Here is a 57,447-nt window from a genome sequence, read left to right on the forward strand (position 1 = left end):
TCCGGGGTGACCGGGACCACGGCCTGGTTCTTGACGACCGCGCGCAGGATCGCGTCGGCGACCTTCTCCGGCGGGTAGTTCCGCAGGCCGTACAGGCGGGAGGCCTTCTTCTGGCGGCGCTTCTCCTCTTCGGCGTCGACTCCGGCGAAGTGGCTGGTCGCCGTGATGTTCGTGTTCACCAGACCCGGGCATATCGCGGAGACCCCGATGCCCTTGCCCGCCAGCTCGGCGCGCAGGCACTCGCTCAGCATCAGGACCGCCGCCTTGGACGTGCTGTAGGCGGGCAGGGCCTTGGAGGGCTGATACGCCGCAGCGGAAGCGGTGTTGACGATGTGGCCGCCCTGGCCGCGCTCTGCCATCTGCTTGCCGAAGAGCCGGCAGCCGTGGATCACGCCCCACAGATTGACGTCGAGGACCTTCTTCCAGTCCTCGGTGGTCGTGTCGAGGAACGAGCCGGAGAGGCCGATGCCCGCGTTGTTCACCAGGACGTCGACGATGCCGTACTCCCTGGCGACCTTCTCGGCGAGCTTCTCCATGGCCTGCTCGTCGGTCACGTCGACCGTCTCGCCCCAGGCTTCGGGGGCGCCGACCAGTCGGGACATCTCCGCCGTGCGCGCCGCGCTCTCCGCGTCCCGGTCGACGGCCACCACGCGCGCGCCGGCCTCGGCGAACGCGAAGGCCGTGGCCCGGCCGATGCCGCTGCCCGCGCCGGTGACCAGGACCAGCTGGCCGCCGAAGCGATCGGCGTGCTTGCCCGTGGCCACACTGTCGTTCGCGGGCACGCCGTCCTCATTGCTGGTGACGAAGTCGGTGATCCATGCCGCCAGTTGATCGGGCCGGGTGCGGGGCACCCAGTGCTTGGCGGGGATGCTGCGGCGCACCAGTTGCGGGGCCCACAGCTCCAGTTCGTCGTACAGCCGCTCCGACAGGAACATGTCGCCGGAGGGCGTGATGAGCTGCACGGGGGCGTGGGCGTAGGCGTCGGCGCGGGGCCTGCGCATCCGCGCGCGGACGTTGTCGCGGTAGAGCCATGCTCCGTGCGCGGCGTCCGAGGGCAGCGACGACGTCGGATAGTCGCCCGGAGGAACCTTCTCCATGCGCTGGAGGATCTTCGGCCACTGCTTGCCGAGGGGGCCGCGCCAGGCGAGCTCGGGGAGCACCGGGGTGTGCAGCATGTACACGTACCAGGACTTGGCGCCCTGGCCGAGGAGCTGGCCGACCTTGCGCGGTGTGGGCCGGGTCATCCGCTTCTTGATCCAGTGCCCGAAGTGATCGAGCGAGGGCCCCGACATCGAGGTGAAGGACGCGATGCGCCCCTCGGTGCGTTTGACCGTGACGAACTCCCAGGCCTGCACCGAACCCCAGTCGTGGCCGACCAGATGCACCGGCCTGTCCGGGCTCACCGCATCGGCGACGGCCATGAAGTCATCGGTCAGCTTCTCCAGCGTGAACCCGCCGCGCAGCGGCTGCGGAGCCGTCGACCTGCCGTGGCCGCGCACGTCGTAGAGCACGACATGGAAGCGGTCGGCGAGGCGCTCGGCGACCTGTGACCACACTTCCTTGGAGTCCGGATAGCCGTGGACGAGCAGCACCGTGGGCTGTGTCGGGTCGCCCAGCTCGGCGACGCACAGCTCCACTCCGCCCGTGCGCACCCAGCGCTCGCGGGCGCCCTCGATCCCCTTGCTGATTCCTTCGGTGCTCATGCGGCGGCCCTCTCCTCAGCCCAGCGCCGCACATGCGGCAGATCGTCATCCAGCCAGAACGCGCTCTGCTCGGGGTCCTTGGAGTCGGTGACGACCAGGATCTCCTCGAACTTCGCGCCCGTACCCCTGAATCCGAGGTGCGGTTCGACCGCCCAGAGCCCCGGCTGGGGCGGGTGGTCGGAGAATTTGTACGGCGACCACAGCGGAGACCAGCCGTCCCTGTGGCCATGGATCGCGTCGCTCGCCAGTCCCTTCAGGGACTGCGTGCCGAAGCCGAAGACGTGCGGCGACCTGCGGCGCTCCTTGACCCGGTCGATCTTGTGCGCGATGACGCCGAAGGGATACGCGCGATGGCGGTTGGCATAGCCCTGGCGGACCATGAGCCGGTCCACGTCCTCATAGATCTCGCGCAGCGTGCGACGCTCACGCACCTCGCGCAGCAGCAGCTCGCGGTGCGCCTCCAGGTCGGAGAGCAGCTTGTCGTGCAGGGGGTTCAGGCCCAGGCAGCCCGAGTAGCCGATGTCCGCCGTGTATCCCTTGTAGACCGGGGCCATGTCGAGGATGAAAGGCATCCCCGGCTCGAGGCGGCGGTTGGTGGGGAAGAACTGCAGCGGTATCCGGAAGTTCGCGAACGCCGTGCGGTCCCCGAACCAGGCGAAGGGCAGGTGGAACCAGTCCCGCACACCCCGCTCCCGCAGCCACTCACGCTGCATCCGCGCCGCCTCGCGCTCGGTCAAGCCCGGCTTGAGCTGAGCCGCGACCGCCTCCGCGCATTCATACGCGAGGGTCTGCACTTCCCTGAACCCCCGCAGTTCCGCGGAGAGTTCACCTGCCACCGCTGAGGTCATGCCACCGTCCGTCCGTGTCCGGGCCATCGCAGTACGCGTTCGTAACTTGACACTGATGAATGTGACAATGCTCAGCGGCTACGTCAATAGCTGTGCACGAGCCGGGCCGGACTCCGGGGTAGACCAAGGGGTATCCCCCAGGGGGCGACCTCAGGACGACCCCTACGGGCCCGTAATACCCGAGAGTGACGCGAGGACAGCACCCTGGTCTGACGCTTGATGTGGTCTGCGCCACTACCTTCGAAATGTGACTGTGATCGCGACCGAAAGCCTGAGCAAGCGGTTCCCGAGGGTGACCGCGCTTGACCGGCTCTCCATGGATATCGGGCCCGGTGTAACCGGACTCGTCGGAGCCAATGGAGCCGGCAAGTCCACACTGATCAAGATCCTGCTGGGTCTGTCCCCCGCCACGGAGGGCACCGCCGCTGTGCTCGGCCTCGACGTCGCCACCAGTGGCGGCCAGATCCGTGAGCGCGTCGGCTATATGCCCGAGCACGACTGCCTGCCGCCCGATGTGTCGGCCACCGAATTCGTCGTCCACATGGCGCGCATGTCGGGACTGCCGCCCACGGCGGCCCGCGAGCGCACCGCGGACACCCTGCGGCACGTCGGTCTTTACGAGGAGCGCTATCGCCCCATCGGGGGCTATTCGACGGGCATGAAGCAGCGCGTGAAACTCGCGCAGGCCCTCGTCCACGACCCCGACCTGGTCTTCCTGGACGAGCCGACCAACGGCCTGGACCCCGTGGGCCGTGACGAGATGCTGGGCCTCATCCGCCGCGTCCACACGGACTTCGGCATCTCCGTCCTCGTCACCTCGCACCTGCTCGGTGAGCTGGAGCGCACCTGCGACCACGTCGTTGTCATCGACGGCGGCAAGCTCCTGCGGTCCAGCTCCACCACCGACTTCACCCAGACCACCACGACGCTGGCCGTCGAGGTGACGGACACCGACGAACACCCCGACGGCACCCAGGTGTTCCGTGAGGCGCTGCAGGGACGCGGGGTCGCCACCCACGAGGGAAGCGGCCTGCCCGGCGCCGGGCACACCGTGCTGCTCGAAGCGGTCGGCGAAGAGACGTACGACCTGGTGCGTGATCTCGTCGCGGACCTCGGCCTCGGCCTGGTCCGGATGGAACAGCGCAGGCACCACATCGCGGAGGTCTTCCAGTCCGAGCAGGCAGAGCAGCCCGAGCCGTCCGGACAGCCTCAACCGTCCAAGCAGTCCAAGCAGTCCGACCAGGAAGCGCGGAAGGAGGCGGTCCGCCATGGCGGTTGAGCAGCCCCCGGCACACGCCGGCGAACAGACCCAGATCCACAACATCGGCTATCGCAAGTACGACGGAGCGCGCCTGGGCCGCGCCTATGCCCGCCGCTCACTCTTCTCCCAGAGCCTGCGCGGGGCGTACGGCCTCGGCCGCTCGGCCAAGTCCAAGGTCCTTCCCATGATCCTCTTCGCGGTGATGTGCGTCCCCGCCGCGATCATGGTGGCGGTCGCCGTGACGACAAAGGCGAACGACCTCCCCCTCGACTACACCCGCTACGCGATCGTGCTGCAGGCAGTGATCAGTCTCTATCTGGCCGCCCAGGCCCCCCAGACGGTCTCCCGCGACCTCCGCTTCAAGACCGTCCCCCTCTACTTCTCCCGCCCCATCGAGCACAGCGACTACGTACGCGCCAAGTTCGCGGCGATGGCCTCCGCCCTCTTCGTGCTCACGGCCGCACCGCTGCTCGTCCTCTACGTCGGCGCGCTGCTCGCCAAGCTCGACTTCGCGGACCAGACGAAGGGCTTCGCCCAGGGGCTCGTCTCCGTGGCGCTGCTCTCGCTCCTCTTCTCCGGCATCGCGCTCGTCATCTCGGCGATCACACCCCGCCGCGGCTTCGGGATCGCCGCCGTCATCGCCGTGCTGACCATCAGCTACGGAGCGGTGTCCACGGTCCAGGCCATCGCCTACGAACAGGGCAGCACCGACGCCATCGCCTGGCTCGGCCTCTTCTCGCCGATCACGCTCATCGACGGCGTACAGACCGCCTTCCTCGGCGCGACCTCCGCCTTCCCCGGAGGGGAAGGCCCCTCGTCCGGCACGGGCGTGGTCTACGTCATCGTCGTCCTCGCCCTCATCGCGGGCTGCTACGGCGCACTGCTGCGCCGCTACCGAAAGGTCGGGCTGTGAGCGCCATCAACATCGACCACACCTCCCGCTGGTTCGGCAACGTGGTGGCGGTCAACGACATCACGATGAACGTCGGCCCGGGCGTGACCGGCCTCCTCGGCCCGAACGGCGCGGGAAAGTCCACCCTCATCAACATGATGGGCGGCTTCCTCGCCCCCTCCACCGGCAGCGTCACCCTCGACGCCAAGCCGATCTGGCGCAACGAACAGATCTACAAGGAGATCGGCATCGTCCCCGAGCGCGAGGCGATGTACGACTTCCTCACCGGACGTGAATTCGTCGTTGCCAACGCCGAGTTGCACGGCCTGGACGAGCGGGCCGCGCACAAGGCCCTCGCCACGGTCGAGATGGAGTACGCGCAGGACCGCAAGATCTCGACGTACAGCAAGGGCATGCGCCAGCGCGTGAAGATGGCGTCCGCCCTCGTCCACGAACCCTCCGTGCTCCTGCTGGACGAGCCGTTCAACGGCATGGACCCCCGTCAGCGCATGCAGCTCATGGACCTGCTGCGGCGCATGGGAGACGAGGGCCGCACGGTCCTGTTCTCCTCGCACATCCTCGAAGAGGTCGAGCAACTGGCCTCGCACATCGAGGTGATCGTGGCAGGGCGGCACGCCGCGAGCGGCGACTTCCGCAAGATCCGCCGCCTGATGACCGACCGCCCGCACCGCTATCTGGTGCGTTCCAGCGACGACCGCGCCCTGGCCGCCGCCCTGATCGCAGACCCGTCGACGGCAGGAATCGAAGTCGACCTCAAGGAAGGCGCCCTGCGCATCCAAGCCATCGACTTCGGGCGCTTCACCGCCCTGTTGCCACGCATCGCCCGCGATCACGACATCCGGCTCCTGACGGTCTCGCCCTCGGACGAGTCCCTCGAGTCGGTCTTCTCCTATCTCGTCGCGGCCTGAAGGGAGCCATCGTGTACGACCCCACTGTCGCCCGGCTCACCTACCGGGCCCTGCTCGGCCGCCGCCGGGCTCTGATCCTCTTCGCCCTGCCCGTCCTGCTGATCGTCATCTCCGCCGCGGTCCGCGGATTCAGCGGCGCCGACGACCAGGTCGCCTCCGACCTGCTCGGCGGCTTCGCGCTCGCCACGATGGTGCCGATCATCGGCGTCATCGCGGGCACCGGAGCCATCGGCCCCGAGATCGACGACGGCTCCGTCGTCTATCTCCTCTCCAAGCCGGTCAAGCGCCCCACGATCATCATCACCAAGCTCACCGTCGCCATCGCCGTGACCATGGCCTTCTCGGCGATCCCGACCTTCATCGCGGGCATGATCCTGAACGGCAACGGCCAGCAGATCGCGGTGGCTTACACCATCGCCGCCCTGGTCGCCTCGATCGCGTACGCGGCGCTCTTCCTGCTCCTTGGCACGATCACCCGGCACGCGGTGGTCTTCGGCCTGGTCTACGCCCTCGTGTGGGAGGCGCTCTTCGGATCGCTGGTCGCCGGGGCGCGCACGCTCAGCGTCCAGCAGTGGTCGCTCGCCGTCGCCCAGAAGACCGCGGGCGGCGACCTGGTCACCTCGGACGTCGGCCTCCCGGTCGCCACGGTGCTCCTCGTCGGCGTCACGGTCCTCGCCACGTGGTATGCCGGGCAGAAGCTGCGGTCGCTGACGCTGGCCGGGGAGGAGTGATTAATTCAGTGGCGGGCAATTCGGGACGAGGGCACAGTAGTTGTGTCACCGCGCCACGAGCCTGGCGCCCGCTTACCGGGAGAGGAGCCGACGTGTCCATCACCAGTCCGTCGAGTTCCCGGCAGGGCAGCCCGCGGCAGGCTTCGGAGTAGTTACTCACTCCGTAGAGCCCCGCCCACGGGAGAGTCGCCCGGGGCGGCCGCTTCGAGCGCGCACTTCGCTGCGCGGGCCGCCCACCCAACGTCGCACCGGAGCCGGGCACCGAATCTCTCGGTGCCCGGCTCCAGTGCGTTGGCTATGTCAGCGTGTTGGCTACGTCAGTGTGTCGGCCATGCCAGTGCGCCGGCCACGTTCCTCAGGCCAGGAACCGCTCAAGCACCGCCGCGATGCCGTCGTCCTCGTTCGACGTCGTCACCTCGTCCGCCACCGTCTTGAGTTCCTCGTGGGCGTTGGCCATCGCCACGCCATGTGCCGCCCAGCCGAACATCGGGATGTCGTTGGGCATGTCCCCGAAGGCGATCGTGTCCGCGGCCTTCGCGCCCAGGCGGCGAGCCGCGAGGGACAGGCCCGTCGCCTTGGAGAGGCCGAGGGGAAGCAGTTCGACGATGCCCTCGCCGGCCATCGTCACGCCGACCAGACCGCCCGCCACCTGACGCGCCACCGAGGCCAGCTCGTCGTCGCTCAGGCCCGGGTGCTGGACGTACACCTTGTTCAGCGGAGCCGACCAAAGCTCGGCGACATCGGTGAACGGGACAGCGGGCAGCGGGCCGTCCTGGACCGCGTACCCAGGACCCACGATCACCTCGCCGTCGAGGCCGTCACGGCTCGCGGCCAGCGCCAGCGGGCCGATCTCCGCCTCTATCTTGGCCAGGGCGAGGCCCGCGAGCTGCCGGTCGAGCGTGACCGACGTGAGCAGCCGGTGCTCGCCCGCGTGGTAGACCTGCGCGCCCTGCCCGCACACCGCCAGGCCGTCATAGCCCAGGTCGTCGAGGATGTGCCGGGTCCAGGGCACGGCACGGCCGGTGACGATGATGTGCGCGGCGCCCGCCGCGGTGGCCGCGGTGAGCGCGTCGCGCGTACGCGCCGAGACGGTGTCGTCGGAGCGCAGGAGCGTTCCGTCGAGGTCGGTCGCGACCAGCTTGTACGGGAAGGACGGTGTGGCAGGAGCAGGGTGGCTCACTTGTTGATGGGCTCCAAGATCTCTCGTCCCCCCAGGTACGGACGCAGTACCTCGGGCACCCACACGGAGCCGTCGGCCTGCTGGTGATTCTCCAGGAGGGCGACGATCGTGCGCGGGACGGCGCAGAGCGTGCCGTTCAGCGTCGCGAGCGGCTGCGTCACCTTCTTGCCGTCGCTCTCGTCGCGCATCCGGATCGACAGACGGCGCGACTGGAAGCTGTCGCAGTTCGACGCGGAGGTCAGCTCGCGGTACTTGCCCTGCGTCGGGATCCACGCCTCGCAGTCGAACTTCCGCGAGGCCGAGGAGCCCAGGTCGCCGGTGGCCACGTCGATCACCTGGAACGGCAGACCGAGGCCGGTCAGCCACTGCTTCTCCCACTCCAGGAGCCGCTGGTGCTCGTTCTCCGCGTCCGCCGGGTCGACGTACGAGAACATCTCGACCTTGTCGAACTGGTGCACGCGGAAGATGCCGCGGGTGTCCTTGCCGTACGTGCCGGCCTCACGGCGGAAGCAGGGCGAGAAGCCCGCGTACCGCAGGGGCAGCTTGTCGGCGTCGATGATCTCGTCCATGTGGTAACCGGCGAGCGCGACCTCGGAGGTGCCGACCAGGTAGTAGTCGTCCTTCTCCAGGTGGTAGACGTTCTCGGCGGCCTGGCCGAGGAAGCCCGTGCCCTCCATGGCGCGCGGGCGGACCAGGGCGGGCGTCAGCATCGGGATGAACCCGGCCTCCGTCGCCTGCGCGATCGCCGCGTTCACCAGGGCCAGTTCGAGCAGGGCGCCGATGCCCGTCAGGTAGTAGAAGCGCGATCCGGAGACCTTCGCGCCGCGCTCGACGTCGATGGCGCCGAGCATCTCGCCGAGCTCCAGGTGGTCCTTGGGCTCGAAGCCCTCGGCCGCGAAGTCGCGCGGGGTGCCGATGGTGTCGAGGACGACGAAGTCCTCCTCGCCGCCGACCGGGACGTCCGGGTGGACGAGGTTGCCCAGCTGCCCGAGCAGGCGCTTGGTCTCCTCGTCGGCCTCGTCCTGTGCGGCGTTGGCCGCCTTGACGGCGGCGGAGAGCTCGCCGGCCTTCTTCAGGAGCTCGGCCTTCTCGTCACCCGAGGCCTTGGGGATGAGCTTGCCGAGCGCCTTCTGCTCGGAACGGAGCTCGTCGAAGCGGAGCCCGGACGACCTGCGCCGCTCGTCGGCGGAGAGCAGGAGGTCGACAAGCGCGACGTCCTCTCCACGGGCGCGCTGGGAGGCGCGAACACGGTCGGGGTCCTCACGGAGCAGGCGAAGGTCAATCACCCCACCAGGCTACCGTCGAGCGGTTCCGGCTCACGACTCGATAATCCACTCTGTGGCGTTATAGGTGATTTGCCGGAATGGGAATTCCCGAAAGCGGCGCGACGGAATTGAGCCATCGGGCAGTCGGCGGGCAGCCGTCAGGTGGTCGTCGAGCGGTCGCCGTGCGCTTGCCGCCGCCCGTTCCGGACTCACGGGTTCCGGGTCAATGAAAAGGGTCCCATTCCCCGAAATGGGGCAGAGGGGACGTGCCCTCTTGACCCGATCCCCTTGTGGGGAGCGGGACTTGAGGCCCCGGTTGTCCACAGGAATATCCCGTTCGGGAAAGTTATCCACAGGCTGTGCGAAAGATCTGTGGATGCCGGAAGAGATCGTTCCGAAAGCCGCATGCGCGACGAAGGATTCCCGTCCCAAACCACCCTCACACCCACTTTCGAGTGGAAATGGTTCGCTCCAAAGAGTTGATCAATGGAAAAGAGTGGACGAGGGGTGACGTGCGCGACTGTGGACGGACTTGTGGGTTGTAGGCCGATTTGTCGACCATGTCATGCTTCGTTGTCGACTTGTCCCCAGGTCGAGAAGCGTGCCTGTGGATAACTTTGTGGACAACGTAAATCAGCAGGTAAGACTGCTCAGAACCGGCCGTCCTGGCACTGCGTCAGCCAGTCCGACGCCGCAAGGAACTCGCCATCGGTCGTCCCCGGCCGCAGCGGACGGACGTCATCGGTCGTCACCCCGGCCCGCGGGTACGACCCGAGGAAGCGCACCTGCGGGCAGATCCGCTTGAGGCCCATCAGCGCCTCGCCCACGCGGCGGTCCGTGATGTGCCCCTCGGCGTCCACGGAGAAGCAGTAATTGCCGATGCGCTGACCGGTGGGCCGCGATTCGATCCGCATCAGGTTGACGCCGCGCACCGCGAACTCCTGGAGCAGTTCGAGCAGGGCGCCGGGGTGGTCGTCGCCGAGCCAGATGACCACGGACGTCTTGTCCGCGCCGGTCGGTGCCGCGGGGCGGGCCGGGCGGCCGACCAGGACGAACCGGGTCTCTGCGGTCGCCGCGTCGTGGATCTCGCTGACCAGGGGCTCAAGGCCGTACGTCGCCGCCGCGAACTCGCCCGCGAAGGCCGCGTCGAAGCGTCCCTCCTGGACGAGGCGCGCGCCGTCCGCGTTCGAGGCCGCCGACTCCCACAGGGCGTCCGGGAGGTTCGCGGCGAGCCAGTTGCGGACCTGGGGCTGGGCCACGGGGTGACCGGTCACCGTCTTGATGTCCTTGAGCTGCGTGCCGGGCCGCACGAGCAGCGCGAAGGCGATCGGCAGGACGACCTCGCGGTAGATCATCAAGGGCTCGCCCTTGGCGAGCTCGTCGACGGTGGTCGTCACGCCGCCCTCGACCGAGTTCTCGATCGGCACCAGTGCCGCCGCCGCATCGCCGTTGCGGACCGCGTCAAGCGCCGCCGGCACGGACACCATCGGGACGAGCTCCCTGGTGGCCGCTTCCGGGAGCGTACGGAGGGCGGCTTCGGTGAAGGTGCCCTCGGGGCCGAGATAGGTGTAGCGCATCGCCGACATACCGTCACCCTAATGGCCCGTACGTGGCATGGCTCACGCGTCTCACGGAGCGGCACCCGCCCCACGTACGCGCATATGGCACCGAGCCGCGCCCGCTCCCGCGCACCACCACGGGCGCCCGCCCCGCGCACGAAGGGGCGCTCGCCCCGCGTACGGAAGGGCGCCCGCCCCACGCGCGAAGTGGGGCGCGGGCCGCATGCGGAACGGACCCAGGCCTACGCCTCCAGGAGCCGCTGCCCCACGTACTCGCCCTTCGCCGCACCGCCCGGCACCGCGAAGAGGCCGCTCGCCTCGTGCCGGATGAACTCCGACAGAGCGTCCCCCCGGTCGAGCTTGCGCTGCACCGGCACGAAACCGCGGAGCGGGTCGGCCTGCCAGCACACGAAGAGCAGGCCCGCGTCCGGCTCGCCGTCCTTGTCGAAGCCGTCGTGGTACGAGAAGGGGCGGCGCAGCATCGCGGAGCCCCCGTTCTGGTCGGGACGGGTGATGCGGGAGTGGGCGTTGAGGGCGATGACGTACTTGCCGTCCTTGCCCGCCTTCTCCAGCTTCGGCTCGGTGCTCTCCGTGCCGCCGGTCAGGGGGGAGCCGTCCGACTTGTGGCGCCCGATGACCGCCTCCTGGTCCCCCAGGCCGAGCTTCTCCCAGTCGTCCAAGAGCATCCGGATGCGGCGTACGACGACATAGGAGCCGCCCGCCATCCAGGACGGGTCCCCCGCGGCGGGCACGTAGATCCGCCGGTCGAAGTCGTCCTCCGACGGCTTCGGGTTGTTCGTGCCGTCGATCTGGCCCATCAGGTTGCGGGTCGTCATCGGGTGCGCGGTCGCGCCGGGCGAGCGGTTGAAGCCGTTCATCTGCCAGCGCACCCGTGCCGCGTCACCCGCCTCCTTCTGGAGGGCGCGCAGCGCGTGGAAGGCGACGAGCGGGTCGTTCGCGCCGATCTGCACCCACAGGTCGCCGTCGCTGCGTGCCTTGTCGAGATGGTCGGAGGAGAAGTCCGGCAGCGGGTCGAGCGCCGACGGGCGCTGCTTCTCCAGACCGGTGCGCCCGAAGAAGCTGTGGCCGAAGCCGAAGGTGACGGTCAGGGACGACGGACCCGCGTCCCGGGCGACATCCGTGTCCCCGCCCTCCGCGGCCTTGCCCGCCATCAACCGCTCGGCCGTCGCCGACCAGCGGCGCAGCAGGGCCGCCGCTTCCTTGCGGCCCGCGCCCGCCGCGAGGTCGAAGGCCACCAGATGGCCGCGGGACTGGACGGGCGTGGTGATGCCCGGCTGATGTTTCCCGTGAAACATGACCGTGTCCGCGCCAAGGGACGTCAGCGACGCCGCACGGGACGATGACGCTCCCTCCGAGGCGTCCGAGGGCGCCGCGGCGTACCCGGCCGCACCGCCCGCCGCGCCGAGCGCGAGACCGGTGGCGCCGGCGGTGCCGAGCAGCCGCCGCCTCGAAATCCCGTTGTCCGCCATGGTGGTTCCGTTCAGCCGATCTGCACGTTCTTGTTCACGGTCACTTGGTCGATGTCGGAGGTGCGCACGGTCACCGCGATCTTCCACTTGCCGGCCATCGGAATCTGCACCCCGCTGGAGCTCCAGTGTCCGGTGGCGATGTGGTCGGGGGAGACGGGCAGCGGGCCGACGTCCTTCGACTTGAGGGTGAAGGAGACCTTCACCTCGGGGATGTCGAAGGCGCTGCCGTTCGGCCGCTTCACGAAGATGTGCATCTCGTTGCTGCCGGTGCGGCCCGGGTCCAGGTCGAGCTGCAGGGTGCCCTTGCCGTCGTCGGAGCCCGTGTCGAAGGGGAACTTGAGGGAGAGGGGTCCTGACCGCTGTGCGGCGGCGGCAGCCGTCTTCGAGGCGGCCGCCTCCTCCTCCGTGCGTCCGGGCTCGGTGGAGGTGAGGACCGTGGTGACGGCGAGCAGGACGACGGCGACGCCCGCCTCGGCGAGCACGGAGCGGCGCAGGCCGGACCGGTTGGGGTCCGCGTCGCGGATCCGCTTCTCGCGGGCGGTGCTCATGGCGGCCTGCTGGCGGGCGAGCTGGGCGGAGCGCTTGGAGTCCCCTCCGGTGGCACCCGCGGGCACCGTCACCGGCTTCTTCTCCACGCGCTTGGCCGCGGCACGCTTCTCCGCGCGCTTCTCGACGACGGTGGCCGCCGCGGCCTCCGGGGCCAGGTCGCCCGCCTGGCCCGCGATCCGCGCTGTCCAGCGCCGCGAGATCCCGGCGATGCCGACGAGGACGACCACCAGGCCGACCTTGATGAGGAGCAGCTGTCCGTACCACGTACCGGTGAGCGCCGACCAGGAGCCGACCTGCCGCCACGACTGGTAGAGCCCGGTCGCGGCGAGGGCGACGACGCTGCAGAACGCGACCCGCGAGAAGCGCCGCACCGCCCCGGCCTCCACCGACGGCGCCAAGTAGAGGGCGACGACGAGCGCCGCGAGGCCGCCGAGCCAGGCGGCGACGGCGAGCAGGTGCACGACGTCCACGGGCATCGCGAGCCCGGCCTGGATGCCGGTCGACGCGTGCTCGGCCATGGCCCAGGTCGCGCCGAGCCCGATGGCGACGACGCCGCCGCCGATCGCGAGCCCGAAGGTGAGGTCCTTGCGCTCCTTGGGGTCGGTTCGCTTCTCGTACGCACCGAAGAGCACCGCGATGAAGAGCGCGGCGGCGGCGAGCAGCAGCAGCCGGGAGACCAGTGCGGCCCCCGTCTTCGTCTGGAGCACGTCGCCGAGCTTGGCCATGTCGAAGGCGTCGGCGATCTTCCCCGACCCGGTGTACGGCGCGCGGAGCAGCAGCATGACGAGCGTGGACGCGGTGAGCGTGACCCAGCCGGACACCACGAGGCGCTGCACGGGCCGCACGCCCGCGCCGCCCGGCCAGCAGCCGAGCACGAAGGCCGCCCCGCCGACGACGAGGATGAATCCGGCGTACGAGAGGTAGCGAGCGAAGCCGTAGAGCCCGCCGACGAATCCGCCGCCGACCTCCTGGTCCGGCAGCGCGACCTTGGTGTCGGACGGCGCGCCCACGGAGAAGGTGTAGGCCCCGGAGATGGGGTGGCTGTCGGCGGAGACGACCTGGTAGGCGACGGTGAAGGTGCCGTCGGGCAGCCCCTTGTGCAGGTTCACGCCGTACGTGTTGGACCCGAGGTCACTGGTCTTGCCGGTGTCGACACGCTTGCCGGCCGGGTCGAGGACCCGTACGGAGCCGTCGGACATGGCGACCTTCTCGGAGAAGGTCAGCGACACGCGGGCGGGTGCCTTGTCGACCACCGCCCCCTGCTTGGGGTCGCTGCCCGTCAGCGCGGCATGGGCGGAGGCGGGAGCCGCCGTGGCCAGCAGGGCGCCGAGAAAGACGGCGACGACGAGCAGGAGCCGTCCGACGCCGGGGGGTATCCCGAAGCGGGCGGCGGCCCCGGAGCGAGCTCCACAGCGGGGAGCGATGGTCTGCATCAGCGATCAGTCCCTCAGTGCGACGCGTGCTTGCCGGGCTTGGGGTTGTACGTGGCGGCCTTCACCGGAACCTCAATCTCGATGGGGTCCGACTTCTCGAAGTGCAGCGTCACCGCGACCTTGTCGCCCTGCTTCGGCTTGTGCTCGAGCTCCTCGAACATGAGGTGGTTGCCGCCACGGGCGAAGTCGAGCTCGCCGTTCGCGGGCACGTCGAACGACTTCTGCTCCTTCATCGCGTTGCCCTTGGTGCTGTGCAACGTGACCTTCTGCGCGAGGGAGCTGGTCACCGAGGTGAGCTTGTCGGCGGCGCCCTTGTTCGTGACGGTGAAGAACCCGGAGGCCATGGTGTCCATGGCGGGTTCGGGCATGAAGGCGCCCGCGACCTTGAGCTCGGGCTTGTCGGATGCCTTGTCGGCGTCCTTGTCGCCGGACGAGTCCGAGCAGCCCGCGAGGGCGAGGCCGGCCGTCAGCGCCATGGCCCCGGTGACGAGAGTGCGGCGGTTCACGGGGTGGCTCCCTTGACGATCTTGGGGAGGTCCTTGGTGTAGTCGTCCACGGTGGTGTCCTCGCCGTACAGGACGTACCCGGCGTCGGTCTTCGGCGAGAACGCGATGACCTGCGTGCCGTGCATCGAGACGACCTTGCCCTTCTCCTTCTTGGAGGGCTCGATGCTGATGCCGAGGGTGCGGGCGCTGCCCTGGATGGTGTCGAAGTCACCGGTCAGGCCGATGAAGTCGGTGTCCTGGGCCTTGAGCCACTTGCCGAGTGCTTCGGGGGTGTCGCGCTTCGGGTCGGTGGTGACGAAGACGACCTGGAGCTTGTCCTGTTCGGCCTTGGGCAGCTGCTTCTTGGCGACGGCGATGTTGCTCATCGTCAGGGGGCAGACGTCAGGGCAGTTGGTGTAGCCGAAGTAGATGAGCGTCGGCTTGCCCTTGGTCGCCGCGCGCAGGTCGTACTTCTTGCCGTGCGTGTCCGTGAGGACGAGGTCCGGCTTCTCGAAGGGCTTGTCGAGGATGGTCGCGGCCTTGTCGCCGTTGGACTCGACGGAGACGTCCGCGACGGGCTTCTTGCCGTCGTCACCGCCGCCGCAGGCGGACAGGGTGAGGGTGGCCGCGGCCAGCATGGCGGCGGCGAGCAGCTTCTTCTTGCGCATACGAAAATGTCCCAGATGTGAGGGGGGTCCAGGCGCACCGGGGGCAGGCGAAACGCCCCCGGTGCGGCCCGAAGGGTGGCTCAGCTGTTGGCGCGACGACGGCCGGCGAGCACGCCGAACGCCACGCCCGCAGCGCCTACGACGATGCCGACGATGCCGAGGACGCGGGCGGTGGAGTCGCTGCTGTCGGAGGAGGCGGCGGACTCGCTCTTCTCGTCCGACTTCGCGTCTTCCTTGGCGTCGTCGTGCGAGGCGGCGGCGCCGTGGCCGTCCTCGGACGCGGCGGTCAGGGCGAGGGCGGGCGCCGGGTGCTCCGGCTCCTCCTGGCCCTTCTGCTGCGGCTCGATCCAGCGGACGACTTCCTTGTTGTCGTACGTCTGGACGGCCTTGAAGACGAGCTCGTCGGCGTCCTCGGGCAGCGCGCCGAGGGAGAGCGGGAACTTCTGGAAGGTGCCCGGCTGGACGCCCTTGCCGTCGGCGGTCCAGGTGACCTTGGAGACGGCCTCGTCGATCTTCTCGCCGTGCATCTCAAGGGGCTTGTCGAGCTTCGTCTTGGTGACCTTCGCGGTCCAGCCGGGGACGGGCTGCGTCATGACGGAGGCGAGCGGGTGGTCCTCGGGGAAGGACACCTCGAGCTTGTTGGTCGAGGCGTCGTCCATCTCGTTCGGCACCTTGAAGTTGACCGTGGCGTAGCCGCCCTTGGCGGCCTCGCCCTCGGCGGTGACGCTGACGTGCGCGAAGGCGGGGACGGAGAGCAGCAGGACGGCGGAGGCGGCGACGCCACCGACGACGGAGACGCGGGAGGCCTTCACGGTGGACAGCGCAGACAGAACAGACATGGCAGAAACACTCCACTTTCAGCGGTGATGATCAGCAGCGGTGATGATCAGCAGTGCCGAACAGGCCGGCAGTGGTGATCAGGGGAGAGTGCGCGCGGCGGCGAACCGAGCGGGCACGCGCGCGTGGATGCCGCCGGGCGTGACGCACCTCTCCGTAGTGCTGCGGTAGGAGTGCGTCGCGTCAGGCAGCGAGTGCGAGTGCGGCGGTGGCCGGCGGGCCACGCCTGATCACCGTGTGCTGGAGCGTGGTGGTGTGCGGCGTCAGCGGTCCGAAGTACGCCGTACGGGGCGCGCGCGGACCCGCGTCGGGCGCCCCGGGAAGTCCGGCGCGCAGGGCGCGTACGAGAGCGAGCGCACCGCGCAGGGAACGCACGAGCGCCCCCTCGGCGACTCCATGCGCCCCGTGCGCCGAGAGCCGCACGAGCCGGAGCAGCGCGATGTCGCCGCGGCGCAGCAGCCATCCGGCGGCGACGGCGGCGAGTACGTGCCCCAGGAGCATGGGAAGCGACGGGAGCAGCGACATGGAGTCCATCGCGGAGTCCGCCGCCGTGGCCGGGGCGCTGTGATGGACGGCGTGGCCCGGAGCCCCGCCGCCCGGCTCCATGCCTGCTGTCGACAGGATCCGATGGGCCTGGGCCGGGCTGATGTTGGCGGCACCCGCCCCGCACACCAGACGTGTGGCCCGCTCCACCAGGGAGGGGTCGGCGGCCGTCGCCGTGCCGCCGCCGTGCTGGCCGACTCCGAAGAGAACGTGCAGGCCCACCTGCCCGGCGGCCAGCGCCGCGGCGATGCCCGGCAGCGAGCGCTCACGCCCGGCGAGCGGTGCCGCGACGGCAAGGACGGCGAGGAATCCGACGCCGAGCGTCCACAGCGGGACGGCGGCGCAGGAAGCGAGCACATGGCCCCCGGCGGACAGCACGACGCAGAGCACGGCGAACACCGAGGCTCTCAGCAGCCGGAGGTCGACTCCGGCGCGCGCTTCACGCTGGTGGGGGGCAGTCATGGCCGGAACATCATTGCACTGGGCCTACCCGCCGCATACGGCAGGTCCGCAAGCTCCCATGGATGCCGATCGGTGCCCATCGATGCCGATGGGCACCGAATGGGTGTCTTTAGGAGGGATCGAAAGTGGCTTGTGAGGGACGTGTCTACACCGTCCCGACCCGTCCGCGCGTCGGCCGTATGGGCGGCATCACGTCAACTGCGCGCTTATACACGGGCGCTTGCGGCAATACGTATCGGTATGTCGAGCCGCGGCCAGGAGGCTGGAGCATGAGCATGTGGTGGTCACTCCATTTGCGGCGCGAAGCTGCGAGCGTCCCACTGGCCCGTCGGCTGCTCATCGGCACGATGGAGAGCGCGGGGGTGGATCCCGACGTCTCGTACGACCTGTCGGTGGCCCTCAGCGAGGCCTGTGCCAACGCGGTGGAGCACGGCGGGGCGACGGTCCCCGAGGGGGCGGCCGGGGCGTATCGGGTGACGGCGTACCTCGACGGCGAGAAGTGCCGCATCGAAGTGGCCGATTCAGGACCGGGATTCGTCCCCGTCGCGCAGCCCGTTTCCGACACCGCCGAGCACGGACGGGGTCTCTACCTCATCCAGGAGCTCGCCGATCATGTGCACTTCGGCAACAGGCCGGGCGGCAGGGGCGGCGCGGTGATCAGCTTCGACAAGATCCTCAAGTGGCGCGAGGACGCACCGCTCGTCACCGCCTGAGAGCCCTTTTGGCCGCCTGTCGGCCCCTCCCCGGCCAGTCCGGCGGCGAGCCCGCTAGCCGGGAGGCAGCGCCCTGCACAGGGCCTCCAGTGCCGCTCCGTAGGTGTGCTCCGGCGGCGTCGCATAGCCGACGACCAGACCGTCGGGTGCGGGCATCGTCGCCTCCGGGTGGCGGAAATCGGCGAGGCCCTCCAGCGCGAGGCCCTGCCAGGCGGCCGCCTTCGCCGTGGATTGTTCGGTGCCGGGCGGCAGCCGCAGGACGGCGTGCAGGCCCGCGGCGACGCCGGTCGGGCTGATGTGCGGGGCATGGGCCGCGAGGGCGGCGACGAGCTGATCGCGGCGGTGGCGGTAGCGCTGACGCATGCGGCGGACGTGCCGGTCGTAGTGGCCCGACTCGATGAGGTCGGCGAGCGTGAGCTGATCGATGACACTGACCCACGCCTCCCGTTCGCCCTTCGCCGCGAGCACCCCGTCGATGAGGTGTTCGGGCAGAACGAGCCACCCCAGACGCACCCCTGGAGAGAGGCTCTTGCTGACCGAGCCCATGTAGACGACACGTTCGGAATCCAAGCCCTGTACGGCGCCCACCGGCTCCCGGTCGTAACGGAACTCGCCGTCGTAGTCGTCCTCCAGGACGAGGCCGCCGCCGGTACGCGCCCAGTCGATCACCGCGGCGCGCCGGGACGGGTGCAGGGGGCCACCGGTCGGGAACTGGTGTGCGGGCGTGAGCAGGACGGCCTTGACCCGCTGACTCCCGGTCAACTCCTCGATCCGGGCGCCCTTTTCGTCGAGGCCGAGCGGGACCGTCCGTACGCCCGCGGTCCCGAGGATCGAGCGATGGAAACCGAGGCCGTACGACTCCACGGCCAGCGGACCCTTCAGCATCCCGCCTCCCCCGCTCCCGAACAGCAGCCGCAGGGCGTGCGCGAACCCGGAGCACACCACGATCCGCTCCGGGTCGGTGCGCACCCCGCGGGCGCGCCCCAGGTAGCCGGCGAGCGCCCGGCGCAGCTCGATGCGCCCCTGCGGGTCACCCGGCCCGAAGGCCTCGTTAGGTGCGGAGTTGAGGGCGCGCCGGGCCGCGGCGAGCCAGGCGGTGCGCGGGAAGGAGGCGGCGTCCGGCTGGCCCTGACGCAGGTCGTACGTGGGCGGGGCGGACGCGGCGGGCCGGGCGGGCGCCCGCTTGGGGACACGGGTGCGCGCGGGAGGCGCCGCCCGTTCGGCAACGCGCGTGCCGGACCCCTGCCGCGCGGTCAGCCAGCCCTCGGCGACCAGCTCGGCATAGGCGTCGGCGACGGTGTTGCGGGCGATGCCCAGATCGGCGGCGAGGGAGCGGTAGGGCGGAAGCCGCGTCCCCGGAGCGAGCCGCCCCTCGCGCACGGCGTCGCGCAGCGCGCGGATGAGGACGGCACGGCGCCCTCCCGCCCCGGAGAGCTCCAGATGCAGGTCACTCCCGATGCGCTCGGCCAAATTGACCCACGATTCCACCATGGGAATGCACCCTATCTGAGGTCTATTCCACCCGTAGATTCATGGTCATGACGAACAACGAGAACGCCGCACAGGTCCACACGCACACCCCTCGCCTCAACTTCGCCAAGGCCGCCCCCAAGGCCTTCAAGGCCGTGATCGGACTCGACGCCGCCGCCCGCGAGGGCATCGACCCGGCCCTGGTCGAGCTGATCCAGATCCGCGCCTCGCTGCTCAACGGCTGCGCGTACTGCCTGCACATGCACACCTCCGACGCGCGCAAGGCGGGCGAGGACGAGGCGCGCCTGCACATGGTCGGTGTGTGGCGCGAGGCCAGGAACTTCTTCACGGAGAAGGAGCAGGCGGCCCTCGACCTGACGGAGGCCGTCACGCTCGTCCACCAGGGCGGCATACCGGACGACGTCTACGCCCGCGCGGCCGCCCAGTTCGACGAGACGGAGCTTGGCCACGTCCTGGCCCTGATCTTCACCATCAACACCTGGAACCGCATCGCCCTGAGCACCGCCAAGGTCGCGGGCGAGGACGAGCGCTAGGCCCCGGAAACGCGGCCCCGGAAACGCAGAACCGGGCCCCTTCTTAAAGAAGGGGCCCGGTTCGGCAGAGCGCTCAACCCTTGAGCTCGGCCATCCACGCCTCGACGTCATCCGCACGCCGCGGCAGCGCGGCCGACAGGTTCTTGTTGCCGTCGGCCGTCACGAGGATGTCGTCCTCGATCCGTACGCCGATGCCGCGGTACTCCTCCGGCACCGTCAGGTCGTCCGCCTGGAAGTACAGACCGGGCTCGACGGTCAGGCACATGCCGGGCTCAAGGACACCGTCGGCGTACGTCTCACGGCGCGCGGCGGCGCAGTCGTGGACGTCCATGCCGAGCATGTGGCCGGTGCCGTGCAGGGTCCAGCGGCGCTGGAGACCCAGCTCCAGGACGCGCTCGACCGGGCCCTCGACGAGCCCCCACTCCACGAGCTTCTCGGCGAGCACGCGCTGCGCGGCGTCGTGGAAGTCGCGGTACTTGCCGCCGGGCTGCACCGCCGCGATGCCGGCCTCCTGGGCCTCGTACACGGCGTCGTAGATCTTCCGCTGCAGCTCGTCGAAGCGGCCGTTGATCGGCAGCGTCCGCGTCACGTCGGCGGTGTAGTACGTGTGCGTCTCCACACCGGCGTCGAGCAGCAGCAGCTCCCCGGAGCGCACGGCGCCGTCGTTGCGCACCCAGTGCAGCGTCGTGGCGTGCGGGCCCGCGGCGCAGATCGAGCCGTAGCCGATGTCGTTGCCGTCGACGCGGGCGCGCAGGAAGAACGTGCCCTCGATGTAGCGCTCGCTGGTCGCCTCGGCCTTGTCCAGGACGCGCACGACGTCCTCGAAGCCACGGGCGGTCGAGTCGCACGCCTTCTGCAGTTCGCCGACCTCGAACTCGTCTTTGACCAGACGGGCCTCGGAGAGGAAGACGCGCAGCTCCTCGTCGCGCTCGGCGGTGACCTTGTCGGTCAGCGCGGCCTCGACGCCCGCGTCGTAGCCACGGACGACCCGGACGGAACCGGTCGCCTCACGCAGCTGTCCGGGCAGCTCGCGCACGTCGGACGCCGGGATGCCGTACAGCGTCTCGGCCTCGGTGAGGGAGTGCCTGCGGCCGACCCACAGCTCGCCCTGGCCGTCCAGCCAGAACTCGCCGTTCTCGCGGTTGGAGCGCGGCAGTAGGTAGATGGTGGCCTCGTGGCCGCTCGTGCCGTCCGCGAAGTCCGTCGGCTCCAGGACGAGGACGCCGTCCTCGGTCTGGTTGCCGGTCAGGTACGCGTACTCGACGGAGGCGCGGAAGGCGTACTCCGTGTCGTTCGAGCGGGTCTTGAGATTGCCCGCGGGGATCACGAGACGCTCGCCCGGGAAGCGCGCGGAGAGCGCGGCACGGCGGGCGGCGGTGTGCTCGGCCTGGGCGATCGGCTGCAGGTCGTGCAGCTCCGTGTCGGCCCATCCGGACTTCATGTTCTCGGCGAGCTCGTCGGAGACGCCCGGGTACAGGCCGTTCTTGCGCTGCTTGATCGGCTCTTCCTCGGACTCGATCTCCAGGTCTTCCGGGGTCTCCGGGTTCTCCGGAATGAGCTCCTCCGACACGATCTGCCTCCTATGTACGACACTGGGCCCCCTCCATCGTACGGGCGTACGGAAGGGGGCCCAGAGCCGGAAGGCCCATTACATGCCGTATTGCGGAGGTCACTCGAAACGGGCCGCGAGGAGAACCACGTCCTCGTCGCTGTCGGCCGCGTCGAGCCCGTCCGGCAGCACCGTCCGCAGGACGTGATCGACGAGCGCGTCCGGGTCGTCGCGCACCGCTTTCGGTACGCTCGCCGCCGCCGCGTGCAGCCGCGCGAAGGCCCGGTCCATCGGGTCGCCGGTGCGGTGCAGCAGCCCGTCCGTATAGAGAAGCACCGTTTCTCCCGGCCCCGTCTTGAACTCCACGCTCGGCGCCTCCCAGCAGGCGAGCATCCCCAGCGGCGCCGAGAGCGAGGTCTCCACGAACTCCGTACGCCGCTCGCCGATCACGAGCGGCGGGCTGTGCCCGGCCCCGGCCAGGACGATCTTGCGCAGCGCCGGTTCGCAGTACGCGAAGAGGGCCGTCGCCGACCGCGCGGGCTCGGTGAGCCGAAGCAGCAGCTCCAGATCGGACAGTACGGCGACGGGGTCCTCGCCCTCCATCACGGCGTAGGCCCGCAAGGAGGCCCGCAGGCGCCCCATCGCGGCGACGGCGCTCGGCCCTGACCCGGTGACGGACCCGACCGCGAGGCCGAGCGCGGCGTCGGGCAGCGGCAGCGCGTCGAACCAGTCGCCGCCTCCGCGCGCGGAGGTGCGGTGCCGGGCGGCGAGCTGCACCCCGGCGACCCGCGGCAGCCGCGAGGGCAGCAGCTCCTCGCGCAAGGTGGCCTCCGTGGTGCGGGCGCGTTCCAGTTCGATCAGGCGCGCCAGATGCTCGGCGGCCTGGCGTGCGTAGAGGCCGACGAGGTGCCGCTGGCGCTCGCCGGGCTCCGCCGGCTCGTCGTACAGCCAGACGGCGGCGCCGATCCGGCCCGCCGCTTCGGTGGACAGGGGCAGTGCGTAGCTCGCGGCGTAGCCGAGCCGGGCGGCGACCTCGCGGTGGCGGGGGTCGAGGGTGCTGTCGGCGAGCAGGTCGGCGTTGACGATCTCGGTCTCGGAGCCCGGCGGCGCGGGCGGTGCGTCGAGGAGCCGCCCGAAGGCGGTGGCGCCGCGGGGCACCGTCTCGATGTGGCCGAGGTCGGCGCGGGCGAGGCCGAGGCCGATGGTGGTGTCGGGACCGAGCCCGTCGGCGGGCTCCATGACGAGCAGGCCGCGGCGGGCGCCGACCAGGGCGGCTCCGGCGCGCAGCAGTTCGTGCAGGGCTTCGTCGAGCGTGGCCGTGCGGGCCAGGCGTTCCGTGAGCTCCTGCAGGGTGGTGAGATCGGAGATCCAGCCCGCGAGCCGGTCCTGGATCATGAGGGTCGGTGCGCTCTGGGCCTGTGGGGCGGGCGCGACAGTGTGGTCTTGTGGCGGAACAGTTGAATCGATTCCGGCCACTTTCGGGAGGTGCGGAGCGTTCATGGCTGACGGCTTTCCGGCCGGTGCGTATTGCTCAATAGCATCGCAAACCCCCATGTCATTCTGCGCCGCTAGCAATGTTCTCCACATCTACACGCACTGATGAGGGGATGTCCAGCATTGTCCAGCTGGGATTCCTGGTGTCCGTGGGAATTCTGTGGCGTTTTGGCGATCTTGGTAACTTGGCTCAAAAGTGCCTGAGGCGACGGCCTATTGCGATCGACTGGGATTGTTCAACAAGGGGCACTCCCAGGCCCTCAGGCACGGGAGGCGCGTCACAGCGGTCGTGATGGGTACGTACTCGGTGATGACCAGGGGCAGTTGAGATCAGCCCGGAACCTGGTGACGGAACCGGGCGTCTTAACTCACGACGACCGTGCCCCATCCTCCCGTGGGGGGAGGCGGCGAATAAGTACGCGGGACAGCAAACGCCAGGCACCGCCACCCCACGCCACGCTAACGCTCGGCCCCCTAGGGGTTCCCCATGCCGCAGGCTGGGGTGTGATGCGCCAGTTCTACGCACAGCGAAGTGATCCACACATGGTGTGATGTGGCCCGCCGTGTTCCTCGGCGTGTAAACGGAAAGGAACGAGCGCTCATGCGCGAGATCCTCGGAAGGCGACGCAGGCTCCTGTCCCGGCTCACCGGCAGGAAGTCTGACCAGAGTCCTGGTCTGATCGGCGCGGCACTGACCTTTGCGACGGCATGGAAGTGGCCGGTCGTGCCCGGCGTCGGACTCGACCGGCGAGACGGCACCCGCTGCGCCTGCCCCGACCCCGACTGCACGGTGCCAGGAGCTCATCCGCTCGACCCCGGCCTGCTGGCCGCGACGACCGACGAGCGCATGGTGCGCTGGTGGTGGACCAACCGCCCGGACGCGCCCATCGTGCTCGCCACCGGCGCCAGCGCCCCCTGCGCCGTCAGCCTGCCCGCCATCGCGGGCGCGCGCGCCCTGGCCGCGCTCGACCAGATGGGCATCAGGCTCGGCCCGGTCGTGGCGACCCCCGCCCGCCTCTTCCTGCTCGTCGCGCCGTACTCCATGGAGCAGTTGGGCGAACTGCTGTACGCCAAGGACTTCGTGCCCGGCTCACTGCGCTTCCACGGAGAGGGCGGATATCTCGCGCTGCCGCCCTCCGGGACGGGCCAGGGACCGGTGCGCTGGGAGCGGGCTCCGCTGCCCGGCTCGGCGGCGCCGTGGGTGCCCGATGTCGAGGCCGTGGTGGACGCGGTGGTCGACGCGCTCACTCGTACGGGTGTGAGCGCGCCCGAGTTGTAGGGGAAATGGGCGCGCGGCGAGCCGGGCGCCCATCAAACGTCGTTAGTGTCAGGGCCCATGAACCCCCGCCTGATCGCGCTCATGGGCGTCGTGGCCATCACGGTTCTCCTGCCGTTCGCCGGCGCCTCCGCGGGGCCCGTGGGCGACAGTGACACCGAAGCCAGGCCGTCGGACCGGTCGGCGGACGCGGCACCGGGGGCGGCGCCGGATCCCGACGCGAAACAGCCCTCCATGGAGAAGCCGGATTCGAAGCGGTCCTCTACGGAGGACGCGACTTCGGACGGCCGGTCTTCGGACGGCCGGTCTTCGGACGGCCGGTCCTCGGGCGGCCGCACCTCGGACGACGCGTCGCTCCTCACAGGGCTCGGCCTCGACACCGCCGCCCAGTGCGGCCCCGAACTCACATCCCCCAAGGGCATCGAGGCCCAGACGTGCGTCCTGACCCAGGGGCACGACACCTGGGGGCGCACGTACTACCGCAACACGACCGGTGATGAGCTGAGCGCCGTACTGACCGTCATGGGTCCGGGCGGACGCACCGTCCAGACGCATTGCGCGGTGGGTGCCGCGGACGAGCCGGGGGCGTGCGAGACGCCACGGGAGCGTACGACGGGGGATGCGGAGGCGTATTCGGCGGTGGTGGAGTTCGCCGACGGGAGTGGCGGGCCGTTGCTCCTGCGCTCCGGGAGCAACTCCGCGCGGCCGAAGGCCAGTTGAGAGCACAGGTCAGGCCGGACATCGGGCCTGGCATGGAAGGGCCCGGTTGCTGGCGACGGGGGATGCACCAGCAACCGGGCTACCTGAACGGTAACAAGAGATCTGCTCTGGGCAAATTCGATCTCGGATATCCAGACAGGGATTTACCTGCGACGACGGGGAGTTGTGACAGGAGTCACCCGTTTCCCGACTGACTGGTGGGTCAGCTAAGCGTCACCTGGCGGTTGGTGAGACCGCCGCGCGCCCGGCGCTCCTCCGGCGTGAGCGGAGCATCGACGGCGAGCGCCGCCGCGAGCCGCTCGGCGAACTCGGCGGCGGGCTTCTCGATGTCCTCGGCGCCCATTCCGCTCGGCAGGTCCCACACCGGCACGGTCAGACCGTGCGCCCGGAAGGAGCCGACCAGCCGGGTCCCCTCGCCGAGACTCGACGTACCGGCCGCGTGCAGCCGGGCGAGCGCGTCGAGGAGCTGCTCCTCGGGGTGCGGCATGACCCAGCGCAGGTGGTTCTTCTCCGGGGTCTCGCACCAGTACGCGGAGTCCACGCCGGAGAGCTTCACGGTCGGGATCGCGGCGGCGTTGGCCCGCTCCAGGGACGCGGAGACCTCCGTGGACGCGTTCTCCGAATCCGGCACCCAGAACTCGAAGCCCGCGTGCACGATCGGCTCGAATGCGCCGTCGGGGTCGAGGATGTCCTGAAGGCGCGGCCCGTCGGCGGGGGCGCGGCGTGCCTGGACCGGAGAGCCGGGCTCGGCGGTCAGGGCGCGCTGGAGGGTGTCGGCGAGGTCGCGGCTGATGTCGCCGGACGCGGTGTCGTTCTGCAGGCCGAGCAGGACCGAGCCGTCGTCGCGGCGCAGCGCGGGCCAGGCCATCGGCAGGACGGTCGCCAGGGAGACGGAGGGCACGCCCTCCGGCAGCCCGTCCTTGAGGGGCAGTTCGACGGTCGCCGCCGGGACGAGCTCGCGCAGCGCCACCCAGTCGCCCTCGCCGGGCAGGCCTTCGAAGGGGCGGTGCACCAGCTCGGTCACCGCGTGCGCGGCGGCCCGGCCGTGACAGGCCTTGTAACGGCGGCCCGAACCGCAGGGGCAGGGTTCGCGGGCACCGACGACAGGAACCTGCCCGTCCGTCAGCTGCGGCTGCTTGCCCTTGGTCTGAGGGCGCTTCTTGGCCATCTTGGGTGTCTCCCGGATGCGGCTTTCCAGCGTGGCTCTTCGTACGTCTTGGGCGTACGGGCGCGAGCCTAGCCGCTCACCCAAAGGGCGTCGGGATTCAGCCTGAGTCGGCCTGACTCAGTCGAGGTCCTCGAAGGGGTCCGCGTACGCGGAGTCGGCTATCGCGGCACCCGAGGGGGCCGCGACGCGCGTAGCGAAGTCGTCGTGCCGGTGCTCGGCATGTACGGCGGCCCACACCGTGACCTCGCCATGGGTGTCGTCACGCACGCCCCACGAATCGGCCAGGGCCGTGATGATGTTGAGTCCACGACCGCCGTGCGCGGTGACCGAGGGTGTGGCCGGAACGGGGCGGGTCGGGCCGCCCCCGTCCGTCACCTCGACTGTCAGCCGGCCTGTCGCCTCCACGCGCCAAGCGGCCCGGACATCACCGTCGCCGACCATTCCTTCGCCCAGCGGTCTGCCATGCCGACAGGCATTGCTGAGCAATTCCGAAAGGATCAGTACGGCATCGTCGACGACCGATTCCGGCACTCCGTTCCCGCGCAGTTGATCGCGCATACGGTGCCTTGCTTCTCCCACGCCCGCCGGGCCATGGGGTACGGCCATGCTCGACGACGCGGGCACCTCCCGTGCCACCACCAACGCCACCCCCGAGACCTCCTTCGCCCCACGCCACGGTGTGAATGCCCCAATGGACTGGACCGGAAACCGGCCAATCCTTGTGCGGTGACGCACTCGTAACGATCGAATACGGACCGAACGCGCCGGTGCACACCCTGTAACCGTCGTGATGGCGGTTAGCGACGTCCCAGCTGGGACAGCACTTGCTTGGGGCGATTGGTGATGATGGCGTCGACGCCGAGTTCGGCGCAGAGCTCCACGTCCTCGGGTTCGTTCACGGTCCACACGTGCACCTGGTGGCCCGCGCGTTTGAGTTTGGCCACGTAGGCGGGGTGGTTGCGGACGATCCGCATCCCCGGTCCTGCGATCCCCACACCTTGGGGAAGGCGGCCGTCGCGGTGGCGAGGCGAGACGAACTGCATCAGATAGACCGTCGGCAGGGTGGGGGACGCGGTCCGCACCCGGTGCAGGGAGCGCGCCGAGAAGCTCATGACGCGTACGGGAGAGGGGCCGCCGCCGGGTGGGACATCCAAACCGAAGCGCTTCAGTAGAAGAAGGAGCCTTTCCTCCACCTGGCCCGCCCAGCGGGTGGGGTGCTTGGTCTCGATCGCCAGCTGGACGTGGCGCCCCGAAGCGTTGCTTTCGGCCACCAGCTCGAGGAGCCGCTCCAGGGTGAGGACGGAGGTGTCCTCCCAGTCGGGGCCTTCGTCGGCCTCACCGTGATTGTTCTTCCAGGAGCCGAAGTCGAGCGTGGCGAGGTCGGCGAGCTCCAGGGCCGACACGGCTCCTCGGCCGTTCGACGTACGGTTCACGCGGCGGTCGTGGACGCAGACGAGGTGTCCGTCCGCAGTGAGGCGTACATCGCATTCGAGGGCGTCGGCACCGTCCTCGACCGCCTTCTTGTACGCGGCCAGCGTGTGCTCGGGGGCGTCTTCGGAGGCTCCGCGGTGGGCGACGACCTGGATCTGGTGCTGTCGTGCGAGGGTCACCGCGTCATGGTGCCATCACGGGGTACCCGCAGGTGTGCCCACGGTGTGGCGCACGCAGAGCCGGATCCACAGGATCGGCTTATGGTGCCCTGACAGCCCATGGGAAAAGCTGACTGCAGACACATGCACAGTTGGGCACAGCCAGGCCGTGACCGAGAACGACAGCGTGGACCGAGGAGTAGAGCTGTGAGCACCGAGAACGAGGGCAACGAGGTACCCCCGGCCCCGTCAGCGCCTCCTGTGCCGGTGGAAACTCCCGCTGCTTCCGCCGAGCCCGTAGCGCCCGCTTCGACCCCCGACCCCGCGGCGCATTCTTCCGCGGCGTTCGCCCAGGAACCGGCGGCGCACCAGACTCCGGCGCACGCCGGTGCCACCGCGGGCGCGCCCCCGCAGGCCTCCGGCGCCGGGGCCTGGCCGCCTCCGCAGCCGCCCGCCGTTCCTTCGTACGCCCAGGGCGGTGGCTCAGGCTCCGGGTGGGGCGCGTCGTACGCGGCGCAGCACCCGGAAGGGCCCAAGCCCGCGGGCAAGCGCGGTGGTCTGATCGCCGCGGTGCTCGTGGCCGCCCTCGTCGCCGGTGGTGTCGGCGGCGGCATCGGCTTCTGGGCGGCCGACCGGAACGACGACAGCACGGGCTCGACCACGGTGTCCGCGTCGAACACCCCGGCCGACCTCAAGCGCGACCCCGGCACGGTCGCCGACATCGCGGGCAAGGCGCTGCCCAGCGTCGTCACCATCGAGGCCCAGGGCGGCAACGGCGAGGGCGGCACGGGCACCGGCTTCGTGTACGACACGCAGGGCCACATCCTCACGAACAACCACGTCGTGGCCTCCGCGGCCGACGGCGGGAAGCTCGCGGCGACGTTCTCGGACGGCAAGAAGTACGACGCCGAGGTGGTCGGCCGCGCCGAGGGCTATGACGTGGCGGTCATCAAGCTCAAGGAAAAGCCCTCGAACCTGAAGCCGCTTCCCCTCGGCAACTCCGACAAGGTGGCCGTCGGCGACTCGACGATCGCCATCGGCGCCCCCTTCGGCCTCTCGAACACGGTCACCACCGGCATCGTCAGCGCCAAGGACCGCCCGGTGACCTCCAGCGACGGCGCCAGCAGCAAGAGCTCGTACATGAGCGCCCTGCAGACCGACGCCTCCATCAACCCCGGCAACTCCGGCGGCCCGCTGCTCGACGCGGGCGGCGCGGTCATCGGCATCAACTCCGCGATCAAGCCCGCGGAGAGCGGCGGCGGCCTCGGTGGCGGCGGCGGTCAGTCCGGCTCCATCGGCCTGGGCTTCGCGATCCCGGTGAACCAGGCCAAGAACGTCGCACAGCAGCTGATCAAGAACGGCCAGGCGGTCTACCCCGTGATCGGTGCCTCGGTCTCCCTGGAGGAGAGCACGGGCGGCGCCACGATCTCCCCGGAAGGCGCGAGCGGTTCGCAGGCGGTCACCCCGAACGGTCCCGCGGACAAGGCGGGCCTCAAGCCCGGCGACGTCATCACGAAGCTGGACGACACGGTGATCGACAGCGGTCCGACCCTGATCGGCCAGATCTGGACCCACAAGCCGGGCGACACCGTCGAGATCACGTACAAGCGCGACGGCAAGGAGCACAAGGTCGACGTGGTCCTGGGCCAGCGCAAGGGCGAGAGCTGACCCGCTACTCTTGTCCCCGCACCGCCCTGAGCGGCGGTGCGGGGTGGGTTGCCCGAGCGGCCTAAGGGAACGGTCTTGAAAACCGTCGTGGCGCGAGTCACCGTGGGTTCAAATCCCACACCCACCGCAGTGGTTGAGAGCCTCTGACCTGCAACATCGGTCAGAGGCTCTCCCCATTGCGCTTCCCTGCGGCTGGATGAAACCGGGCTACTCCACGTGGGCGCCGCCCGGCGTGCCTAGGCGGAGGTGATCGCTGAGTGCGGTGTCGTTCTCCGCGGAGATCACTGGATCCGACTCAGAGGAGACACTCGTGTTGAAGCGCATCGCATCCGCTCTCGCCGTGGCCACCGTCGCAGGGTTCCTGGCGGCCGGCACCGCCGTCGCCGACGACCCCGGCACCACCTTCAGCGAGGGCCGCTACGCGGGCCATACCTTCACCAACATGGGCGGCCCCTACGGGATCACCACCGGCGGTCAGGCGGACGGCGGCCACCGGGACGGGACCGCTCTCCACGGCTTCGGCTTCGACGGCTGATCCGACGGCTGACGGTCTCTCCCGCAGCGAAAGGGTGCCTCTCACCGGGAGGCACCCTTTTTCCGTCCGAGAGGCGCCGAGGGGTGGTGCCAGCGACACCCCCGAGAGACCGGGTCACCGTATGTCGCGGGCCGCTCCGATTCGCGAACGTGGAGGACATCAGCACGGCACTCCCCGGCAACGTCCCCACCGCGAAGATTCGAGGCCCGTCATGAGCACCAGCGCACTGCCGTACGCAGCCGCTCCCGCCGCTCACACTGCCCCCTCCTCTCCCACCGTTCCTTCGCCTGTGAGCTCCGCGGGGGTCCCGGAGTCCCCGGGCTTCTGGCGGGCGCCGTTCGCCGCTTCCACGTACCGGGAGATCGGCTACACGGTGACGTCGCTGCCCATCGCCATCGTGGGCTTCACCTTCGCCGTGACGATGTTCGCGCTCGGCGTGAGCCTGTTCGTCACCGTGCTCGGACTGCCGGTCCTCGCGGCCGCGTTGGCCGGGGCGCGAGGGCTCGGGGCCGCCGAGCGGGGGCGGGCGCGGACGCAGCTGGGGCTCGAGGTCGCCGGTCCCGCCGCCGTGGAGAGGCCGCGGGGCGCGGGTGCGTGGGAGGGAATGCGGGCACGGCTCTCGGACGGTGCCGGCTGGCGGGCGCTGCTCTTCCAGTTCGTGATGTTCCCGTCGCGGGTGGTGTCCTTCGTCCTCAGCGTGACCTTCCTGGTCACCGGCTGGGTGGTCGCGCTCCTGCCGGCGTACTCCTGGGTGTTCCCGCGCTACGTCGACTGGCCCGGCTACCGGCTGTTCGACTACACCTCCGGCGGTGAGCGCCACGCGTTCTACCTGGAGTCGCCGGTGCAGATCGCGGGGGCGTCCCTGGTCGGCCTCGCCATCGTCTTCCTCACCCCGAAGCTGGTCCGCGCGCTGACGAACATCGATCGCGCGGCGGTGCGTTCGCTGCTCGGCTAGCGGACAAGCGGCTTGAAGGTCGCCGGGGAGCATTCAGTAAGGGGCGTCCGTCACGGCGGACGCCCCTTACTGAGTCCTTTTCTGCTTCCTCCTGGGGGCTGCGTCACGCGTGCCCCGTCAGCCGTGCCGCCGACGCGATCGTCGAGCGCGCCTCGCGCTCCGTCAGGCCGACCCGGAGCGCGGCATCGGCGAGATCCTCGATCAGGGACTCGCCGATGCCGTTCTCGTAGGCGCGGCAAGCGGCCCAGAACAGGCGGGTGTTGCGCTGGCCCTCGTGCGCGGCGAGCACGAACTGCACCAGGCCCTGGCCCCGTTGGACCGGCGCCGGGACCGGCGTATGCGGGAGCGCGGGCTGGTGGATGCGGGGCGGAGGCGTGAGCAGGCGCAGCAGGGCGGGCGGGCAGTTCGCCGGAGGGAGATGCGCGGTGCCGGCCACGGCGCTGTAGACGCCGTGCTCGGTGCGCGAGCCGGGGCCGACGAGATAGCCACCGGCGCCCCGGATGTCGATGCCGGGGGCGAGGCGGCCCGCCGAGTTGGGGATGACGGCGTCGGGCGGACCCGCGAGCCAGATGTGGCGGCCACCGCTCGGGGTCGCCACGACGACCGTGGCCGGGATCGTGAACAGATGGCGCAGCGCCAGTTCCCGTAGGGCCGCCGGAGCGTCCGTACCGGACTTGGTGTCCAGGTCGACGCCGATCAGGTGGTGCGGCGGCAGCCCGCACGCGATGCCGTAGCCGGTGGCCCAGGGGGCGGCGGTGAAGAGCTCGCGGATGCGGCGGGGATCGGTCGATGCGTCGTACACGCCGTGTCCGGGGCGACCGCATTCGCCGTGGCAGGGGGTCGGTTCGGGCTGCTCGTGGTGGGGGGAGCGGAGCGCCGGCAGTTTGGTGCGGGAGAGCGGGATGACGGCGAGACCGCGCTCGGCGGCGGACAGGGCGTGGGCGAGTGCGAGCGTTGTGGCATGGCGGTCGATGGTGGCCATGCCGCCATTTTCGTACAAGCGTTCGAAGAAAGGAAGAGGGGGTGGCGCGGCGCGCGGGCGAAACGCGCGGACGGCCGCCGATCTTCACGAAGTGGCGGAACGCTTCAGCACCTGCGGCGCCTGGGTTTGGGCGGGGTTCCGGGGGCTGAGCTGGGGCTATGGGGGAGCGAAGCGTGTTTATCGACTTGTACTCACGCTTGCGGGGGAATTGGGGCTTCCGGGGTGGTTCGCCGGGGATTCGGTGGGCAACTCTGGACTCGCGACGTCGTGCAGAACCCCCGGGGCGGTCGGCCAACCGCCTGGGAAACAGCCGTACTTCAGGTACTTCCGGCATCTCGCCGGTGCGTACCCCCGTTCTGGAGGAATTGACATGGCAAGCATCCGTACCGCTCGCGTCATCGCTGCCGCCGCAGCCCTGCCCCTGGCCGCCGCACTCTTCTCGGGTGTCGCGATGGCCGACAACGGCGCCTTCGCGAACGACGGATCGAATGCGGGCGTGGCGACTGTCAACGGCAGCGGCGTCGGCGGCAACAACAACGGCAACTCGTCCACGTCGCAGCAGCAGGCGGTCGGCTCGGGCGCCTCGAACCAGAACAACACCGCCCAGGTGAACGGCTCGGCGTTCACGGCGATCGACCAGTCGAACGAGAACATCGCCGTCAACTTCACCCATCTCTGGTGAGGCAACGGCCCACGGGATAGCTCCTGGGGTCAGCTCGATGGGGTGTGTGGCGTTCTGCGCGGCGGTGCATCTGCACCGCCGCGCAGGCGCGTTCGGGGTCGGACGAGGTGACCCGGGGTGATCTCTTGACACCGCGACAGTTTCTGACGGACAGTCAGAAATCACTGTCGGTGCGACGCCCGTACGCGCCCGTACGCAAACCCGTACGCGAAGGAGAGGCCGCCGCCGTGCACCTCGCCCCCACCGAACGCCAACAGCAGCTGCGCGCCGAACTGCGCGCGTACTTCAGCGATCTGATGCCAGGAGGGCCGCCCGCAGGGGGCGACCTGGAGGGGCAGCGCCGACTGCTGCGGCGCATCGGGGCCGACGGCATGCTCGGCCTGGGCTGGCCGGTGGAGTACGGCGGGCAGGGGCGCGGCGCCGACGAGCAGTTCGTCTTCTTCGACGAGGCCTACCGCGCGGGCGCGCCCGTTTCGATGGTCACCCTGAACACCGTCGGGCCGACCCTCATGAAGTACGGCACCGAGGAGCAGAAGGCCGCCTTCCTGCCGCGCATCCTCAGCGGGGACCTCGTCTTCGCGATCGGGTACAGCGAGCCGTCGGCGGGGACGGATCTGGCCTCGCTGCGGACGAGGGCGGTGCGCGAGGCCGACGAGCCCGATGGACCCTTCGATGGACCTGCCGACGGACCCGACGGACCCGACGGGCCGGGCGGCGCGTGGGTCATCGACGGACAGAAGATCTTCACGTCGAACGCCCAGAACGCCGACTGGATCTGGCTGGCCTGCCGCACCGACCCCGAGGCCCCCAAGCACCAGGGCATCTCGATCATCCTCGTGCCTACCGACGCGCCCGGGTTCTCGTGGACGCCCATCGAGACGGTGGGCGGCCTGACGACGACGGCGACGTATTACGACCAGATCCGCGTGCCCGCCACGCATCTGGTCGGCGAAGAGAACGGCGGCTGGGGGCTCATCACCAACCAGCTCAACCACGAGCGGGTGGCGCTCGCCGCGATCGGCATGCAGGCCGAGGATTTCTACGACGCGGCCCTCGCCTTCGCCCGCACACCCGATCCGGTGACGGGTGAGCGCCGGATTGACGCTCCGTGGGTCCGTTCGAGACTGGCCGAAGCGCAGGCGCGGCTGGCGGCAACGCGCCTGCTCAACTGGCGTCTGGTGGGGGATGTCGGGGCGGGCGTGCTGGCGCCGGGAGACGCGAGCGGCGTGAAAGTCGTGGGAACCGAATCGGCCGTGGAGGTGTACCGAATATGTCAGGAAGTCACGGGCGAGGCGGGTCTGGTGCGGGCCGGTTCACCCGGGTCCCTGGCGCTCGGCACGGGCGGTGAGGGGGAGTTGGAGCGGATGAACAGGGCGGCACAGATCAATACGTTCGGGGGCGGGGTGAGCGAGGTGCAGCGGGAGATCGTGGCGACGATGCGCCTCGGGATGCGGAGGGGACGGCGGTGACTGATCTTTCGTACGAGACGCTGAAAGTGTTCGAGGGGCGGGCGGCCGCCACGTCGGGTGTGGGCAAGGACCTGGTCAACGAGCCGATGATCCGGCACTGGTGCGAGGCCATGGGAGACGCCAACTCGGCCTATGCGGGGGCGGATCCGATCGCGCCGCCGACCATGCTCCAGGCCTGGACGATGGGCGGTCTCTCCGGACACCAGGGACGTTCGGCCGCCTACGACGAGCTGTTCGCGCTCCTGGACGGCGCGGGGTACACCTCGGTCGTCGCCACGGACTGCGAGCAGGAGTATCTGAGGGCGCTGCGGCCGGGGGACGAGATCACCTTCGACGCGGTCATCGAGTCGGTGTCGGAGCGCAAGACGACCAAGCTGGGCACGGGGCACTTCGTCACGACGCGGATGGACGTCAGAGCGGGCGGCGAGCCGGCGGGGACGCATCGCTTCCGCATCCTCAAGTACGCGCCGGCGGGGCGGAAACCCCAGGGCAAGAGGCCCCGCCCGGTGATCAATCGGGACAACGCCGGATTCTGGGAAGGCGTTGCCCGGCACCAGCTCCTGATCCAGCGCTGCGGCGGCTGCCGGGCACTGCGCTTCCCCTGGCTGCCCGGCTGCAATGCCTGCGGGTCGCTCGAATGGGACACGGTCGAGGCGAGCGGCGAGGGCACGGTCTATTCGTACGTCGTCATGCACCACCCGCCCTTCCCTGCCTTCGATCCCCCGTACGCCGTCGGGCTCATCGACCTGGCGGAGGGCGTGCGGATGGTCAGCAACGTGGTCGGCGTGCCCAGCGACAAGGTGCGGATCGGGCAGCCGGTGCGGCTCGAATTCCAGCAGGTGGACAAGGAGCTGGAGCTCCCGGTGTTCCGGGCCGTGGAGAGCATGGCGGGGGGCGAGGTCTGACATGGACTTCACACCCACGGAGGAGCAGGCCGCCGCGCGGGAGCTCGCCGGAGAGATCTTCGGGGACCTGTCCACACCCGATCGGCTCGCGGCGGCAGGGACAGGGTCGGATGCCGAGCTGTGGAAGGCGCTGTGCGTGGCGGGGCTGCCGGGCGCGGTGGAGGATGTCGGGCTGCTCGGGCTCGTGCTGCTGCTGGAGGAGCAGGGGCGGGTGACGGCGCAGGTGCCGTTCGCGTCGAGCTGTGTCTATGGGCTGCTCGCGGTGGCGGCGCATGGCACGGAGGAGCAGCGAGCGCGGCTGCTGCCGGGCCTGCGGGACGGTACGGCGGTGGCGACGGGGGCGTTTCCCGCGCGGGGCGGCGTGGCGGCCTCCGTGGAGGGGGCACCGGCCGCAGGGCAGCCCGGGACGCTGACCGGGGTGGTGCCGTGGGTGCCATGGCTGCGGGACGCCACGGAGGTCTTGGTCGCGGTGCGCGATCCCGCGCCGCGCGGCGGCCACAGCCTGTGGAGGGTGCGGGTGGTCGACGCGGAGACGGATTCCGTGGAGCTGACCGCGCCCTGGGCGGCCGGGCGGCTGGTCCTGGACGGGGTCCCCGGGGAGCGGATCGGAGGGGAAGGGGCGTACGACGACGTCCTTGCGAGCGCGCGAACAGCCTTCGCTGGGCTGCAGGCCGGGGTGTGCGCGGGGTCGTTGGCCCGTGCGGTGGCCCACACGAACGAGCGGGAGCAGTTCGGCCGGCCACTCGCGTCCAAGCAGGGGGTCCAACTCCGGGCGGCGGACGCCCATATGGACACCGAGGCGATACGGGTCACGGCGTACGAGGCCGCCTGGCGGCGCGATGCCGGACTGCCGTACGGCACGCATGCGCTGACCGCCGCGTGGTGGGCATCGGAGGCGGGCAAGCGCGTCGTCCACGCGGGCCAGCATCTGCACGGCGGCATGGGGGCCGACCTCGACCACCCCGTGCACCGGCACTTCCTGTGGGGGCGGCAGCTGGACGCGTACCTCGGCTGCGGGAGCGAACTCCTGCAGGAAATGGGCGACGCGATAGCGAAGGGCGCGGAGAGCACCGAGGCCGCTGGGAGCGCCGAGCCCGCGGAGAGCGGCGAGACCGCCGAGAGCACCGAGCCCACGGAGAACGCGGAGAGCAAGCACAGCGTCCAGGGCGAGCACGGCACCGTGCAGGAGGAGACGGCATGACGGGGGGACGGAATGCGGCAGGAGGTGGCGGTGTGAGGGTCGGTGATGAGCTGCCGGAGCTCACCATCCCGGTCACCCGGACACTGATCGTCGCCGGTGCGATCGCGTCGCGGGACTACCAGGACGTGCACCACGACTCGGTGGTCGCCCAGGAGAAGGGCTCCCCCGACATCTTCATGAACATCCTGACGACGAACGGCCTGGTCGGCCGATTCATCACGGACCACTTCGGCTCCGGGGCGATTCTCCGAAAGGTGGCGATCCGGCTGGGGGCGCCCAACTACCCCGGAGACACCATGGTGTTGACCGGTTCCGTGGAGAAGGTCGACGGCGACACCGCCACGGTGAAGGTGGTCGGGGCCAACGGCATCGGCAAGCACGTCACCGGCACGGTCACGGTGACGGTTCCCGGCGGTACGGCGGCAGAGACGTTGGCAGAGACGTTGGCAGAGACGTTGGCAGGGACCTCGGCAGAGGCATCAGCAGGGGGCGCGGCATGAGCGTACGTACGCGCGATCTCCTCGGCGGGAAGGCCGCCGTCGTCGGGATCGGGGCCACCGAGTTCTCCAAGGACTCGGGGCGAAGTGAGCTCAGGCTTGCCGTGGAGGCGGTGGGTCTCGCGCTGGAGGACGCCGGGCTCGGTCCCGCCGACGTCGACGGCATGGTCACGTTCACGATGGACACGAACCCGGAGATCACCGTCGCGCAGGCGGCCGGGATCGGGGAGCTGTCGTTCTTCTCGCGCGTCCACTACGGCGGAGGCGCGGCCTGCGCGACCGTCCAGCAGGCGGCGCTCGCGGTGGCGACCGGAGTGGCCGAAGTCGTCGTCTGTTATCGGGCGTTCAATGAGCGCTCGGGGCGGCGGTTCGGTTCGGGCGTGCAGCACCGGGAGCCGTCGGCGGAGGGCGCGGCGCTCGGCTGGGCCCTCCCGTTCGGGTTGCTGACCCCCGCCTCCTGGGTGGCGATGGCCGCCCAGCGCTATCTGCACACCTACGGCCTCACCCCCGACGCCTTCGGCCATGTGGCGGTCACCGACCGGAAGTACGCGGCGACGAACCCTGCGGCCTATTTCCACGGGAAGCCGATCACGCTCGCCGATCACGCGGCATCGCGCTGGATCGTCGAGCCGCTGCGGCTCCTGGACTGCTGCCAGGAGACCGACGGCGGGCAGGCGATCGTCGTGACGAGCGCGGAGCGGGCCCGGGATCTGCCGAAGCCACCCGCGGTGATCACGGCGGCGGCCCAGGGTGCGGGCCGGGCACAGGAGCAGATGACCAGCTTCTACCGCGACGACCTGAGCGGGCTGCCCGAGATGAGCGTGGTGGCACGGCAGTTGTGGCGGAGTTCCGGTCTCGCCCCCGGCGACATCGACGTGGGCATTCTCTATGACCACTTCACGCCGTTCGTGCTGATGCAGCTGGAGGAGTTCGGCTTCTGCGGTCCGGGTGAGGCGGCGGACTTCGTGGCCGAGGAGATGCTTCCGCTGAACACGCACGGAGGGCAGCTGGGGGAGGCGTATCTGCACGGGATGAACGGCATAGCGGAGGCGGTCAGACAGGTGCGCGGCACATCCGTGAACCAGATACCGGGCGCCGCGCGCACTCTGGTCACCGCGGGCACCGGTGTCCCCACATCGGGGTTGATTCTGGCGGCGGACGGCTGAACGCGCGCGTGTCCCGGGCGGGGCGCGGTCCCAGGGCCCTTCACTCGGCGTATGCGCTGCCGAAAGCTGATGATGGGACTTGTCCTCGCCGTCGCCCTCGCCGCTCTGGCCGTGTGCGTGCCACCGACCGGCGCCGCGAGCAGACCCGAGGCCGAAGGGCGCAGGGTGGAAGGGCCTGGGGCGGAGGGTCGCGGGGCGGAAGGGCGAGCGGCGGATGCGGCGGATCGTGGCGCCGGGTGGGAGCCCGGGGTCTCGACCTTCCGCGGCTGGGCCTTCGACACCTGCCTCGCCCCGTCCACCGGGACTATGCGCCGCTGGAAGGCCTCCGACTACCAAGCGGTGGGCATCTATTACGCGGGCCGCGGCCGTGCGTGCAAGCGCCAGCCGGAGCTGTCCCGCGGCTGGATGCGCGCGGTGCGGGGGATGGGGTGGAAGGTGCTGCCGTTGTACGTCGGTTCGCAGTCCCCCTGCGTCACCGCCGAAAACAAGAAGGACGTACGCATGGGACGCCACCCCTGGAAGCAGGGGACACGGGAGGGGCGCGACGCGGTGAAGAAGGCGAAGAAGCTGGGGATGCGGGGGCTCAGCCCGCTCTATCTGGACATGGAGGCGTACACCCACCGGAAGAAGAAGTGCGCCAAGACCACCCTGACCTTCGTGCGGGCCTGGGACCGCGAGGTGCGCAGGCTCGGGTTCGTCCCGGGGTTCTACAGCAGTGCGAGCTCCGGCGTACGGCACATGGAGGCGGCGCGGCGGGCCGGGGTGCGGGATCTGCCGGCGGTGATGTGGTTCGCGCGCTGGCACGTGCGGCCGCACCTGTATCGCGAGCCCGCACTGCGGAAGAACGCGTGGCACCCTGAGCGGCGGATCCACCAGTACGCGGGGAACGTGAAGGAGCGGCACGGCGGGCGCACGCTCAAGATCGACCGGAACCTCATGCACGCGCCGGTGGCCCGCATCCGCTAGGCCGAAGGCGCGCCCGCTCAGGGATGAACCCTCAGGGGTCTGCTCCACCTCCTCCACCTTCAGGAGGTGGGGCTACCACCCCGCGTACAACCTGAGGCGGACACCGCTTAGGGACCTGCGGCCGATCCGCTGAAGTAGGGGGCGCTTCTAGCGTGGAGCCATGACCGTATCCATGGTGCCCATGTGCACCAGCGCATCGAAGGCCGCGACGCGGACAGCGAGTCCTTCGGCGTATCCGTCGTTCGCGTCGTACGTACGGGCACGTCAGCCCGTGTTGTTGCGCACCGCGCGCTCGCTGACCGCGAATCCGAGCGATGCCGAGGATCTGCTGCAGACCGCACTCACCAAGACCTATGTCGCGTGGGACCGGATCGAGGACCACCGGGCGCTCGACGGCTATGTCCGCCGGGCCCTCCTGAACACCCGGACCTCGCAGTGGCGCAAGCGCAAGGTCGACGAGTTCGCGTGTGACGAGCTGCCCGAGCCCGAGGTGACGCCGGTCGCGGATCCGGCGGAGCAGCAGGTGCTCAGGGACGCGATGTGGCGCGCGATCATGAAGCTGCCCGCGCGGCAGCGGGCGATGGTCGTCCTGCGGTACTACGAGGATCTCAGCGAGGCCCAGACGGCCGAGGTGCTCGGGGTGTCCATCGGCACCGTCAAGAGCGCGGTCTCGCGTGCGCTCGGCAAGCTGCGCGAGGACCCGGAACTCACGCCGGTCCGGTGATCGCCGCAGTTCCGCGGGACCTTTCTTCTCCCGCACTAGTGACATACCGTGCGGTATGCGGCAAGAATCTGGCGAGCCCTACTGCCAGGTAGGTCATCCGGGAGCCGCCCTGGATGAATGCCGCGCGCCCACCGGGAGGACGCCGTGCTGAGCACGATGCAGGACGTACCACTGACCGTCACCCGCATCCTTCGGCACGGGACCACCGTGCACGGGTCGTCGCAGGTCACCACATGGACCAGCGAGGCCGCTCCGCAGCGCCGCAGCTTCCGTGAGATCGGTGAACGCTCCGCCCAGCTGGCGCACGCGCTGCGCGAGGACCTCGGGGTCGACGGCGACGAGCGCGTGGCCACGTTCATGTGGAACAACGCCGAACACGTCGAGGCCTACTTCGCGGTCCCCTGTATGGGCGCTGTCCTGCACACCCTCAATCTCCGGCTGCCCGCCGACCAGTTGACCTGGATCGTGAACCACGCGGCCGACCGCGTCATCATCGTCAACGGCTCCCTCATCCCGCTCCTCGCGCCCCTGCTGCCGCAGCTGCCGACCGTCGAGCACCTGGTGATCTCGGGCCCCGGCGACCGTTCGCCGCTGGCCGGGATCCAGGCGCAGGTGCACGAGTACGAGGACCTGCTCGCCGCCAAGCCCACGACGTACGACTGGCCCGAGCTGGACGAGCGCACGGCCGCCGCCATGTGCTACACCTCCGGCACCACCGGCGACCCCAAGGGCGTCGTCTACTCCCACCGCTCCATCTACCTGCACTCCATGCAGGTCAACATGAGCGAGTCCATGGGCCTGACGGACGCGGACACCACACTCGTCGTCGTCCCGCAGTTCCACGTCAACGCCTGGGGCCTGCCGCACGCGACCCTGATGGCCGGCGTGAACATGCTGATGCCGGACCGCTTCCTGCAGCCCGCACCGCTCGCCGAGATGATCGAGACCGAGCGGCCCACGCACGCGGCCGCCGTCCCCACCATCTGGCAGGGCCTGCTCGCCGAACTCACCGCGAAGCCGCGCGACGTCAGCTCCCTCGGCCAGGTCACCATCGGCGGTTCGGCCTGCCCGCCCTCGCTGATGGAGGCGTTCGACAAGCTGGGCATGCGCGTCTGCCACGCCTGGGGCATGACCGAGACCTCCCCGCTCGGCACGGTCGCCCGCCCGCCGGCCAAGTCCATCGGCACGGACGAGGAGTTCGGCTACCGCCTCACGCAGGGCCGCTTCCCGACCGGAGTCGAGGCCCGCCTGGTCGGCCCCGGCGGCGAGCACCTGCCGTGGGACGGCGAGGCGGCCGGCGAGCTGGAGGTGCGCGGGCCGTGGATCGCGGGCGCGTACTACGGCGGCGCGGGCGGCGAGGCCCTCAAGCCCGAGGACAAGTTCAGCGCGGACGGCTGGCTGAAGACCGGCGACGTCGGCGTCATCACCCCCGACGGCTTCCTCACCCTCACCGACCGCGCGAAGGACGTCATCAAGTCGGGCGGCGAGTGGATCTCCAGCGTCGAGCTGGAGAACGCGATCATGGCCCACCCGGACGTCGCGGAGGCGGCGGTCGTCGCCGTCCCCGATGAGAAGTGGGGCGAACGCCCGCTCGCCACGGTCGTGTTGAAGGAGGGCGCGAACCTCGAATACGCCGCCCTGCGCGACTTCCTCGCGGGCACCATCGCCAAGTGGCAGCTGCCCGAGCGCTGGGCGATCGTGCCCGCCGTGCCCAAGACGAGCGTCGGCAAGTTCGACAAGAAGGTGCTGCGCAGGCAGTACGCGGAGGGGGAGCTGGACGTCACGAAGCTCTGACGCCAGGTCTGACGGCTGCGAGGCCTGACAGCGGGTTGATGCGCCGCTCCCCCGCCGGGGGCGGCGCATCGGTGCGTCAGTGCAGTGCAGTGCAGTGCAGCGCCGTGTCCTGAGCTGAGGCCCGGTCGGGCCTAGTTCGTGCCGATCTTCGCCAGCAGGTCCACGATCCGGCCCTGCACCTCGGTGCTCGTCGACCGCTCCGCGAGGAACAGCACCGTCTCCCCCGCCGCGAGCCGCGGGAGCTCCGTCTGGTCGACGGCGGCGGTGTAGACGACGAGCGGGGTGCGGTTCAACTGGCCGTTCGCGCGCAGCCAGTCGATGATTCCCGCCCTGCGGCGACGTACCTGCATCAGGTCCATCACCACCAGGTTCGGCCGCATCTGCGCCGCGAGCGTCACCGCGTCCGCGTCGCTCTCGGCCCGCGCCACCTGCATGCCACGCCGTTCCAGCGTCGCGGTCAGGGCGAGCGCGATCTCCTCGTGCTCCTCGATGAGCAGGACGCGGGGCGGATGCTGCTCGCTGTCGCGGGGTGCGAGGGCCTTCAGGAGTACGGCGGGGTCGGCGCCGTACGCCGCCTCGCGCGTCGCCTGGCCGAGTCCCGCCGTGACCAGCACGGGGACTTCGGCGGCCACGGCGGCCGTACGCAGCGACTGCAGGGCCGTGCGCGTGATCGGTCCGGTCAGCGGGTCCACGAACAGGGCCGCGGGGAACGCGGCGATCTGGGCGTCGACCTCCTCGCGGGAGTTCACGATCACGGGACGGTAGCCGCGGTCGCTCAGCGCCTGCTGCGTGGTGACGTCGGGAGCGGGCCAGACGAGGAGGCGGCGCGGGTTGTCCAGCGGCTCGGGCGGCAGCTCGTCGTCCATGGGCTGCGGCTGGGGCCGGTTGGCGACCTCGACGGCACCGCCGGGACCGTCCAGCGGCTCCGGACCCTCGTCGGCGTCCTCGTCCGGTGCGCCTATGGCGTACGAGCGGCCGGTGCCCTCCGTGGAGGACCCGATGCGGGACTGCGGCTGGGCCTGCGCCTGGGACTGCGCCTGGGGGTGCGGGCGGGCCGCGGCCTCCGGGCGCTCCTCGGCCGCGGGGTCAGGGCGGGTGGAGAGCCTGCGGCGACGCCCGGAGCCACCGACGGAGCCTCCGAGGGAGCCGCCGCCTCCGAGGGTGTGGGACTGCGGCTGTCCAGGAGCTGGGGCTGGGGCCGGGGCCTGCTCCGGCAGCGGGCCCGCGCCCGCGCCCGCGGTGGGCTGCGGGGCCTGGGCCTCGGCCGGTGCCTGCGGCGGCACCGAAGCCTGCTGGGGCTGCTGAGCCGGAGGGGTCTGCGTCGGCGGAGGCGTCTGCGGAGGCGTTTGCGGGGGCAGCGGAGGCTGCGGCGCCTGCGGGATCTGAGGATTCTGCGCTGCCGCGGGCTGCGCCGGCGCCTGGCCCTGCTGCAGCCCGAGGCGACGCTCCTGCTGCTCGGCGATCTGCTGGCCGAACGGCACGCCCTGCCCGAGCGTACGCACGCTGATCGCGCGCCCCTGCGTCGAGTTGGGGTCGCCGGGCGCTGCCTCTGCGGGCAGCGGCTGCGCGGCGCGAGCCTGCGTTCCGCGCTCGGGCGGCAGCGCGACGCCCCTGCCGGGTGTGTGGACGCCCCGCGCGGGGGTTCCTGTGCCTTCGCCGTACGTGGTGGCCTGCGAGGGAATGCCTGCGGGCGGGGTCCCTTGCGCGTCCCCCGCGGCACCGGCGGTCGCGGGCGCACCAGGAGTGGCAGGACCGGCCGGAGCACCAGGAGCACCAGGAGCACCAGGAGCGGCCGGAGCACCAGGAGCACCTGGAACACCAGCACCGGCCGGAGCTTCCGGAGCGGGGCGGGAGCGGCGGCGGCCCGTCGGCGCGTCCGCCGGGTGAGGCTGCGGCGGGGTGTGGTCGTCGGCCGGGTGGTGCAGGGCCGCTTCGTGCTGACCCGTGTCGTCCTGGTCCGCCGAAGCGGGCGGCAGGGCGAAGACGCGCCCGCTGGGAGCCTCCTCGGCAGCGGCCCGCTCCTTGGCTGCGGCGAGCGCACGGCGGCGCCGCCCCGTCGGCCGGGGCGAGGCCTCGCCCGCGTCACCGGCGGAAGCAGCCGAACCGGCGACAGCCACAGCCGTCCCCGCCCCGGAGCCGCCCGCCCCGGAGCCACCGGCCCCGGAACCCCCGGCGGAAGCACCCTCCTGCCCGCCACCGCCCGAAGGCAGCGCGGGCGGCAACGCCAACTGCTCATCACTGCCGCGCCGCGCCCGCTGCCCGGAAGCTGCGGGGGCCACGCCACCGGCGGGAACCGGCACGCCCTGCGGCGGCACCGTCTGCCCGAGCGCCGCCGACCCGGCCGCGTGCTCGGCAGCCGTCACGACGGAACCAACGGAACCGGCAGAACCGGCGGAACCGGCAGAACCGGCGGAACCGGCAGAACCGGCGGAGCCCTCCGCGGCGCTGGGCCGACCACGCCGCCGCCCCGTACCACCAGAAGTCTGCGAACCCTGCGATCCCTGCGAATCCTCAGCCGTCGCGGGCGCCTCCGGAGCAACCGGCACCCCAGCCGAAGCCGAAGCCGAGCCTGAGCCCGAACCCGCGGCCTCAGCAGCAGCCTGCGCCTCAGCAGCTTCAGCGGCCTCCGCCGCACGCCGTCCCCGACGCCGCCCGGTCCCACTGGGCGAAGCCCCGCCTCCCGAGGTGGCACCCCCGGCATCCGAACTCTCCAGGAACGAGTCCACCGAAGGACCGGCAGCCCGCCGGGCCCTTCGCCGCCCGCCACCCGTGGCGGGCGAAGCCTGCGCGGGCACAACAACCGAAGAGCCGACAGAGCCGCCCGGCGCCTCAGAAGCAGAAGCAAGGTCGGAGCCGGAGCCGGAGCCAGAGCCGGAGCCAGCGCCAGAGGGAGAGCCAGAGCCAAGGGCAGAGGCATGGGAAGGCGAAACAGCCCCGCCCCCCGCACCGATCGGCACTTCAAGAACGTACGCATTGCCGCTCATCCCCGGCACCTCATGCGTCTGCAGCACGCCGCCGTGCGCCCGCACGATGCCCCGGACGATCGGCTCGTGCACCGGGTCTCCCCCGGTGTACGGCCCCCGCACCTCGATGCGGACGACCTCACCGCGCTGAGCGGCGGCCACGACGACGGTCGAGTCCACGTACCCACCGGGGGCCACGGCCGAAGGGGCCACACCGGCGCGCGCGTTGCCCGTGGCGTCGATCCCCGCCACGTCGGCGACCAGGTGCGCGAGCGCCGTGGCGAGCCGCCCCGGGTCCACCTCGACCTCGATCGGCGGCGCGTGCACCGCGAACTGCGCGCGTCCGGGCCCGATCAGCTCGATCGCGCCCTCCACGCCGCTCGCGACGACGGCGTCGAGCATGACCTTCACGCAGGACAGCTCGTCCGCACCGGAGTCGAGCAGCTGGAAGCCAAGGACATTGTCGACAAGCGTGGTGATCCGCGCGTACCCGGCCGAAAGATGATGAAGGACCTGATTCGCCTCGGGCCACAACTGCCCTGCGTCATCGGCGGCGAGGGCCGAAAGCTCACGCCGCAGCTCGTCGAGCGGCCCCCGCAGGGACGACCCGAGCACGGCAAGCAACTGCTCGTGCCGCGCGGCCAGCGCGTCGTACCGCGCCTTCTCGCGCTCGGTCAGCTCCTCGAACCGGTCCTTCTCGCGCTCGGCGAGCGCCGCGTACCGCTCCTGCTCGGCGGCGATCTCCTCCGCGCGCTGCTCGGCCGCAGCGGCCAGCTCCGCCGCGTGCCGCTCGGTGGCGGCCCGCAGTTCTTCCGTGCGCCGCTCGGTCGCGGCCCGCATCTCCTCGGCGTGCTGCGCGATCGCGGCCTCGTGCTCCTCGGCCAGCGCGTCGTAGGGCCGCCGGTCGGTGAACGTCATGACCGCGCCGACGAGCTGGTCCCCGTCCCGCACCGGCGCCGTCGTCAGGTCGACCGCGACTCGGTCGCCGCTCTTGGACCACAGGACCTGTCCGCGCACCCGGTGCTTGCGCCCGGAGCGCAGCGTGTCCGCGAGCGGGGACTCCTCGTAGGGGAAGGGCTCGCCGTCCGCGCGCGAGTGGAGCACCAGATGGTGCAGCTCCTGCCCGCCCAGGTCGCTGGCGCGGAAGCCCAGTATCTGAGCGGCGGCCGGATTGACGAGGACGACCCGTCCGTCGGTGTCCGTCCCGACGACGCCTTCGGCGGCGGCGCGCAGGATCATCTCGGTCTGCCGCTGGGAGCGCGCGAGTTCGGCCTCGGTGTCCACGGCGCCCGAAAGGTCGCGTACGACGAGCATGAGCAACTCGTCGCCGGTGTAGCCGTAATTGTCGTACGCGTCCCGAATGTCTTCGAGGTTCGAGCTGGTGACCTCGACGGGGAACTCGCTGCCGTCCGTGCGCCGCGCGGTCATCCGCGTCGGCTTGGTCCGGCCGCGCTCGTCGATGGAGTCGGGCCTGCGCATCGATCCGGGAATGAGCCGGGAGTCGAACTCCGGCAACAGATCGAGGAGCCCGCGGCCCACGAGGGCGGTGCCCGGCGTCTCGAACGCCTCGAGCGCGATCGCGTTCGCGTTCACGACGGTCCCGTTGGCATTCACGAGGACCAGCGCGTCCGGGAGCGCGTCGAGTATGGCTGCGAGGCGAGCAGCGCCTCGGGATGGCCTGCTGCTCACGACGACGCTTCCTCCCTGGTTACTGCTGCTTGCCGACTCGCCCAGGCCATCTTGCCCCGCGGCCCGCGGCGTGTCACGGGAGGGAGTCTACGGGGAGTGGTTGTGCGAGCGACGCCGGATGAGAGGGAGGTCGCACGCAGAAGATGTGAGGCTTCCGTACCGCCTGGTCACGACGGGGTGGCGGCCGGACGGATTCACCCGTGGCCGGGAACCGGACCCGGCCGTGGCCGGAAAGGGATCCGCGGTCCTACGCACCGGCCTCGGGCAGCACCGGGACGAGCTTGTCCCACCGGGAGATCTCGCATCCGTTGCTGCGGTCGTACGTCGCGTCGACGGGCCGCCCGTTCCAGGTGCCCGTGATGTGCGCGGTGGCGGGACCGCCGTACTGCATGGTGCAGACCGAGTCGGCCGGCGTGGGCGCGAAGGTGTCCTTGCCCCAGGTGCCCTGGTCGAGCTTCGAACACGCCTCCTCCGCGCGCGGGTGCGTGCCGCCCGCCGGGTGGCACTCCAGCTCGAACGTCCCGTCCTGCCCGTCCCCGGCGTCGGTCACCTTCACCGTGAGCCGGTCGGGGGTCGACTCGGTCAACGGCGTCGACAGGTGCAGGGGCCCCATGTCGGCGTGGGCGACGACGGGCGCGGCGGACAGCGCGGCGACGGACGCGGCGGCGGTGAGGACGAGGCGGCGCAGCATGACGGGGCTCCACTGGGTGCGGGATACCGGGTACGCGAACACGTACGGGCTCTACCGCGTCTAACGCCGTTGACGCCGCGACGTTGCGGGCGGGGAAAGACACTTTGCTCTGCGGGCCGCCCGACTAGTACCTTGGAAGCCGCGATTGGTGACACGCCGCCCGGCTGTGTCATCATCTGCACGCACCCCTCGCGTTCGCGCAGGTGTGCAAGCTGGAGGCGTCGCCTAGTCCGGTCTATGGCGCCGCACTGCTAATGCGGTTTGGGACTTAAATCCCATCGAGGGTTCAAATCCCTCCGCCTCCGCTGCAAGATCCCGAAGCCCCGGTCCCCTGGACCGGGGCTTCGGCGTTTCGCCGCCGAGAAGCACGTTTCCGCAGGTCGCAAGCGGTGTGGTCAATGGATTTCACATGGCGGCGGCGGTCATGTAATGTTCTTCCTGTCGCCGCGAGCGGGCCGAAAGGCCGGGGAGCGAAGGCAAACAAAAGAAAAATCAAGCACTCGTAGCTTAACGGATAGAGCATCTGACTACGGATCAGAAGGTTGCAGGTTCGAATCCTGCCGAGTGCACAGACTGAGAGGCCCCGGACGAGAGTCCGGGGCCTCTTTGTTGCGCCCCCCTGCGCCGGTCAGGCCGCCAGCTTCGTGGTCGGGTTCGTCTCGGTGTGGTCGGTGGGGTTCTGTGCGACTCGGCGGGGCCTGGTCGGCATTCCGAGCAGGGGGTTGGCCACGCCCCAGGCCGCGCCCTTGCAGATCAACTCCTTGTAGACGGCCGCCAGCCGGCCCGTCAGGGCGCTGCGGACCGCGATGTCGTCGGCGGTGACGTACTGGATGAGGCCGTCCTTGCGGCCCAGCGAGATGCACTGGTTGAAGTAGCGCATCGCCGTCTTCGGGATCTTTCCGCCGGTCAGGCGTGCCGCGATGGCGTCCGCGGCCTGCCATGCCATCGGGGTGCCCGTGGCGCACGACATCCGCAGCGGCTTGTCGCCGGGGCCCATCGCCATGGCCGCGTCGCCGACCGCGTACACGTCCGGGTGCGAGACCGAGCGCATGGTCTCGTCGACCACGATCTGGCCGTTGTCGGTGACGTCCAGCGTGGTGGCCCGTGCGATGGGGTGGACCGCGAAGCCGGTGGTCCACAAGGTGACCGCGGCCGGGATGGACGTGCCGTCGGCCGTGGTGACGGCGTCGGGCGCCACGCCGGTGACGGCTGCCTGCTCGTGCGCGGTGATGCCGAGCTTCGCGAAGACCTTCCGTACGTGGGCGCGGCCCTTGGGTGAGAGCCAGTCGCCGAGTTCGCCGCGGGCGGCGATGGCGACGTCGAGGTCCGGGCGGGCCTCGGCGATCTCGGTCACGGCCTCCAGGCCGGTGAGGCCGCCGCCGACGACGACCACGGGCTGTCCCGCTTCCAGACCGGCCAGGCGCTCGCGCAGCCGCAGCGCTCCGGGGCGCCCCGCGATCTCGTGGGCGTGCTCGGCGGTACCGGGGACGCTCTGGGCGTTCCAGCCGCTGCCGAGGGCGTAGACCAGGGTGTCGTACTGGAGCTCCTCCGCGCCCTGCTCGTCGCTGACGGCGACGGTCTTGGCGTCGACGTCGACCGCGGTGACCTTGGCGATCCTCAGTTCCACGCCGGTGTTCGCGAACATCTCGCTGAAGGGCCGCGGCCTGAGGTCCTGGCCGACCGTCAGCTGGTGCATCCGGACGCGCTCGACGAAGTCGGGCTCGGCGTTGACGAGGGTGATGGCGACGTCCTCGCGGCTCAACCGCTTGGCAAGGCGTCCGGCGGCGATGGCTCCGGTGTATCCGGCTCCGATGACGACGATGCGGTGCTTCATTTTCCTGCTCCTGTCATCAGCTCTTCAGCAGCTTTGCGGTAGCTCTTCGGCGGGTTCGTCACTTGAACCGGGTAGCCCGCTGTTTCCTGACAGGAGTTTTGTGTGAAGCAGGTCACATGGTGGTGACCTGGTGATCAGAAGGCCTTGAGCAGGGGTTCTCCGTGGTCCGTGGCCGCCCACTGCTGGGTCGCGCGTTCGAGCTTGTCGGGGTTCACCTGGTTGCGGAACGCGACGATGCCCTCGGGGGTGATCTCCAGGCACATGACGCCGACGACCCGGCCTTCGACGACCACCACGAGGGCGGGGGTGCCGTTGGCGGTCGATGCGTAGACGTCGGGGGAGCCGCCGACCAGGGCGCGCTTGGCGTCGCTGGGCTTGAACAGGCCCCGCATGAACTTCGCGACCGCGACCGCGCCCTCGAACGCCTTGGCGCGCGCCGGGACCTTGCCGCCGCCGTCGCCGATGGAGATGGCGTCCTCGGTGAGCAGCCGCACGAGCGGCTCGGTCCGGCCGCTGGTGGCGGCCGCGAGGAACTCCTCGACGATCCGCTGGGCCGCGGCCTCGTCGATCTCGGTGCGGCGCTTGCCGGCCGCGACGTGCTTCTTGGCGCGGTGGAAGATCTGCTGGCAGGCGGTCTCGGTGATGTCGAGGATCTCCGCGACCTCCCGGTGCGGATAGCCGAAGGCCTCCCGCAGCACGTACACCACACGCTCGTTGGGCGAGAGGCGCTCCATGAGGACCAGGACCGCGTACGAGACCGATTCGCGCTGTTCGGCGGTGTCGGCGGGGCCGAGCATCGGGTCACCGGCGAGCAGCGGCTCGGGCAGCCACTGGCCCACGTAGGTCTCGCGGCGTGCGCGGGCCGAAGTCAGCTGGTTGAGGCACAGGTTGGTGAGGACCTTCGTCAGCCAGGCCTCGGGGACCTCGATGTGGTCGACGTCGGCGGCCTGCCAGCGCAGGAACGTGTCCTGCACCGCGTCCTCGGCGTCGCTCGCGGAGCCGAGGAGGCGGTAGGCGATGGCCTCCAGGCGGGGCATGAAGGCCTCGAACCGGTCCGTGTCGTTCATGGTCGCAGCCATGTTCCGGATCCTAGCCCGCGCGGCGCGCGGCGCCCTCGGGTCGCGGAAGTCCCGGTCCTCGGTCGTCGGTCCTCGGTCCCCGGTCGCTGGCCGCAGGCCGGTGGTCGCTGGCCGCTGGTCTATTGACATGCACGGCACAATGGTCCGGACCAATCCTGCAGAGTGATGGTGACGTCCGGAACGGGAGTGATGACGTGGTGTGGAGAAGGCGAGGCCGAGTCCTGGCCGTGCTCGTGGCGGTCGCGTTGCTCTGCGGGGTGGGCGGGACCAGTTCCTTCGCGGCGCCCGGCGGCCCTCATGGCGGGGAGGAGCGGGGCAAGGACCGATTCGTCGTCAGCGAGCGGCAGTTCGAGCGGATGTTCCCCGAGAGGGATCCCTTCTTCACGTACGAGGGTCTCGTCGAGGCCACGCGCGCCTATCCCGAGTTCGCGCGGACGGGGAGCCGGACGGTGCGGCGGCAGGAGGCCGCCGCCTTCCTGGCCAACGTCAGCCATGAGACCGGCGGGCTGTTCTACGTGGTGGCGCAGGACGAGTCGACCTATCCCGTCTTCTGCGACAAGACCCAGCCCTTCGGGTGCCCGGCAGGGGAGTCCGCGTACTACGGGCGGGGCGCGATCATGCTGAGCTGGAACTTCAACTACAAGGCCGCCGGGGACGCGCTGGGGATCGACCTGCTCAACGACCCCTGGCTGGTGGAGCGCGACCCGAAGGTGGCCTGGATGACCGCCCTTTGGTACTGGAACACCCAGACCGGGATGGGCACCCTGACGGGTCACGAGGCCATGGTGAAGAAGAAGGGCTTCGGCGAGACCATCCGCAGTCTCAACGGGCCCGAGTGCGACGGAGGGCGTCCCGAGCAGGTGAAGCACCGGGTCGGGCTCTACCGGGACTTCGTGCGGGTGTTGCATGCCACGCCCGGGAGGCACCTGAGCTGCTGAGCCGGGCGTAAGGCGCCGGGGCGTAAGACTGTCCCCATGGAGTGGCGTAGTGCGGGGCTGAGCTGGGCGGACCGGGAGCGGCCCGTGCTCGTGTGGGAGCGCGGGGACGTCAGCCCCCTGGTCGTGGGGCGGCGCGTGGGGTTCCGGGCCCTGGGGCGGCGGGAGTGCGTGGGGGCGCGGGGGAACGCCTGTCCCGTCGCCGCCGTCGTGCCGGGGCGGGGGACTCAGGCGCGATGTGCCGAGTGCGCGCGCCTCGACCGGGCGCACTCGGTGGCCGCCGACACCATCGCCGACGATCCGCGGACCTACCGCGTCTATCTCGCGTGGTTCGGCGCCGGGATGGTGAAGGTCGGCATCACCCGTGAGGAGCGGGGAGCGGCTCGGCTGCTCGAACAGGGGGCCGTCGCCTTCGCCTGGCTGGGGCGCGGGCCGTTGATGGCCGCGCGACGGGCCGAGGAGCTGCTGCGGGTCGCCCTCGGGGTGCCGGACCGGATCTCGTACGCCAAGAAGCGGGCCGTCAGGGCCGCCTTGCCGGGCGTGGACGAGCGGCGCGGTGAGCTGGAGCGGATGCATGGCTTCGCCCTCGCGCTCGACGGGTGGCCCGAGTCCCTGGAGCGGGTGGCGCTGGGGGAGCGCGGTGTGGGGGACCACGGTGAGCACGGTGTGGTCGACCACGGTGAGGTGTTCGGGGTGGAGCGGCTCGGCGGCGTCGGCGGGTTCGCCGTCACCGAGCTCGTCGACGGCGGTGTGGTGCTGGGGGATCTTGTCGCCGTGGCGGGGCCCGATCTGTATCTCGAGGATGGCGGGGACGGCGGGCGTCTTGTCGTGCTCGACAGCAGGCTGCTTCGGGGGTGGCGGCTTGAGGGGGCCAGGGGCGCGGAGCGTACGACTGTTCCCGTGCAGGAGGTGCCTGTCGTCCAGGGCGGGCTCTTCTGAGCTGCGTACGGAGCCGCGTACGGAGCCGCGTCCCGATCAAGCTGACCGGATGGTCAAGTCTCGCTGCCCGTACGGCAATGAAGGCGGGGAGAGGGTGGACAGGCAGGCGGGGCGCGGCCGAGTCTGGGGACATGAGTGATCAATCCGTTGCACCTGTTCCCCCCTTCGAACCGCCCTATTACGCCGTCGTGTTCACCTCGGTGAGGACCACCGCCGACGGCGGCCACGACGGCAGCCGCGAAGGCGGCCACGACGGCAGCTATGACGCGACCGGCGCCCGCATGGACGAGCTCGTCGCCTCCGTGCCCGGCTTCCTCGGAATGGACTCCGCGCGGACGCCCGGCGGGCTCGGCATCACCGTCGGGTACTTCCGGGACGAGGACGCGATCAAGCAGTGGCGCGGCGACGCCGAGCATCGCACGGCGCGGAAGCGCGGGCGCGCCGAGTGGTACGACAAGTACGTCGTCCATGTCGCCAAGGTGGAGCGGAGCCACGGCTTCGAGCGGATCCAGAGTTCTGAACGGAGCCAGAGTTCTGAACGGATCCACAGTTCCGAGCGGATCCAGAGTTCCGAGCGGGCGGACAGCCTTGAACGGGCATGAGGGCGAAGGCAGGGCCGTCCACGACTTCTGGGAGCGGCTCGGGCTGCCCGGCCTCATCGACGTGCACACGCACTTCATGCCCGAGCGCGTGCTGGCCAAGGTGTGGGACTACTTCGACTCCGCCGGACCGCTGACCGGTGTGCGGTGGCCCATCGCCTATCGGCACGAGGAGGAGCAACGGCTCGCGCTTCTCCGCGAGTTCGGGGTGCTCGCCTTCACGTCGATGGTCTATCCGCACAAGGCGGGCATGGCGCAGTGGCTCAATGGATGGGCCGCCGACTTCGCCCGCCGGACGGACGGCTGTCTGCAGACGGCGACCTTCTTTCCCGAGCCGGGGGTGGAGGCGTATGTGCGGGATGCCGTCGACGGCGGGGCCCAGATCTTCAAGTCCCATGTGCAGGTGGGGGGTTACGACCCGAACGACCCCGCGCTCCTGCCCGTCTGGGGGCTGCTCGCCGATGCCGGGATCCCGGTCGTCGTGCACTGCGGGTCGGGGCCCGCGCCGGGCAAGCACACCGGGCCCGAGCCGATCGGGCGGCTGCTCGCGCGGCACCCCCGGCTGCGGCTCGTCGTGGCGCACATGGGCATGCCGGAGTACGTCGACTTCCTGGACCTTGCCGAGCGGTACGGCGAGGTCAGGCTCGACACGACCCTGACGTTCACCGACTTCTGCGAGGAGCTCTCGCCGTTCCCGCGCGCGGAGCTGCCGCGGCTCGCCGATCTGGGGGACCGCATCCTGCTGGGCTCGGACTTTCCCAACACCCCGCACGCGTACGTTCATCAGCTGCACGCCCTGGAACGGCTCGGCCTGGGGGACGAGTGGCTGCGGGCGGTGTGCCACGGGAACGCGGCCCGGCTCTTCGGGCTCCAGGGCCACCACGGCCGCTAGCCCCGAGGTGTTTCTCAGGGAATTCACAGGTTCTGGCAAGAGCACTCTCAGGGCCGCGCCGCAGGCTGTGTGCCATGACTACGACCTCGCCCCAGGGGCGTACCGAACTGCTCAGGGCGGACGGGAGCCCCGTTCGCGTGCTCGTCGTCGACGACGAGGTGTCGCTGACCGAGCTCCTCTCCATGGCCCTGCGCTACGAGGGCTGGCAGATCCGCAGCGCGGGGGACGGCGCCGGAGCGGTGCGGGCCGCCCGCTCCTTCCGGCCCGACGCCGTGGTGCTCGACATGATGCTGCCGGACATGGACGGCCTCGCCGTGCTCGGACGGCTGCGGCGCGAGCTGCCCGACGTGCCGGTGCTCTTCCTGACGGCCAAGGACGCCGTCGAGGACCGGATCGCCGGGCTCACCGCCGGGGGCGACGACTACGTCACCAAGCCCTTCAGCCTGGAGGAAGTCGTCGCGCGGCTTCGCGGGCTCATCCGCCGGGCCGGGGCGTCCGACCGGCGCAGCGAGTCCGTCCTCGCCGTCGGGGACCTCACCCTCGACGAGGACAGCCACGAGGTGACGCGGGGCGGGGACTCCATCCACCTCACCGCCACCGAGTTCGAGCTGCTGCGCTATCTGATGCGCAATCCGCGGCGCGTGCTCAGCAAGGCGCAGATCCTCGACCGCGTGTGGAACTACGACTTCGGGGGCCAGGCCAACGTCGTCGAGCTCTACATCTCGTATCTCCGCAGGAAGATCGACGCAGGCCGTGAGCCGATGATCCACACGCGGCGCGGTGCCGGGTATCTGATCAAGGCCGCACCCTCGACCGAGGCGGCAGCCGCCTCATGACACGGAGACGGCAGCCGCGGTCGCTGCGGACGCGGCTCGTCGTCTCGGCGGTGGCGCTGATCGCCGTCGTCTGCGCGGTGATCGGCACGGTGACGACCATCGCGCTGCGCTCGCACCTGTACGACCAGCTGGACGGCTCGCTCGGCACGGTCGCGATGCGTGCGTCGGGTCCGCTGCCGAAGCCGGGGGCCGACGATCACGGTGCGCCGTCCGTGGACCAGGGCGATCCGCTGCGGTTCGTCTCCAAGGGGCCCCAGGAGGTCGGCACCATCGGGGCCGTCGTCGAGGACGACGGCTCGGTCGGCCAGGCCCTGGTCAGCAACGAGCCGGACAGCGGATCCTTCGAGCCGCGGACCGACCAGCTCGACGCGGCGCAGTCCGACGCGCTCGGCTCCGTGCCGCGCGACGAGCAGCCGCACAACGTCGACATCCCCGGCCTCGGCGAGTACCGCGTGGAGTACGCGACAGGACCCAACGGCGACTTCCTCGTCGGCATCCCCACCGCCAAGGTGCAGAACACCCTCGAAACGCTGATCATCGTCGAGGTCAGCGTCACCGCCGCGGGCCTGGTGGCCGCCTCGCTCGCCGGTGCGGCCATGGTCGGTGTCGCGCTGCGCCCGCTGCGCCGGGTCGCGGCGACCGCCACGCGCGTCTCCGAACTCCCGCTGCACAGCGGCGAGGTGACGCTGTACGAGCGCGTCCCCGACACGGAGCCGAACACGGAGGTCGGGCAGGTGGGCGCGGCGCTCAACCGGATGCTCGACCATGTGCACTCCGCGCTGCACGCGCGCCAGGAGAGCGAGACGCGGGTACGCCAGTTCGTCGCGGACGCCAGCCACGAGCTGCGTACGCCCCTTGCCTCGATCCGTGGATACGCCGAACTGACGCGCCGGGGGCGGGAGTCGACAGGCCCCGACACGCGGCACGCGCTGGGCCGGATCGAGTCCGAGGCACAGCGGATGACGGGTCTTGTGGAGGACCTGCTGCTGCTCGCCCGGCTCGACGAGGGGCGTGACGGCGGGCGTTCCGGGGGCGGGCACACCGGCGGAGCAGGTGCCCGACTGCCGCTCTCGTATCAGAGCACTGATCTCTCACCACTGGTCGTGGACACCGTGAGCGATGCGCGCGCCGCGGGCCCCGAGCACGTCTGGTCCCTGGAGCTGCCGGACGAGCCCGCGCTCGTCCTCGCCGACGCGGCCCGCCTCCACCAGGTCGTCGTCAATCTCCTCGCCAACGCGCGTACGCACACGCCACCGGGCACGAAGGTCACCGCACGCGTGCGCCGTGCCGGACCCGGCGTCTGCCTGGAGGTCGAGGACGACGGCCCCGGCATCGCCCCCGCCCTCCTCCCCCACGTCTTCGAACGCTTCGCCCGCGGCGACGCCTCGCGCTCCCGCAACGCCGGATCCACCGGGCTCGGCCTCGCCCTCGTACAGGCCATCGTCGCGGCCCACGGCGGCGGCGTGAGGGTCGAAAGCGCGCCGGGACGGACGGTGTTCACGGTGACGCTGCCCGCCGCATCGGACCAGGTCGACGGGCAGGCCAGCGGCCAGGTGATCGGCCAGGTCAGCGGCCAGGTACGGGACTCACAGGCGGGCCACAGGCTCACCACACAGGCCTGACAGACCACTTGGCGAATGTCGGTGTCATGCAAACCGACTCTTCCCCGGGCGGCGCTTGCTCGGTCCCTCTGCCGGCGCGGGCCCACCTTCCCGCCGGATGGCGCGACGTGCCCGTCCTGGACATCGTGATCCCCGTCTACAACGAGGAGAAGGATCTGGGACCGTGCGTGCTGCGCCTGCACGACCATCTCGTACGCACCTTCCCCTACCCCTTCCGGATCACGATCGCGGACAACGCGTCCACGGACCGCACCCCCGAGGTGGCGGCGCGGCTCGCGGAGTCGAGCGAGGAGGTCCGCCACACGCGCCTTGAGCAGAAGGGGCGCGGGCGTGCCCTGCGCGCCGTGTGGTCCGCATCGGACGCCCCCGTCCTCGCCTACATGGACGTGGACCTGTCCACCGACCTCAACGCGCTGCTCCCGCTGGTGGCTCCGCTGATCTCCGGGCACTCGGACCTGGCGATCGGCTCCCGGCTCGCGCGCAGCTCGCGCGTGGTGCGCGGCCCCAAGCGGGAGTTCATCTCGCGCAGCTACAACCTCATCCTGCGCGGCTCCCTGCACGCGCGCTTCTCCGACGCCCAGTGCGGGTTCAAGGCGATCAGGGGTGACGTGGCGGGGGTGCTGCTTCCGCTGGTCGAGGACACCGGGTGGTTCTTCGACACGGAGATGCTGGTGCTCGCCGAGCGCGCGGGCCTGCGCATCCACGAGGTGCCGGTCGACTGGGTCGACGACCCGGACTCCACGGTCCACCTGGTCAGGACGGCCACGGACGACCTCAAGGGGGTGTGGCGGGTCGGGCGCGCCCTCGCGGTCGGCGCGCTCCCGCTCGACCGCCTCGCGCGCCCCTTCGGGGACGACCCGCGCGACCGCCAACTGCCCGGCGTACCGGGCGGCCTCGCCCGCCAGCTGGTCGGCTTCTGCGTGGTCGGCGCGCTCTCCACGCTCTTCTATCTGCTCCTGTACTCCGGCTTCCGTACGTTCTCGGGGTCGCAGGTGGCCAACGCGCTGGCCCTCCTCGTGTCGGCGGTCGCCAACACCGCGGCCAACCGGCGCCTGACCTTCGGGGTGCGCGGCCGTGACCGCGCGATGCGCCACCAGGCACAGGGCCTGGTCGTGTTCGGCATCGGGCTCGCCCTGACCAGTGGCTCACTGGCCGCCCTGGGCGCGGCCTCGGGCGACCCGTCCCACTCCACGGAACTCGCCGTCCTGATAGCGGCCAACCTCGCGGCGACGGTGCTGCGGTTCCTGCTGCTGCGGGCGTGGGTGTTCCCGGACCGGGGCTCCGACGCGGCGCCGCCGGACGCCCCGTCCTCGTACGAGCTCACCTACGCACACGACCCGAGGAACGCACGATGACGACGACTTCCCACCCGCCCGCTTCCCACCCGCCCGCTTCCCACCCGTCCGCGCCGCTGCACGCGGCGCCGGGTGAGCGTGCCCACCGGGGTCCGCGCACCCTGCCCGCGCGGCTCTGGCGCGGACGCCCCGACGACCCGCGCTGGGCGCGCCCCGCCTTCCTGGGCCTGCTGCTCGCGACCGCGGTCCTCTACTTCTGGAACCTCAGCGCCTCCGGCTACGCCAACTCCTTCTACTCCGCGGCCGTCCAGGCGGGCAGCCAGAGCTGGAAGGCGATGTTCTTCGGCTCGCTCGACGCGGGCAACGCGATCACCGTCGACAAGCCCCCGGCCGCGCTCTGGCCGATGGCCCTGTGCGTACGCCTCTTCGGGCTCAACTCCTGGGCGGTGCTTGCCCCGCAGGTGCTCATGGGGGTCGCGACGGTCGGCGTCCTCTACGCGGCCGTGCGCCGCCGCTTCAGCCCGGCGGCCGGGCTCATCGCGGGCGCGGTGCTGGCGCTCACGCCCGTCGCCGCGCTGATGTTCCGGTTCAACAACCCGGACGCGATCCTCGCGCTCCTGATGACCGTCACCGTGTACTGCGTCCTGCGCGCCCTGGAGCACGGTCGCACCAAGTGGCTGGTGTGGGCGGGCGTCGCCGTCGGTGCCGCCTTCCTGGCCAAGACGCTCCAGGCATTCCTGATCCTGCCGCCGCTCGCGGTCCTGTACGCGGTGTGCGCACCCGTGCGGCTGCGCAAGCGCTTCGGCCAGCTCGCCCTCTCCGGGCTCGCGATGATCGCGGCCGGCGGCTGGTGGGTGGCCGTCGTGGAACTGTGGCCCGCCTCCTCGCGCCCGTACATCGGCGGATCCCAGAACAACTCCTTCCTTGAGTTGACCTTCGGCTACAACGGCCTCGGCCGCATCAACGGCGAGGAGACCGGCAGCGTGGGCGGAGGCGGCGGCCCCGGCGGTGGCGGCGGTGGTGGTGGCCAGTGGGGCGAGACCGGGCTCGGGCGGATGTTCAGCTCCGAGGTCGGCAGCCAGATCTCCTGGCTGATCCCCGCCGCGCTGATCCTGCTCGTCGGCGGCATCATCCTCACCTGGAAGGCCCGCAGGACCGACA

General features: G+C 70.7%; 50 protein-coding genes and 3 tRNA genes (2 of these 53 running past the window's edge). 31 read left to right on the plus strand and 22 right to left on the minus strand.

Annotation, left to right across the window (positions count from 1 at the left end):
* On the minus strand, positions 1-1,703 hold the 5' portion of the coding sequence (locus tag AC07AG_RS24845; RefSeq protein ID WP_478757742.1) for an SDR family oxidoreductase. 79 nt of this gene lie to the left of the window's left edge; 1,703 of the gene's 1,782 nt are visible here — the first part of the coding sequence; its start codon is at positions 1,701-1,703; the stop codon falls past the left edge of the window.
* Positions 1,700-2,551: a M24 family metallopeptidase gene (locus tag AC07AG_RS24850; RefSeq protein WP_478757744.1), complete on the minus strand. Its 852-nt coding sequence runs from the start codon at positions 2,549-2,551 to the stop codon at positions 1,700-1,702. The genes AC07AG_RS24845 and AC07AG_RS24850 overlap by 4 nt, the downstream gene beginning before the upstream one ends.
* Before the next feature lie 253 nt (positions 2,552-2,804).
* Between AC07AG_RS24850 and AC07AG_RS24855 the strand changes: the two genes are divergently transcribed.
* The 4 genes from AC07AG_RS24855 to AC07AG_RS24870 are packed head-to-tail and all read left to right on the plus strand — an operon-like array spanning position 2,805 to position 6,364.
* Positions 2,805-3,830, plus strand: coding sequence for an ABC transporter ATP-binding protein (locus AC07AG_RS24855; RefSeq protein WP_478757925.1), 1,026 nt, complete (start codon positions 2,805-2,807; stop codon positions 3,828-3,830).
* Positions 3,820-4,725: an ABC transporter permease gene (locus tag AC07AG_RS24860; protein ID WP_478757745.1), complete on the plus strand. Its 906-nt coding sequence runs from the start codon at positions 3,820-3,822 to the stop codon at positions 4,723-4,725. Before AC07AG_RS24855 ends, AC07AG_RS24860 begins: the two co-directional genes overlap by 11 nt.
* Positions 4,722-5,633 (plus strand): ABC transporter ATP-binding protein, encoded by a 912-nt coding sequence (locus tag AC07AG_RS24865; protein WP_478757747.1) that lies wholly within the window; start codon positions 4,722-4,724, stop codon positions 5,631-5,633. The genes AC07AG_RS24860 and AC07AG_RS24865 overlap by 4 nt, the downstream gene beginning before the upstream one ends.
* An 11-nt stretch (positions 5,634-5,644) precedes the next feature.
* Positions 5,645-6,364 (plus strand): ABC transporter permease, encoded by a 720-nt coding sequence (locus AC07AG_RS24870; RefSeq protein WP_361051430.1) that lies wholly within the window; start codon positions 5,645-5,647, stop codon positions 6,362-6,364.
* Positions 6,365-6,719: 355 nt separating this feature from the next.
* Here AC07AG_RS24870 and AC07AG_RS24875 read toward each other — a convergent pair whose 3' ends face one another.
* The 9 genes from AC07AG_RS24875 to AC07AG_RS24915 form a co-directional block, all read right to left on the minus strand.
* Positions 6,720-7,544, minus strand: coding sequence for an HAD family hydrolase (locus AC07AG_RS24875; RefSeq protein ID WP_361051433.1), 825 nt, complete (start codon positions 7,542-7,544; stop codon positions 6,720-6,722).
* Positions 7,541-8,830: a serine--tRNA ligase gene (gene serS, locus AC07AG_RS24880; protein WP_478757749.1), complete on the minus strand. Its 1,290-nt coding sequence runs from the start codon at positions 8,828-8,830 to the stop codon at positions 7,541-7,543. Before serS ends, AC07AG_RS24875 begins: the two co-directional genes overlap by 4 nt.
* Positions 8,831-9,459: 629 nt before the next feature.
* A complete protein-coding gene (gene pheA / locus AC07AG_RS24885) occupies positions 9,460-10,395 on the minus strand; it encodes a prephenate dehydratase (protein ID WP_249588957.1) in 936 nt (311 codons plus the stop codon).
* Positions 10,396-10,610: 215 nt separating this feature from the next.
* Entirely contained in the window at positions 10,611-11,858 is a 1,248-nt protein-coding gene (gene efeB, locus AC07AG_RS24890) for an iron uptake transporter deferrochelatase/peroxidase subunit (RefSeq protein ID WP_478757751.1), read from the minus strand.
* 11 nt (positions 11,859-11,869) lie between these two features.
* Entirely contained in the window at positions 11,870-13,840 is a 1,971-nt protein-coding gene (locus AC07AG_RS24895) for a copper resistance CopC/CopD family protein (protein ID WP_478757753.1), read from the minus strand.
* A 14-nt stretch (positions 13,841-13,854) separates the two neighbouring features.
* Positions 13,855-14,346, minus strand: coding sequence for a copper chaperone PCu(A)C (locus AC07AG_RS24900; protein WP_478757754.1), 492 nt, complete (start codon positions 14,344-14,346; stop codon positions 13,855-13,857).
* Positions 14,343-14,993, minus strand: coding sequence for an SCO family protein (locus tag AC07AG_RS24905; RefSeq protein WP_478757755.1), 651 nt, complete (start codon positions 14,991-14,993; stop codon positions 14,343-14,345). The genes AC07AG_RS24900 and AC07AG_RS24905 overlap by 4 nt, the downstream gene beginning before the upstream one ends.
* A gap of 80 nt (positions 14,994-15,073) precedes the next feature.
* A complete protein-coding gene (locus AC07AG_RS24910; protein WP_478757757.1) occupies positions 15,074-15,832 on the minus strand; it encodes a YcnI family copper-binding membrane protein in 759 nt (252 codons plus the stop codon).
* 181 nt (positions 15,833-16,013) lie between these two features.
* Positions 16,014-16,835 carry a hypothetical protein gene (locus AC07AG_RS24915; protein ID WP_478757759.1) on the minus strand — a complete coding sequence of 274 codons (822 nt, stop codon included), beginning with the start codon at positions 16,833-16,835 and terminating at the stop codon, positions 16,014-16,016.
* A gap of 269 nt (positions 16,836-17,104) precedes the next feature.
* On the opposite strand from AC07AG_RS24915, the gene AC07AG_RS24920 reads away from it, so the two are divergent.
* Positions 17,105-17,548: an ATP-binding protein gene (locus AC07AG_RS24920; RefSeq protein WP_249588963.1), complete on the plus strand. Its 444-nt coding sequence runs from the start codon at positions 17,105-17,107 to the stop codon at positions 17,546-17,548.
* A 54-nt stretch (positions 17,549-17,602) separates the two neighbouring features.
* On the opposite strand, the gene pdxR is transcribed toward AC07AG_RS24920, so the two are convergent.
* On the minus strand, positions 17,603-19,039 hold the full coding sequence (gene pdxR / locus AC07AG_RS24925) for a MocR-like pyridoxine biosynthesis transcription factor PdxR (protein WP_478757760.1): 1,437 nt from the start codon (positions 19,037-19,039) through the stop codon (positions 17,603-17,605).
* A gap of 41 nt (positions 19,040-19,080) precedes the next feature.
* Between pdxR and AC07AG_RS24930 the strand changes: the two genes are divergently transcribed.
* Positions 19,081-19,572, plus strand: a complete 492-nt coding sequence (locus AC07AG_RS24930; RefSeq protein WP_478757762.1) for a carboxymuconolactone decarboxylase family protein — start codon at positions 19,081-19,083, stop codon at positions 19,570-19,572.
* Between the two features lie 73 nt (positions 19,573-19,645).
* Here the strand turns inward: AC07AG_RS24930 and AC07AG_RS24935 are convergent, their stop codons facing one another.
* Both AC07AG_RS24935 and AC07AG_RS24940 read right to left on the minus strand, forming a co-directional pair.
* The gene (locus AC07AG_RS24935) at positions 19,646-21,142 is read right to left on the minus strand and encodes an aminopeptidase P family protein (RefSeq protein WP_478757763.1); all 1,497 of its coding nucleotides are present in this window, start codon (positions 21,140-21,142) and stop codon (positions 19,646-19,648) included.
* Positions 21,143-21,241: 99 nt separating this feature from the next.
* Complete coding sequence (locus AC07AG_RS24940; RefSeq protein ID WP_478757764.1) at positions 21,242-22,675, minus strand: PP2C family protein-serine/threonine phosphatase; 1,434 nt, start codon at positions 22,673-22,675, stop codon at positions 21,242-21,244.
* A gap of 541 nt (positions 22,676-23,216) precedes the next feature.
* Here AC07AG_RS24940 and AC07AG_RS24945 point away from each other — a divergent pair.
* Entirely contained in the window at positions 23,217-23,894 is a 678-nt protein-coding gene (locus tag AC07AG_RS24945; RefSeq protein WP_478757766.1) for a bifunctional DNA primase/polymerase, read from the plus strand.
* A 57-nt stretch (positions 23,895-23,951) separates the two neighbouring features.
* Entirely contained in the window at positions 23,952-24,611 is a 660-nt protein-coding gene (locus AC07AG_RS24950) for a hypothetical protein (protein ID WP_478757767.1), read from the plus strand.
* Between the two features lie 202 nt (positions 24,612-24,813).
* Here AC07AG_RS24950 and AC07AG_RS24955 read toward each other — a convergent pair whose 3' ends face one another.
* The 3 genes from AC07AG_RS24955 to AC07AG_RS24965 all read right to left on the minus strand — a co-directional run bounded on the left by AC07AG_RS24955 (position 24,814) and on the right by AC07AG_RS24965 (position 27,389).
* Positions 24,814-25,779 (minus strand): DUF5926 family protein, encoded by a 966-nt coding sequence (locus tag AC07AG_RS24955; RefSeq protein ID WP_478757768.1) that lies wholly within the window; start codon positions 25,777-25,779, stop codon positions 24,814-24,816.
* A 117-nt stretch (positions 25,780-25,896) separates the two neighbouring features.
* A complete protein-coding gene (locus tag AC07AG_RS24960) occupies positions 25,897-26,514 on the minus strand; it encodes an ATP-binding protein (RefSeq protein WP_478757770.1) in 618 nt (205 codons plus the stop codon).
* 62 nt (positions 26,515-26,576) lie between these two features.
* Positions 26,577-27,389, minus strand: coding sequence for a glycerophosphodiester phosphodiesterase (locus tag AC07AG_RS24965; RefSeq protein WP_478757771.1), 813 nt, complete (start codon positions 27,387-27,389; stop codon positions 26,577-26,579).
* 186 nt (positions 27,390-27,575) lie between these two features.
* Here AC07AG_RS24965 and AC07AG_RS24970 point away from each other — a divergent pair, with 186 nt between their 5' ends.
* The 4 genes from AC07AG_RS24970 to AC07AG_RS24985 all read left to right on the plus strand — a co-directional run bounded on the left by AC07AG_RS24970 (position 27,576) and on the right by AC07AG_RS24985 (position 30,526).
* On the plus strand, positions 27,576-29,036 hold the full coding sequence (locus AC07AG_RS24970) for a S1C family serine protease (RefSeq protein ID WP_478757773.1): 1,461 nt from the start codon (positions 27,576-27,578) through the stop codon (positions 29,034-29,036).
* Positions 29,037-29,078: 42 nt separating this feature from the next.
* Positions 29,079-29,163: transfer RNA gene (locus AC07AG_RS24975), tRNA-Ser, on the plus strand.
* A 183-nt stretch (positions 29,164-29,346) separates the two neighbouring features.
* A complete protein-coding gene (locus AC07AG_RS24980) occupies positions 29,347-29,571 on the plus strand; it encodes a hypothetical protein (protein WP_478757775.1) in 225 nt (74 codons plus the stop codon).
* A 289-nt stretch (positions 29,572-29,860) separates the two neighbouring features.
* Complete coding sequence (locus tag AC07AG_RS24985) at positions 29,861-30,526, plus strand: sensor domain-containing protein (RefSeq protein ID WP_478757777.1); 666 nt, start codon at positions 29,861-29,863, stop codon at positions 30,524-30,526.
* A 103-nt stretch (positions 30,527-30,629) separates the two neighbouring features.
* Here the strand turns inward: AC07AG_RS24985 and AC07AG_RS24990 are convergent, their stop codons facing one another.
* Positions 30,630-31,508, minus strand: a complete 879-nt coding sequence (locus AC07AG_RS24990) for a bifunctional DNA primase/polymerase (protein ID WP_478757779.1) — start codon at positions 31,506-31,508, stop codon at positions 30,630-30,632.
* 370 nt (positions 31,509-31,878) lie between these two features.
* Between AC07AG_RS24990 and AC07AG_RS24995 the strand changes: the two genes are divergently transcribed.
* The 9 genes from AC07AG_RS24995 to AC07AG_RS25035 all read left to right on the plus strand — a co-directional run bounded on the left by AC07AG_RS24995 (position 31,879) and on the right by AC07AG_RS25035 (position 40,912).
* Positions 31,879-32,190: a hypothetical protein gene (locus tag AC07AG_RS24995; protein ID WP_478757780.1), complete on the plus strand. Its 312-nt coding sequence runs from the start codon at positions 31,879-31,881 to the stop codon at positions 32,188-32,190.
* Between the two features lie 227 nt (positions 32,191-32,417).
* A complete protein-coding gene (locus AC07AG_RS25000; RefSeq protein WP_478757926.1) occupies positions 32,418-33,659 on the plus strand; it encodes an acyl-CoA dehydrogenase family protein in 1,242 nt (413 codons plus the stop codon).
* Positions 33,656-34,564, plus strand: a complete 909-nt coding sequence (locus AC07AG_RS25005; protein ID WP_478757782.1) for a bifunctional MaoC family dehydratase N-terminal/OB-fold nucleic acid binding domain-containing protein — start codon at positions 33,656-33,658, stop codon at positions 34,562-34,564. The genes AC07AG_RS25000 and AC07AG_RS25005 overlap by 4 nt, the downstream gene beginning before the upstream one ends.
* Position 34,565: 1 nt before the next feature.
* Positions 34,566-35,765 (plus strand): acyl-CoA dehydrogenase family protein, encoded by a 1,200-nt coding sequence (locus tag AC07AG_RS25010; RefSeq protein ID WP_478757784.1) that lies wholly within the window; start codon positions 34,566-34,568, stop codon positions 35,763-35,765.
* A gap of 32 nt (positions 35,766-35,797) precedes the next feature.
* Positions 35,798-36,265 (plus strand): MaoC family dehydratase, encoded by a 468-nt coding sequence (locus AC07AG_RS25015; RefSeq protein ID WP_478757785.1) that lies wholly within the window; start codon positions 35,798-35,800, stop codon positions 36,263-36,265.
* Entirely contained in the window at positions 36,262-37,428 is a 1,167-nt protein-coding gene (locus AC07AG_RS25020) for a lipid-transfer protein (RefSeq protein WP_478757787.1), read from the plus strand. The genes AC07AG_RS25015 and AC07AG_RS25020 overlap by 4 nt, the downstream gene beginning before the upstream one ends.
* Before the next feature lie 51 nt (positions 37,429-37,479).
* Complete coding sequence (locus AC07AG_RS25025) at positions 37,480-38,394, plus strand: DUF1906 domain-containing protein (protein ID WP_478757789.1); 915 nt, start codon at positions 37,480-37,482, stop codon at positions 38,392-38,394.
* Between the two features lie 160 nt (positions 38,395-38,554).
* Positions 38,555-39,118, plus strand: coding sequence for a SigE family RNA polymerase sigma factor (locus AC07AG_RS25030; protein ID WP_249588982.1), 564 nt, complete (start codon positions 38,555-38,557; stop codon positions 39,116-39,118).
* A 144-nt stretch (positions 39,119-39,262) separates the two neighbouring features.
* On the plus strand, positions 39,263-40,912 hold the full coding sequence (locus AC07AG_RS25035) for a long-chain fatty acid--CoA ligase (RefSeq protein ID WP_478757791.1): 1,650 nt from the start codon (positions 39,263-39,265) through the stop codon (positions 40,910-40,912).
* Positions 40,913-41,043: 131 nt separating this feature from the next.
* Here the strand turns inward: AC07AG_RS25035 and AC07AG_RS25040 are convergent, their stop codons facing one another.
* On the minus strand, positions 41,044-45,564 hold the full coding sequence (locus AC07AG_RS25040) for a hybrid sensor histidine kinase/response regulator (RefSeq protein WP_478757794.1): 4,521 nt from the start codon (positions 45,562-45,564) through the stop codon (positions 41,044-41,046).
* A gap of 247 nt (positions 45,565-45,811) precedes the next feature.
* Positions 45,812-46,255 carry an SSI family serine proteinase inhibitor gene (locus AC07AG_RS25045; RefSeq protein ID WP_478757928.1) on the minus strand — a complete coding sequence of 148 codons (444 nt, stop codon included), beginning with the start codon at positions 46,253-46,255 and terminating at the stop codon, positions 45,812-45,814.
* A gap of 214 nt (positions 46,256-46,469) precedes the next feature.
* On the opposite strand from AC07AG_RS25045, the gene AC07AG_RS25050 reads away from it, so the two are divergent.
* Together AC07AG_RS25050 and AC07AG_RS25055 are read left to right on the plus strand one after the other, a co-directional pair.
* Positions 46,470-46,560, plus strand: a tRNA-Ser gene (locus tag AC07AG_RS25050).
* A gap of 191 nt (positions 46,561-46,751) precedes the next feature.
* Positions 46,752-46,824 (plus strand) — tRNA-Arg (locus AC07AG_RS25055).
* Between the two features lie 59 nt (positions 46,825-46,883).
* Here AC07AG_RS25055 and AC07AG_RS25060 read toward each other — a convergent pair.
* Positions 46,884-48,089 (minus strand): NAD(P)/FAD-dependent oxidoreductase, encoded by a 1,206-nt coding sequence (locus tag AC07AG_RS25060; protein ID WP_478757796.1) that lies wholly within the window; start codon positions 48,087-48,089, stop codon positions 46,884-46,886.
* Positions 48,090-48,223: 134 nt separating this feature from the next.
* Complete coding sequence (sigJ, locus tag AC07AG_RS25065; RefSeq protein WP_478757797.1) at positions 48,224-49,168, minus strand: RNA polymerase sigma factor SigJ; 945 nt, start codon at positions 49,166-49,168, stop codon at positions 48,224-48,226.
* A 194-nt stretch (positions 49,169-49,362) separates the two neighbouring features.
* Here sigJ and AC07AG_RS25070 point away from each other — a divergent pair, with 194 nt between their 5' ends.
* The 8 genes from AC07AG_RS25070 to AC07AG_RS25105 all read left to right on the plus strand — a co-directional run.
* Entirely contained in the window at positions 49,363-50,106 is a 744-nt protein-coding gene (locus AC07AG_RS25070; RefSeq protein WP_478757798.1) for a chitinase, read from the plus strand.
* A 36-nt stretch (positions 50,107-50,142) separates the two neighbouring features.
* The gene (locus tag AC07AG_RS25075) at positions 50,143-51,042 is read left to right on the plus strand and encodes a DUF2797 domain-containing protein (protein ID WP_478757800.1); all 900 of its coding nucleotides are present in this window, start codon (positions 50,143-50,145) and stop codon (positions 51,040-51,042) included.
* Between the two features lie 131 nt (positions 51,043-51,173).
* On the plus strand, positions 51,174-51,644 hold the full coding sequence (locus AC07AG_RS25080) for an antibiotic biosynthesis monooxygenase family protein (protein ID WP_478757802.1): 471 nt from the start codon (positions 51,174-51,176) through the stop codon (positions 51,642-51,644).
* Positions 51,631-52,533, plus strand: coding sequence for an amidohydrolase family protein (locus AC07AG_RS25085; RefSeq protein WP_478757804.1), 903 nt, complete (start codon positions 51,631-51,633; stop codon positions 52,531-52,533). The genes AC07AG_RS25080 and AC07AG_RS25085 overlap by 14 nt, the downstream gene beginning before the upstream one ends.
* A gap of 74 nt (positions 52,534-52,607) precedes the next feature.
* Positions 52,608-53,369 carry a response regulator transcription factor gene (locus AC07AG_RS25090; RefSeq protein WP_478757806.1) on the plus strand — a complete coding sequence of 254 codons (762 nt, stop codon included), beginning with the start codon at positions 52,608-52,610 and terminating at the stop codon, positions 53,367-53,369.
* Entirely contained in the window at positions 53,366-54,991 is a 1,626-nt protein-coding gene (locus AC07AG_RS25095; protein ID WP_478757807.1) for a sensor histidine kinase, read from the plus strand. The genes AC07AG_RS25090 and AC07AG_RS25095 overlap by 4 nt, the downstream gene beginning before the upstream one ends.
* A 26-nt stretch (positions 54,992-55,017) precedes the next feature.
* Entirely contained in the window at positions 55,018-56,346 is a 1,329-nt protein-coding gene (locus AC07AG_RS25100) for a bifunctional glycosyltransferase family 2/GtrA family protein (protein WP_478757809.1), read from the plus strand.
* Positions 56,343-57,447, plus strand: the 5' portion of a protein-coding gene (locus tag AC07AG_RS25105) for an ArnT family glycosyltransferase (RefSeq protein ID WP_478757810.1). Its footprint extends 1,175 nt past the window's final position; the window shows 1,105 of its 2,280 coding nt (coding positions 1-1,105); its start codon is at positions 56,343-56,345; its stop codon lies beyond the right edge, outside the window. The genes AC07AG_RS25100 and AC07AG_RS25105 overlap by 4 nt, the downstream gene beginning before the upstream one ends.

The organism is Streptomyces sp. NPDC044044, from assembly GCF_056434405.1.

Coding starts and splice junctions, on each gene's coding strand:
- AC07AG_RS25020 (WP_478757787.1), top strand. CDS start 36,262: ATGAGCGTACGTACGCGCGATCTCCTCGGCGGGAAGGCCGCCGTCGTC.
- AC07AG_RS24910 (WP_478757757.1), bottom strand. CDS start 15,832: ATGTCTGTTCTGTCTGCGCTGTCCACCGTGAAGGCCTCCCGCGTCTCC.
- AC07AG_RS24995 (WP_478757780.1), top strand. CDS start 31,879: ATGGCAAGCATCCGTACCGCTCGCGTCATCGCTGCCGCCGCAGCCCTG.
- AC07AG_RS24915 (WP_478757759.1), bottom strand. CDS start 16,835: ATGACTGCCCCCCACCAGCGTGAAGCGCGCGCCGGAGTCGACCTCCGG.
- AC07AG_RS24905 (WP_478757755.1), bottom strand. CDS start 14,993: ATGCGCAAGAAGAAGCTGCTCGCCGCCGCCATGCTGGCCGCGGCCACC.
- pheA (WP_249588957.1), bottom strand. CDS start 10,395: ATGTCGGCGATGCGCTACACCTATCTCGGCCCCGAGGGCACCTTCACC.
- AC07AG_RS25030 (WP_249588982.1), top strand. CDS start 38,555: ATGACCGTATCCATGGTGCCCATGTGCACCAGCGCATCGAAGGCCGCG.
- AC07AG_RS24945 (WP_478757766.1), top strand. CDS start 23,217: ATGCGCGAGATCCTCGGAAGGCGACGCAGGCTCCTGTCCCGGCTCACC.
- AC07AG_RS25100 (WP_478757809.1), top strand. CDS start 55,018: ATGCAAACCGACTCTTCCCCGGGCGGCGCTTGCTCGGTCCCTCTGCCG.
- AC07AG_RS24940 (WP_478757764.1), bottom strand. CDS start 22,675: ATGGGGGTTTGCGATGCTATTGAGCAATACGCACCGGCCGGAAAGCCG.
- AC07AG_RS25045 (WP_478757928.1), bottom strand. CDS start 46,255: ATGCTGCGCCGCCTCGTCCTCACCGCCGCCGCGTCCGTCGCCGCGCTG.
- efeB (WP_478757751.1), bottom strand. CDS start 11,858: ATGGCGGACAACGGGATTTCGAGGCGGCGGCTGCTCGGCACCGCCGGC.
- AC07AG_RS24920 (WP_249588963.1), top strand. CDS start 17,105: ATGAGCATGTGGTGGTCACTCCATTTGCGGCGCGAAGCTGCGAGCGTC.
- AC07AG_RS24860 (WP_478757745.1), top strand. CDS start 3,820: ATGGCGGTTGAGCAGCCCCCGGCACACGCCGGCGAACAGACCCAGATC.
- AC07AG_RS25075 (WP_478757800.1), top strand. CDS start 50,143: ATGGAGTGGCGTAGTGCGGGGCTGAGCTGGGCGGACCGGGAGCGGCCC.
- AC07AG_RS24990 (WP_478757779.1), bottom strand. CDS start 31,508: ATGGCCACCATCGACCGCCATGCCACAACGCTCGCACTCGCCCACGCC.
- AC07AG_RS24850 (WP_478757744.1), bottom strand. CDS start 2,551: ATGACCTCAGCGGTGGCAGGTGAACTCTCCGCGGAACTGCGGGGGTTC.
- AC07AG_RS24930 (WP_478757762.1), top strand. CDS start 19,081: ATGGTCATGACGAACAACGAGAACGCCGCACAGGTCCACACGCACACC.
- AC07AG_RS25010 (WP_478757784.1), top strand. CDS start 34,566: ATGGACTTCACACCCACGGAGGAGCAGGCCGCCGCGCGGGAGCTCGCC.
- sigJ (WP_478757797.1), bottom strand. CDS start 49,168: ATGGCTGCGACCATGAACGACACGGACCGGTTCGAGGCCTTCATGCCC.
- AC07AG_RS25090 (WP_478757806.1), top strand. CDS start 52,608: ATGACTACGACCTCGCCCCAGGGGCGTACCGAACTGCTCAGGGCGGAC.
- AC07AG_RS25025 (WP_478757789.1), top strand. CDS start 37,480: ATGCGCTGCCGAAAGCTGATGATGGGACTTGTCCTCGCCGTCGCCCTC.
- AC07AG_RS24955 (WP_478757768.1), bottom strand. CDS start 25,779: ATGGCCAAGAAGCGCCCTCAGACCAAGGGCAAGCAGCCGCAGCTGACG.
- AC07AG_RS24895 (WP_478757753.1), bottom strand. CDS start 13,840: ATGCAGACCATCGCTCCCCGCTGTGGAGCTCGCTCCGGGGCCGCCGCC.
- AC07AG_RS25080 (WP_478757802.1), top strand. CDS start 51,174: ATGAGTGATCAATCCGTTGCACCTGTTCCCCCCTTCGAACCGCCCTAT.
- pdxR (WP_478757760.1), bottom strand. CDS start 19,039: ATGGTGGAATCGTGGGTCAATTTGGCCGAGCGCATCGGGAGTGACCTG.
- AC07AG_RS25060 (WP_478757796.1), bottom strand. CDS start 48,089: ATGAAGCACCGCATCGTCGTCATCGGAGCCGGATACACCGGAGCCATC.
- AC07AG_RS24950 (WP_478757767.1), top strand. CDS start 23,952: ATGAACCCCCGCCTGATCGCGCTCATGGGCGTCGTGGCCATCACGGTT.
- AC07AG_RS25095 (WP_478757807.1), top strand. CDS start 53,366: ATGACACGGAGACGGCAGCCGCGGTCGCTGCGGACGCGGCTCGTCGTC.